59 protein-coding genes (1 of these 59 running past the window's edge) are annotated in these 57671 nt (G+C 39.1%); 36 read left to right on the plus strand and 23 right to left on the minus strand.

The genetic code is table 11. From position 1 onward, the window contains the following. Nucleotides 1-28: 28 nt before the first annotated feature. Genes CH361_RS17880 through CH361_RS17890 form a run of 3 tightly spaced genes read right to left on the minus strand, consistent with a single transcriptional unit; the run spans nucleotide 29 to nucleotide 1966 of the window. Nucleotides 29-565 carry a shikimate kinase gene (locus CH361_RS17880; protein ID WP_100792192.1) on the minus strand — a complete coding sequence of 179 codons (537 nt, stop codon included), beginning with the start codon at nucleotides 563-565 and terminating at the stop codon, nucleotides 29-31. A gap of 36 nt (nucleotides 566-601) precedes the next feature. Continuing rightward, nucleotides 602-1456 (minus strand): HDOD domain-containing protein, encoded by an 855-nt coding sequence (locus CH361_RS17885; protein ID WP_100792193.1) that lies wholly within the window; start codon nucleotides 1454-1456, stop codon nucleotides 602-604. Between the two features lie 6 nt (nucleotides 1457-1462). Next, nucleotides 1463-1966: a chemotaxis protein CheD gene (locus tag CH361_RS17890; protein WP_100792194.1), complete on the minus strand. Its 504-nt coding sequence runs from the start codon at nucleotides 1964-1966 to the stop codon at nucleotides 1463-1465. 60 nt (nucleotides 1967-2026) lie between these two features. On the opposite strand from CH361_RS17890, the gene CH361_RS17895 reads away from it, so the two are divergent. From CH361_RS17895 to CH361_RS17905, 3 genes are all read left to right on the plus strand, one after another. Beyond that, the gene (locus CH361_RS17895) at nucleotides 2027-3250 is read left to right on the plus strand and encodes a TraB/GumN family protein (protein WP_100792195.1); all 1224 of its coding nucleotides are present in this window, start codon (nucleotides 2027-2029) and stop codon (nucleotides 3248-3250) included. A 42-nt stretch (nucleotides 3251-3292) separates the two neighbouring features. Further along, on the plus strand, nucleotides 3293-3667 hold the full coding sequence (locus tag CH361_RS17900; protein WP_100792196.1) for a hypothetical protein: 375 nt from the start codon (nucleotides 3293-3295) through the stop codon (nucleotides 3665-3667). Between the two features lie 73 nt (nucleotides 3668-3740). Next, nucleotides 3741-4187 carry a four-helix bundle copper-binding protein gene (locus CH361_RS17905; protein ID WP_100792197.1) on the plus strand — a complete coding sequence of 149 codons (447 nt, stop codon included), beginning with the start codon at nucleotides 3741-3743 and terminating at the stop codon, nucleotides 4185-4187. 75 nt (nucleotides 4188-4262) lie between these two features. Here CH361_RS17905 and CH361_RS17910 read toward each other — a convergent pair whose 3' ends face one another. Beyond that, nucleotides 4263-5123, minus strand: a complete 861-nt coding sequence (locus CH361_RS17910) for an esterase/lipase family protein (protein WP_100792198.1) — start codon at nucleotides 5121-5123, stop codon at nucleotides 4263-4265. A 115-nt stretch (nucleotides 5124-5238) separates the two neighbouring features. Between CH361_RS17910 and CH361_RS17915 the strand changes: the two genes are divergently transcribed. The 3 genes from CH361_RS17915 to CH361_RS19910 are packed head-to-tail and all read left to right on the plus strand — an operon-like array spanning nucleotide 5239 to nucleotide 7272. Beyond that, entirely contained in the window at nucleotides 5239-5604 is a 366-nt protein-coding gene (locus CH361_RS17915) for a hypothetical protein (protein WP_100792199.1), read from the plus strand. Between the two features lies 1 nt (nucleotide 5605). Beyond that, nucleotides 5606-7018, plus strand: coding sequence for a UTP--glucose-1-phosphate uridylyltransferase (locus CH361_RS17920; protein WP_100792200.1), 1413 nt, complete (start codon nucleotides 5606-5608; stop codon nucleotides 7016-7018). Continuing rightward, nucleotides 7015-7272 (plus strand): LA_0364 family Cys-rich lipoprotein, encoded by a 258-nt coding sequence (locus CH361_RS19910; RefSeq protein WP_100792201.1) that lies wholly within the window; start codon nucleotides 7015-7017, stop codon nucleotides 7270-7272. Before CH361_RS17920 ends, CH361_RS19910 begins: the two co-directional genes overlap by 4 nt. On the opposite strand, the gene CH361_RS17930 is transcribed toward CH361_RS19910, so the two are convergent. Beyond that, the gene (locus tag CH361_RS17930; protein WP_100792202.1) at nucleotides 7262-7852 is read right to left on the minus strand and encodes a TetR/AcrR family transcriptional regulator; all 591 of its coding nucleotides are present in this window, start codon (nucleotides 7850-7852) and stop codon (nucleotides 7262-7264) included. The two genes, CH361_RS19910 and CH361_RS17930, sit on opposite strands and share 11 nt — an antisense overlap. Before the next feature lie 114 nt (nucleotides 7853-7966). On the opposite strand from CH361_RS17930, the gene CH361_RS17935 reads away from it, so the two are divergent. Then, nucleotides 7967-8383: an acyl-CoA thioesterase gene (locus tag CH361_RS17935; protein ID WP_100792203.1), complete on the plus strand. Its 417-nt coding sequence runs from the start codon at nucleotides 7967-7969 to the stop codon at nucleotides 8381-8383. A gap of 29 nt (nucleotides 8384-8412) precedes the next feature. Here CH361_RS17935 and CH361_RS17940 read toward each other — a convergent pair whose 3' ends face one another. From CH361_RS17940 to CH361_RS17950, 3 genes are read right to left on the minus strand one after another with little or no spacing between them, the layout of a single operon-like run. Beyond that, a complete protein-coding gene (locus CH361_RS17940; RefSeq protein ID WP_100792204.1) occupies nucleotides 8413-10824 on the minus strand; it encodes a fibronectin type III domain-containing protein in 2412 nt (803 codons plus the stop codon). Between the two features lies 1 nt (nucleotide 10825). Next, a complete protein-coding gene (locus CH361_RS17945) occupies nucleotides 10826-11467 on the minus strand; it encodes an energy transducer TonB (RefSeq protein ID WP_100792205.1) in 642 nt (213 codons plus the stop codon). A 16-nt stretch (nucleotides 11468-11483) separates the two neighbouring features. Continuing rightward, nucleotides 11484-12143 carry a MotA/TolQ/ExbB proton channel family protein gene (locus tag CH361_RS17950; RefSeq protein ID WP_100792206.1) on the minus strand — a complete coding sequence of 220 codons (660 nt, stop codon included), beginning with the start codon at nucleotides 12141-12143 and terminating at the stop codon, nucleotides 11484-11486. A 106-nt stretch (nucleotides 12144-12249) separates the two neighbouring features. On the opposite strand from CH361_RS17950, the gene CH361_RS17955 reads away from it, so the two are divergent. The 5 genes from CH361_RS17955 to CH361_RS17975 all read left to right on the plus strand — a co-directional run bounded on the left by CH361_RS17955 (nucleotide 12250) and on the right by CH361_RS17975 (nucleotide 19706). Next, a complete protein-coding gene (locus CH361_RS17955) occupies nucleotides 12250-14130 on the plus strand; it encodes a hypothetical protein (RefSeq protein ID WP_100792207.1) in 1881 nt (626 codons plus the stop codon). Between the two features lie 12 nt (nucleotides 14131-14142). Continuing rightward, entirely contained in the window at nucleotides 14143-17346 is a 3204-nt protein-coding gene (locus CH361_RS17960) for an efflux RND transporter permease subunit (protein ID WP_100792208.1), read from the plus strand. 74 nt (nucleotides 17347-17420) lie between these two features. After that, nucleotides 17421-17783 (plus strand): PilZ domain-containing protein, encoded by a 363-nt coding sequence (locus CH361_RS17965; protein WP_100792209.1) that lies wholly within the window; start codon nucleotides 17421-17423, stop codon nucleotides 17781-17783. Nucleotides 17784-17835: 52 nt separating this feature from the next. After that, a complete protein-coding gene (locus CH361_RS17970) occupies nucleotides 17836-19071 on the plus strand; it encodes a sensor histidine kinase (RefSeq protein WP_100792210.1) in 1236 nt (411 codons plus the stop codon). Then, nucleotides 19068-19706 carry a response regulator transcription factor gene (locus tag CH361_RS17975; RefSeq protein WP_100792211.1) on the plus strand — a complete coding sequence of 213 codons (639 nt, stop codon included), beginning with the start codon at nucleotides 19068-19070 and terminating at the stop codon, nucleotides 19704-19706. Before CH361_RS17970 ends, CH361_RS17975 begins: the two co-directional genes overlap by 4 nt. Nucleotides 19707-20177: 471 nt before the next feature. Here CH361_RS17975 and meaB read toward each other — a convergent pair whose 3' ends face one another. From meaB to CH361_RS17995, 4 genes are all read right to left on the minus strand, one after another. Beyond that, nucleotides 20178-21293: a methylmalonyl Co-A mutase-associated GTPase MeaB gene (gene meaB / locus CH361_RS17980; RefSeq protein ID WP_100792212.1), complete on the minus strand. Its 1116-nt coding sequence runs from the start codon at nucleotides 21291-21293 to the stop codon at nucleotides 20178-20180. Between the two features lie 80 nt (nucleotides 21294-21373). Beyond that, nucleotides 21374-23512, minus strand: coding sequence for a methylmalonyl-CoA mutase (gene scpA, locus CH361_RS17985; protein WP_100792213.1), 2139 nt, complete (start codon nucleotides 23510-23512; stop codon nucleotides 21374-21376). Between the two features lies 1 nt (nucleotide 23513). Continuing rightward, nucleotides 23514-25322, minus strand: a complete 1809-nt coding sequence (locus tag CH361_RS17990) for a methylmalonyl-CoA mutase family protein (protein ID WP_100792214.1) — start codon at nucleotides 25320-25322, stop codon at nucleotides 23514-23516. A 1-nt stretch (nucleotide 25323) separates the two neighbouring features. Then, entirely contained in the window at nucleotides 25324-25632 is a 309-nt protein-coding gene (locus CH361_RS17995; protein WP_244279952.1) for a hypothetical protein, read from the minus strand. 65 nt (nucleotides 25633-25697) lie between these two features. On the opposite strand from CH361_RS17995, the gene CH361_RS18000 reads away from it, so the two are divergent. Genes CH361_RS18000 through CH361_RS18015 form a run of 4 tightly spaced genes read left to right on the plus strand, consistent with a single transcriptional unit; the run spans nucleotide 25698 to nucleotide 28575 of the window. Further along, entirely contained in the window at nucleotides 25698-26366 is a 669-nt protein-coding gene (locus tag CH361_RS18000; protein WP_100792215.1) for a lysoplasmalogenase, read from the plus strand. 58 nt (nucleotides 26367-26424) lie between these two features. Continuing rightward, nucleotides 26425-27189, plus strand: coding sequence for a ferritin-like domain-containing protein (locus tag CH361_RS18005; RefSeq protein WP_100792216.1), 765 nt, complete (start codon nucleotides 26425-26427; stop codon nucleotides 27187-27189). Then, on the plus strand, nucleotides 27189-27671 hold the full coding sequence (locus CH361_RS18010) for a DUF2505 family protein (RefSeq protein WP_100792217.1): 483 nt from the start codon (nucleotides 27189-27191) through the stop codon (nucleotides 27669-27671). Before CH361_RS18005 ends, CH361_RS18010 begins: the two co-directional genes overlap by 1 nt. Before the next feature lie 55 nt (nucleotides 27672-27726). After that, complete coding sequence (locus CH361_RS18015) at nucleotides 27727-28575, plus strand: DMT family transporter (RefSeq protein ID WP_341864927.1); 849 nt, start codon at nucleotides 27727-27729, stop codon at nucleotides 28573-28575. Here CH361_RS18015 and CH361_RS18020 read toward each other — a convergent pair. From CH361_RS18020 to CH361_RS18035, 4 genes are all read right to left on the minus strand, one after another. After that, entirely contained in the window at nucleotides 28572-29363 is a 792-nt protein-coding gene (locus CH361_RS18020) for a class I SAM-dependent methyltransferase (RefSeq protein ID WP_100792218.1), read from the minus strand. The genes CH361_RS18015 and CH361_RS18020 overlap by 4 nt on opposite strands. 69 nt (nucleotides 29364-29432) lie before the next feature. Further along, nucleotides 29433-31529, minus strand: coding sequence for an ATP-binding protein (locus CH361_RS18025; protein ID WP_100792219.1), 2097 nt, complete (start codon nucleotides 31527-31529; stop codon nucleotides 29433-29435). A gap of 142 nt (nucleotides 31530-31671) precedes the next feature. Continuing rightward, nucleotides 31672-32199, minus strand: a complete 528-nt coding sequence (locus tag CH361_RS18030; protein ID WP_100792220.1) for a hypothetical protein — start codon at nucleotides 32197-32199, stop codon at nucleotides 31672-31674. A 4-nt stretch (nucleotides 32200-32203) separates the two neighbouring features. Further along, on the minus strand, nucleotides 32204-32482 hold the full coding sequence (locus CH361_RS18035) for a hypothetical protein (protein WP_100792221.1): 279 nt from the start codon (nucleotides 32480-32482) through the stop codon (nucleotides 32204-32206). A 318-nt stretch (nucleotides 32483-32800) separates the two neighbouring features. Between CH361_RS18035 and CH361_RS18040 the strand changes: the two genes are divergently transcribed. Further along, nucleotides 32801-33208: a hypothetical protein gene (locus tag CH361_RS18040; protein WP_100792222.1), complete on the plus strand. Its 408-nt coding sequence runs from the start codon at nucleotides 32801-32803 to the stop codon at nucleotides 33206-33208. Between the two features lie 43 nt (nucleotides 33209-33251). Next, the gene (locus CH361_RS19740) at nucleotides 33252-33392 is read left to right on the plus strand and encodes a hypothetical protein (protein WP_165782282.1); all 141 of its coding nucleotides are present in this window, start codon (nucleotides 33252-33254) and stop codon (nucleotides 33390-33392) included. A gap of 61 nt (nucleotides 33393-33453) precedes the next feature. On the opposite strand, the gene CH361_RS18045 is transcribed toward CH361_RS19740, so the two are convergent. Both CH361_RS18045 and CH361_RS18050 read right to left on the minus strand, forming a co-directional pair. After that, complete coding sequence (locus CH361_RS18045; RefSeq protein ID WP_100792223.1) at nucleotides 33454-33843, minus strand: DUF302 domain-containing protein; 390 nt, start codon at nucleotides 33841-33843, stop codon at nucleotides 33454-33456. A gap of 83 nt (nucleotides 33844-33926) precedes the next feature. Continuing rightward, complete coding sequence (locus CH361_RS18050) at nucleotides 33927-34367, minus strand: hypothetical protein (RefSeq protein ID WP_100792224.1); 441 nt, start codon at nucleotides 34365-34367, stop codon at nucleotides 33927-33929. Between the two features lie 141 nt (nucleotides 34368-34508). On the opposite strand from CH361_RS18050, the gene speE reads away from it, so the two are divergent. From speE to CH361_RS18105, 11 genes are all read left to right on the plus strand, one after another. Next, complete coding sequence (gene speE, locus CH361_RS18055) at nucleotides 34509-35354, plus strand: polyamine aminopropyltransferase (protein ID WP_002975754.1); 846 nt, start codon at nucleotides 34509-34511, stop codon at nucleotides 35352-35354. A 7-nt stretch (nucleotides 35355-35361) separates the two neighbouring features. Continuing rightward, nucleotides 35362-36615: a hypothetical protein gene (locus CH361_RS18060; protein ID WP_100792225.1), complete on the plus strand. Its 1254-nt coding sequence runs from the start codon at nucleotides 35362-35364 to the stop codon at nucleotides 36613-36615. Further along, nucleotides 36605-37336 carry a hypothetical protein gene (locus CH361_RS18065; protein ID WP_100792254.1) on the plus strand — a complete coding sequence of 244 codons (732 nt, stop codon included), beginning with the start codon at nucleotides 36605-36607 and terminating at the stop codon, nucleotides 37334-37336. The genes CH361_RS18060 and CH361_RS18065 overlap by 11 nt, the downstream gene beginning before the upstream one ends. After that, entirely contained in the window at nucleotides 37333-38202 is an 870-nt protein-coding gene (locus CH361_RS18070) for a hypothetical protein (protein WP_100792226.1), read from the plus strand. Before CH361_RS18065 ends, CH361_RS18070 begins: the two co-directional genes overlap by 4 nt. Further along, a complete protein-coding gene (gene pyrF / locus CH361_RS18075) occupies nucleotides 38203-39030 on the plus strand; it encodes an orotidine-5'-phosphate decarboxylase (RefSeq protein WP_100792227.1) in 828 nt (275 codons plus the stop codon). It begins immediately after the preceding gene. A gap of 30 nt (nucleotides 39031-39060) precedes the next feature. After that, nucleotides 39061-40332: an NAD(P)/FAD-dependent oxidoreductase gene (locus CH361_RS18080; RefSeq protein WP_100792228.1), complete on the plus strand. Its 1272-nt coding sequence runs from the start codon at nucleotides 39061-39063 to the stop codon at nucleotides 40330-40332. 8 nt (nucleotides 40333-40340) lie between these two features. Continuing rightward, entirely contained in the window at nucleotides 40341-41141 is an 801-nt protein-coding gene (locus CH361_RS18085) for a DUF1365 domain-containing protein (protein ID WP_100792255.1), read from the plus strand. Then, nucleotides 41098-42411, plus strand: a complete 1314-nt coding sequence (locus tag CH361_RS18090) for an SAM-dependent methyltransferase (protein WP_100792229.1) — start codon at nucleotides 41098-41100, stop codon at nucleotides 42409-42411. The genes CH361_RS18085 and CH361_RS18090 overlap by 44 nt, the downstream gene beginning before the upstream one ends. A gap of 99 nt (nucleotides 42412-42510) precedes the next feature. After that, nucleotides 42511-42966, plus strand: coding sequence for an SRPBCC family protein (locus tag CH361_RS18095; RefSeq protein WP_100792230.1), 456 nt, complete (start codon nucleotides 42511-42513; stop codon nucleotides 42964-42966). A gap of 58 nt (nucleotides 42967-43024) precedes the next feature. Continuing rightward, entirely contained in the window at nucleotides 43025-43387 is a 363-nt protein-coding gene (locus CH361_RS18100) for a PLU-1-like domain protein (protein WP_100792231.1), read from the plus strand. A gap of 83 nt (nucleotides 43388-43470) precedes the next feature. Next, nucleotides 43471-44532 (plus strand): DUF1574 domain-containing protein, encoded by a 1062-nt coding sequence (locus tag CH361_RS18105; RefSeq protein ID WP_100792232.1) that lies wholly within the window; start codon nucleotides 43471-43473, stop codon nucleotides 44530-44532. On the opposite strand, the gene CH361_RS18110 is transcribed toward CH361_RS18105, so the two are convergent. Next, nucleotides 44486-45862 carry a peptidase MA family protein gene (locus CH361_RS18110; protein ID WP_100792256.1) on the minus strand — a complete coding sequence of 459 codons (1377 nt, stop codon included), beginning with the start codon at nucleotides 45860-45862 and terminating at the stop codon, nucleotides 44486-44488. The two genes, CH361_RS18105 and CH361_RS18110, sit on opposite strands and share 47 nt — an antisense overlap. A gap of 138 nt (nucleotides 45863-46000) precedes the next feature. On the opposite strand from CH361_RS18110, the gene CH361_RS18115 reads away from it, so the two are divergent. Genes CH361_RS18115 through CH361_RS18140 form a run of 6 tightly spaced genes read left to right on the plus strand, consistent with a single transcriptional unit; the run spans nucleotide 46001 to nucleotide 52678 of the window. Beyond that, nucleotides 46001-46648 carry a hypothetical protein gene (locus tag CH361_RS18115; RefSeq protein ID WP_100792233.1) on the plus strand — a complete coding sequence of 216 codons (648 nt, stop codon included), beginning with the start codon at nucleotides 46001-46003 and terminating at the stop codon, nucleotides 46646-46648. Nucleotides 46649-46682: 34 nt separating this feature from the next. Further along, on the plus strand, nucleotides 46683-48158 hold the full coding sequence (locus tag CH361_RS18120; protein ID WP_100792234.1) for a nucleotidyltransferase family protein: 1476 nt from the start codon (nucleotides 46683-46685) through the stop codon (nucleotides 48156-48158). Next, nucleotides 48148-49188 (plus strand): NAD-dependent epimerase/dehydratase family protein, encoded by a 1041-nt coding sequence (locus CH361_RS18125; protein WP_100792235.1) that lies wholly within the window; start codon nucleotides 48148-48150, stop codon nucleotides 49186-49188. The genes CH361_RS18120 and CH361_RS18125 overlap by 11 nt, the downstream gene beginning before the upstream one ends. 1 nt (nucleotide 49189) lies before the next feature. Then, complete coding sequence (locus tag CH361_RS18130) at nucleotides 49190-49912, plus strand: glycosyltransferase (RefSeq protein ID WP_100792236.1); 723 nt, start codon at nucleotides 49190-49192, stop codon at nucleotides 49910-49912. After that, a complete protein-coding gene (locus CH361_RS18135; RefSeq protein WP_100792237.1) occupies nucleotides 49885-51447 on the plus strand; it encodes a hypothetical protein in 1563 nt (520 codons plus the stop codon). The genes CH361_RS18130 and CH361_RS18135 overlap by 28 nt, the downstream gene beginning before the upstream one ends. A gap of 16 nt (nucleotides 51448-51463) precedes the next feature. Next, nucleotides 51464-52678: an AZOBR_p60025 family cell surface glycopolymer formation protein gene (locus tag CH361_RS18140; protein ID WP_100792238.1), complete on the plus strand. Its 1215-nt coding sequence runs from the start codon at nucleotides 51464-51466 to the stop codon at nucleotides 52676-52678. 5 nt (nucleotides 52679-52683) lie between these two features. Here CH361_RS18140 and CH361_RS18145 read toward each other — a convergent pair whose 3' ends face one another. Together CH361_RS18145 and CH361_RS18150 are read right to left on the minus strand one after the other, a co-directional pair. After that, nucleotides 52684-54159 (minus strand): PDZ domain-containing protein, encoded by a 1476-nt coding sequence (locus CH361_RS18145; protein ID WP_100792239.1) that lies wholly within the window; start codon nucleotides 54157-54159, stop codon nucleotides 52684-52686. 4 nt (nucleotides 54160-54163) lie between these two features. Next, the gene (locus tag CH361_RS18150) at nucleotides 54164-55711 is read right to left on the minus strand and encodes a S1C family serine protease (RefSeq protein WP_100792240.1); all 1548 of its coding nucleotides are present in this window, start codon (nucleotides 55709-55711) and stop codon (nucleotides 54164-54166) included. 31 nt (nucleotides 55712-55742) lie between these two features. Here CH361_RS18150 and CH361_RS18155 point away from each other — a divergent pair, with 31 nt between their 5' ends. Continuing rightward, nucleotides 55743-56780, plus strand: a complete 1038-nt coding sequence (locus CH361_RS18155; protein WP_100792257.1) for an ATP-binding protein — start codon at nucleotides 55743-55745, stop codon at nucleotides 56778-56780. A 38-nt stretch (nucleotides 56781-56818) separates the two neighbouring features. On the opposite strand, the gene CH361_RS18160 is transcribed toward CH361_RS18155, so the two are convergent. Beyond that, nucleotides 56819-57352 (minus strand): adenine phosphoribosyltransferase, encoded by a 534-nt coding sequence (locus tag CH361_RS18160; protein ID WP_100792241.1) that lies wholly within the window; start codon nucleotides 57350-57352, stop codon nucleotides 56819-56821. Nucleotides 57353-57446: 94 nt separating this feature from the next. Then, nucleotides 57447-57671, minus strand: partial view of a protease HtpX gene (gene htpX / locus CH361_RS18165; RefSeq protein WP_100792242.1) — the 3' portion only. 666 nt of this gene lie beyond the right edge of the window; the window shows 225 of its 891 coding nt (coding positions 667-891); its start codon lies beyond the right edge, outside the window; it ends in the stop codon at nucleotides 57447-57449.

A 57671-nucleotide genomic window follows, 5' to 3' on the forward strand; every position in this document is an offset into this window, starting at 1 on the left:
GGTGGGGGATCAAGTGGGAGTTGGTGAATTATTTAGATTTAATCCCAAGCCAGTCTAAGACTCGTTCTGCGGCCTCTTCTTTCGAAAGTTTAGAAAGATTTAACTTAAAATGGGCTGCTTCTTGGTAAACGGGAAGTCTTTTTTCTAAAATGGAGCGGTAAGAAGTGACTTTGGAAAGATCGGGCCTTGTGGAATCTCCCTTTACTTTTTCAATCAGTTCTTCGATCCCACGTTCCAAATAAACGATCCTTCCGATACTACGGAGTAAATCTAATTTTCTACTACTGGGAATTTCGTTTCCGGATTCATCCAAATCAAAGAGGATTCCTCCTCCGCAATCGATGATGATACCATCCGCAGTTTGTAGTTTTTTCAAAATAGAATATTCTAACTCACGAAAGGCCTTCCAACCAGATTTTTCCACGAATTTAGGGATAGAGATTCCACCCGACTCGTACACTGCTATGGAATCTGTGGAAACAACAGGGAACTCGGTTTGTTTGGAAAGGGAACGCGAAACTTTGGATTTTCCAGCACCCCTTGCCCCAATAAAGATAATATTCATAAAAATCGGATCAATTTTGAAATTAACAATTAGAAACTATACATTCAATAAATCTGCAAGACCGGCTTGTAAATCGGGGATATGAACAAAATAAGTTTCAATATCGGCCTCTGTAACACCTGTTTGGCTGAGGGCAAATGGTGAAATCGGAACAGACTCACCACCAATATCGATTCCAATCCCAGAAACTACTATAAGGATGCTTGCAATATGCACAACAGAAGTGAGAAGAGGATTACTTTTTGAATTTTCTGGTGTTAGGTAATTTGCCACAACGTCAGTGAGTTCCAGTGGAAAGTTCCAGCGTTTTAAAAGATTTTCAGACACTTCCATGTGAGTGTATCCAAAATACTTTTTCTCTAACACGGGGAAGGGTTCTTGGTTGTCTTTTAGATCTGTTTTGATTTGCATCATCACGGGGCTAAAGAACTGAGCGAGAACAATTTTCCCAACACTACAAAGTAATCCAGAAGTGAAAGCTAGGTCTTTATCAATTTTGAGTTTTTTATGTTGTACGATTTTACTAGAAAGTTCAGCAACAAGTAAGGAAGAAGTCCAAAGTTGTGCTGCCTCCAATTGATAACTATTTAGGTCTTGTGAAAGGATTCCTTTGGCCGCTGTCAGAAGGACTATTTCCTTTACTGTTTTGATTCCAAGAGTCATCAGTGCTTCTTGGACAGTACGAATGGGTTTTGATGCCCTGTAATATGCAGAATTGGAAAGTTTAATCACGTTTGCAGTAATTGCCGGGTCTTTTGAAATTTCCTGCGCAAGGTCAGCGATATTTACGTCAGGTTTTTGGAGTTTTTCCAAAACCTTAGACACCACCGCCGAAATCGCTGGTAGTTTATTTACGTCTTGTAATACTTCATCTACTTTTGATTTTAGCATATTCGCCTAACGCACCTTATAAAGGTATTTTTCCATACCAGCTTTTTTTAACAACACGCGCCCGTCGTCGCAGTAAAGACTGATGGTTCGTCCTTCATTTCCCGCAACATCTTCTACTATGACGGGAATTTTTTTATCTTCCATGAATTTTTTAACAATAGCGATGTTCTGTTCCCCGATGTTTTGCAAAAATTGGGAGTTAATTCCCTTAAACATGGAGGCTCCACCAAACATTCTGCAGGAATACTGGCCAATATTGGATCCTTGTTGTTTCATCATTTCTATGAGGATGGGTAAGGCCGTTTCTCCATATTTGTGTGGAAACTTGGTTGCGTCCTTCCCTGTTGGATCTTTGGCAAGCATGATATGAGAAATTGCCCCCACTTTCTGATCTGGGTCATACAAAACAATTCCTATGCACGAACCTAGTGTAGTTCTAAGCACATCCGTATCTTTTCCGACCTTAATATCGGCAATTCCCACATTGATGATTTTGGATTTTATAGACATTCTACTTGTTTCTAGAGAGAGGAACCGTTACTTAGGTATTATAGATAGTAACCTTTCCTTATGCGTTCAATCAAAAAAACAACTCCTGCCAGAAAATCTGCCAAAAAAGGTTTCAAAACAACAGAACCTTATCTCTTCCAAACCATCGGAAAAACCGAAGTCCACATTCTGGGAACGGCACATGTTTCCAAACAAAGTGTAGATGAAGTCGAAAAAATGATACAATCATTAAAACCTGATGTCATTTGTGTTGAGTTATGTGAATCAAGGATGAAGTCGGTAGAAGATCCCGATTATTTAAAAAAATTAGATATATTCAAAGTATTTAAAGAAAGAAAGATGTGGTTACTTTTATCCAGTCTCATCCTCTCTTCCTTTCAGAAAAAAATCGGTAATAAAGATATCAAACCTGGTGATGAGATGCGTAAAGCCATCACTATGGGACGAACACTAAAAAAACCTGTATTAGCAGTGGATCGGGAAATCCAAACCACACTCAAACGCTCTTGGGGGAATGTCGGGTTTTTCTCAAAAATGTATCTTTTCAGTGCCTTACTTGCTTCCCTTCTGGTTCGGGAAGACGTGTCTGATGACAAAATTGAAGAGATGAAGTCTGAAGACATTCTAAAGGATTTATTCTCACAAATCCCAAAGAAATACGAGTCAGTGAAACATGTCATCATCGATGAAAGGGATGTATATTTAGCTGAAAAAATTCGAAGATCGACAGAAGGTAAGTCAGTAAAAAAAGTTTTGGCTGTTGTTGGAGCGGGTCATTTAGCAGGGATCGAAAGAAACTTACATATCCAAAACGACTTATCAGAGTTAGATGAAGTCCCCAAACGTAAATGGTGGGATAATATTAGTATCATTTTGTATCCGGCATTTTTTGCAGGTTTAATTGGTTATACCACTTGGAGTCAAGGTGGAGAGGCTGGTATGGATCTTTTTTCAAAACTGATTTATATCAAAGGTGGACTTGCGGCGCTTGGTGCACTCATTGCTTGGGCTCATCCTATTTCGATTTTACTTGCTTTCATCACTGCTCCTATCGGAACCTTTGTTCCCATTTTTAAAGCGGGTTGGGTGAGTGCTCTTTCCGAATCTTATTTACGAAAACCTTTAGTGGAAGATTTTGAACACATTGCCGAAGACTCAGAAACTTTTGCTGGTTTCTGGAAGAATCGAGTTCTCCACATTTTTCTCGTTTTTTTCCTTCCCCAATTTGGATCTACAATTGGAACCTTTATTGTTGCTGGAAAAGGCTTGAAGAATTTATTTTAGGAATGTATATTTAGGTTCGTCTAATCACTGCAGAAGAAGAATATGAAACGAAAGTTTACCGTTGGATTCATTCTAATTTTTCTTGCCTATTTGGGGTGCAAATCGTCCGTATTTGGATTTTGTACTTCTGCAGAAAAGTTTGTAGAACGGGCTTCTATTCCACCTTGCCATCAAACTGCTGAATCCGAAAAAAATTCTGCTGATTCTTGTGATTGTCCCATCACCCATGAAGAACTCCAATCTTCTAGTGGACCGGATTTTCCCATTTGGAAACAGATCAAATTCACTGTTTGGAACGAATTTACAGTTTTGAAACCTCAGGTTCTTCTGGGCGGCCCATCCAGAAAATGGTTAGTTTTAAGTTCTTTTCATTCTCCTCCTTATTTTCCTACGCAAACAGTTCGACTTCTGATTTGAGATGGTCACACCTTTCCTAAGGTGATAGAATTTCCATTTCAATAAAATTATTTTTTAACAGAGGTTATACGATATGAATCGCAAAGAATTATTACAAAAAGCAGGGATGGCAGTTGCTGTTTCCGGAATTTTATCTACACTTTCCGCAGAAGACCATGACCATTCCACAATGACGATGCCTACAACTGGCAAATCCAAATACTCCAAAGCGATGATGGCAGCGATGCATTGCCAACTTTCTGCTGAGGTTTGTCTCAGCCATTGTTTGACTGAGCTAGGAAAGGGGGATAAGTCCTTAGCGCTTTGCGCGGCAAGCACAAGAGAGGTCATCAGTCTTTGTGAATCTTTTGTGAAGTTGGCAAGTCAGTCGTCCACTTATACAAAAAAACTAGCAAATCTTTGTATTGAGGTTTGTGAAGCTTGTGCTAAGGAATGTGATAAACATGCAAACCATCATTCCGTTTGTAAAGAATGTCGAGATAGTTGTCTCGCTTGTGTGAAAGAGTTAAAAAAAGTTTAATCAATTTTTTCGTTGATTGATACAACTAAATTTGCAACTGTCCACCGTTTGGTGGGCAGTTTTTTTATTTTCAGACTAACGTTTTTTTGTCTTTTTCTTTGCTTTGGGTTTTGTTACCGGCTTTGCGACAGGTTTTGATTTTTTTGCCGGGATTGTTTTTTTAGCAGCGACCTTCTTTTTTACAGCCAATTGTTTTTGGTTTTTCTTATACACGGATGGTTCGTATTTTGAAAAATCCACTTCAATTTTTTTAGGTACTGCAAACTCAGGATTTGCTTTGGGAGAAGAGTTGATGGCAATATTGTCTTTTGGAGTACCTAAAAATTCTCGAAGGGTACGAATGTTCTCGTTTCGACGTACTAAGTTGTAATTCCCTGGAATGTCAAACCAGAGGTCACGGCCTTGTCCAAATTCAGTGCTCTCTTGTGGGGGAAAGGAAAAATCCTCAATGGCAGAGAGAGGTTGAAATAAAGGAAAAAATAATGCGTTTTTATAATTTGTTTTTACCCAGTCGGATTCATAACCCCAATAGGATTGTCTAGTGTTGATGAACCGGTCTGAACCATGAAAAGGTGTTCCGAGAGTGATGAGGCGTTTGACTTTTCGTCTGGCTTCGTCAGGTAAAATTAAAACAAGCAACCCACCAGTATTGTGTGCAATCAAAGTCACTTCATTAGGTGCTGTTAGAATTTGGTTGGCTAAATGTTGGACTGCTTCTTCCAAAGACAGGGGATTTCGTAATGTGGAAAGGATCCCCACCTTGAAACCTAAGTTATCCAAATTGGACTTGAGTCTCGAATAATAAGAACGTCCGGCCAGAAATCCAGGAACAATCAATATGTTTTTATCCTTATTATTCTCCACAAACAAATGGCTGGGAAGATAAAACGACAATAACGCCCAAAAACGTTCCAGGTATTCTATGAATCGAAACATGAATTAAATGATTCTGTCTGACTCGATTCTTGTCTATGAAAATCAATTCCAGCGCCAGAAGAATTCCTGAATTGACCGATTACCGTACTTACATAGGATTGCCTTTTAGAATCGTATGCGTCATAGTTTCTTAATTATTATACTTCTAGGATTGTTTCCGGCGGTTCTTTCCAGTGAACCGGGAAATTATGAAGCAGCAGCGAAGATTTTGCCCCAAATTTGGGAAACGAAGTACCCCCTTCCTTATGGAAAACTCACCAAAAAGGATCCTTTAAAACAAGGAATCCGGCAGGTGACTCGTAAAAAAGGGAAGTACTGGATGTACAATTTTGAAGTTTTTATGCCAAAATACGAAAGGAAAGAGACTGTAGCCGTTCCCAAAGAAGACGGCCGAAATATCCTCGTATTTTTTTTATGGAATCCTGCGGTATCGGAAGAACCACATCGGATCGAACTTGGGGAACCACACGAAGGGAAATGATATGGATAAACAGAAATCAGACCAAATGATCAGAGATACAATGAAAGCCGGCGGGCTCTCAGAAGCATTCATCGTCGATTTTATCTCGAAGGTAGATGCTGTGAGAAGCGGCGAAACCGGAATGGTCAATTGGGAAGAGGTGGGTGACTTAGATCCTAAGACCGATGAAATATCTTTAGAATCCATCCATTCTTCTTATCCCACAGACCTTAGTTTATTATCTAAACTTGTGGTGGTCAAATTGAATGGTGGCCTTGGGACTAGTATGGGTCTCGACAAGGCAAAGTCTCTCATCCCCATCAAAGGTTCGATGTCCTTTCTTGCTGTGATGGCAAAACAAATTGAATTCATTCGTTCCAAATATGGGGTGGATGTGCCTCTTTTGTTTATGGATTCTTACAATACACAGGAAGATTCACAAAAAGAATTAGAGAGAAGTGGGTTCCAACAAAAAATTCGAACTAGTTTTTTACAAAACAAAGTTCCGAGGTTAGATGCCAGCACCTTCGCTCCTATCCAAAACAAAAATGAAAAAGAAAACTGGTGTCCCCCTGGTCATGGTGATATTTATTTTACGATGGTCCAAGAAGGGATCTTAGATGAACTTCTTTCTTTAGGATTTGAAATCGCTTTTCTTTCCAATGGAGACAATTTAGGTGCCACAGTTGATCCTCATATCGTTAGTTATTTACTAAAGGAAAACATCCAGTTTGCGATGGAGATGACTCCGAAAACCCTTGCTGATAAGAAGGGGGGAGCGATCTACCGGAAAACCGTTGGTGGTAAATTTATCAAATACGAACTTTTAGAAACAGCACAAGTCCCCAAAGAACATGAAAATGAATTCAGTGGTCTTGGAAAGTTTAGAACTTTCTCCACCAATAATCTTTGGATCAATCTTCGTGCTTTAAAAGAAAGATTTAACCAAGGGAATTTTTCTCTTTCACTGATTGTAAATCCTAAACAAGTGGACGGCAAACCAGTCATCCAGTTGGAAACGGCTATGGGGAGTGCTGTGGGAAATTTTCCGAAGTTCAAAGGAATCATTATCCCTCGTGATCGTTTTGCTCCAGTTAAAAAAACAGAAGATTATTTAATACGCCGTTCGGATGCCTATGTTTTAAACGCTGATTTTTCACTGACGATGGCAAAAGAAAGAAAGGCGGCGGGTCTTGGTGAGATATTGGTGAGTCTCGACGAAGCACATTATAAAAAAATCCATCAGTTTGATCATCTTTTCCAAGAGTATCCGTCTCTTTTATTTTGTGAAGAATTGGTAGTGGCTGGTGAAGTTTTATTTGATGTTCCGATCACTATCAAAGGAAAAGTAAAAGTTCAAAATTTGTCGGGTGCATTAAAAACTATCTCTTCCCTTGGTAGAAAAGAATTAGAAAACGAAACTATCTCTTTATGAAATTAGTAATTATATTTAGTTCTCTACTTTTGTTTGTCCAATGCGGGTCGCCATTTTCTTTTCGTTCTGCCTGTTATGAACGCAATAAATGTTCTACGATCGAGGGGAGTTGTTTTTTGCGTAACGATGCCTTTTATAGGGTTTCTACAAATAGTTCTGAGTATAGTGCAATCGATTTCTCCGCCATTGTGGGGAGTTGTTTGGGATTAGAAAAAACCTGTCGTAAAAACTGTGAAAGTGGAACTATCTTTTAATACTAAGATCAAAAACTTGTTTCATTTGAACTAACATTCGTTTTATATATACTTCATTCAAAGATATCCTCCAATTGATGAGTGCTCCTTCGTAAAGATTAATCAGATCTCTTGCCATTTCCATAGGACTAACTTTCTCCTCCAACAAATCGTTTGATTGCCATCTCCCAATATACATTGCAAATAAGGATTCCCATCGGAATGCAATGGATTTAAATTCATCACTGAACGGTTGTTCGCCGACAGGGAATTGGCAAGAGAAGATTGCTATCGGACAACCTTGGTAATAGGAGCCGTCTTCATTCATTTGGATCAGAACGGCTTTGGAAAGCTCTGCAATAAAGTCATCCGGTGAATGAGATTCTCTTAGGATTTGACGAAACCAGACGAGGACGTCGGCTCCATAGGCTTGGATGACGCGAATTCCTAAATCTCGTTTGGAAGGGAAGTGGTCATAGAAAGAAGCTTTTGCGGTCCCTGATTCTCTGATGAGTTGGTTGATCCCGGTATGGTAGTATCCTTGTTGGTAGAATCGTTTTTTGGCGATTTCTAGGATGCGGTGCCGTGGGGAACCTTTCATGGGATTTGAGTATTGGGAGGGGAGGGGGTTTGTCAATCTTTACGAACCGTTCTGTCTGTTTTTTTATTTACAGACAGAACGGTCTGCTTAAACTATCCCCATCAGGACCACCCCATGCCCCACACCACCGTAATCCCCGTTCTTTGGAGCCATATGGACGCAAATGGCCATGTCAACAATGGCGTTTACCAGTCCTATTTTGACGAAGCTCGTATCCAGGCCCTAGAAAACGAAGGGTTCTCCATCCAAGAAATGCGTGAAATGAAAGTGGGGCCAGTCATGTTAAAAGCGGAACTGTCTTACCACAAACCCCTTCACCATCCAGACATTGTGCGCATCGAAACTGGATTTCGCGAAATGTCAAAAATCAAAGGTAAGGTTGTGCAAAATATGTTCCGTGTTTCCGATGGAGCACTCGTCTGCGAAGCGGTATTTTCTGCTTTGTTTTTTGATTTTGAAAAGAATAGGCCCTGGAAACTTCCCGACACCTTTCTTGAAAAGTTTAGAGCTGACGAAAAAGATAAATCGTAACCAGTAACTTTCTTCTTCTACTTTTCCTTTTATTCTCTGATAAAAGAAAGTTGGCTTTTTTCTGGTACTAAAACTTTGTCTTCGAACTCACCTGACAAGGACTCATAGTTAGGTGATAGTTTAATTTTCCATTTTCCTTTTTCTTCTAGTAGATCGGAATCGACGATGTTTTTCCCTCTGAAGATTTCATTTTCATTCCACTTCATGATGATATTTCCTTCCACATCTTCGGCTTCAATGGTCAATCGGACTGGCTTTACTTTATTTTTCCCATCCCAATACATGGCAGTCCATGGGCCGATAAACTTTTGTATGGCGGACTCACCAAATGTTTTTACTTTTTTTAGATCAACAACTGTATCTGAAATGACCGATGTCACAGGTTTTGAAAATAAACTTTCGCCGGTGCCTTTCGAAATGGATTGGATGGCAAAGAAATAAAATTGGTTTTTCGTTAAGTTCTGTAATTTGAAATTTGTATCCGAGGTTTCTTTGACAAGACTCCACTCAGGATCGTTTTTTTTACGCATATAGATTTTGTAAGAAGTAACCTTCGCAATCGGATTCCAACTAAATAAAAATTCACTAGTTTTTCTGTTCTCCGAAACAGTCAGTTCAGGAGATTTGATCACGAATGACCTACCTGCTACAAGAGATGGAAATCCAATGTCTGGTTCGGAAGGGAGACTAAATAATTCACCTTCAAATTCTGATGCCACAGCATAGAAAGATTCTTTTCCAGAAGAGTTATCATCTTTGAACTGTAGATCCGTTGTTTTTGCAATTTGTTTCCAATTGCCATTAGTTTTACGAAAGATATGATACGCGATCGCACTGGGGGAACCTTCCCACTGGAGAATGGTCGCACCTGCATACAATCCTTTTGAGGCTGTTAAATTTTTAGGTCTAGGTTTTAAAACTTCAGAAGGATCTAAATGCGCGGAAACATAATAACTAGATTCTCCTATGAGTTGGTTCCTTTCTGGGATGACTTGATAGATTTCGCTGTCGCCATTACGACTCGCTTTTAAATCGATATAAGAAGTTTTTTCAGTTTTGCCTAAAAAACGATAAATCCTAGCAGTTGGATTCCATTTATACACAGCATAAGTCGTGGATATTGGTTGTGGGTCCCATTCGAGTAGAATTCTGTCGTTCGTGGGAGCTACCGATGCATGAAGATTTGTTACCGGTAGGATTCCAGCAGGTTTTGTTGGGTCAACCGCATAACCATCGTTTGAGTCAAGAGAAGCTTTTGATAAAAAATTTTCATCGAGACTAGCCACACGGTAATTATAGGCAGTATTTTTTTGAATCCCGAAGTCTTCAAAAAATGCCTGTTTGGAAAGGCCTACCAATTGGTATTTGTTCTCTATTTTACGTTTTCTATATACTTCATAACCTATGGCTCGTTTTTCTCTAGACCAACTGATCCGAATGCGGTCAGAAAAATCACCTCTAGAAGCAAAAACTTCTTTTGGTGGGAAGAGGTTATGTTCCCCATACTCCAAAGATTCTAAAGCATCATTTAATTTATTCTGAGTTAGAAGTTCGTTTTCTATTTCCGAGTCGGCTACGTATACGGATTTTGTATACATAGGAAAGGTTTCATAGGAAATCCATAAATACCCTTGGTCTCCCCAAGAAGAGCCCCAGGAATTCCAAACCTTGAAGGCTTTCTTTTTGTCATTAAAACCTAAAATCACAAGAGACTGGGCACCTAAGATTTCACCAGATCCCGTTTCAAAAACAACATCCGGTTTAGGGTCTCTGAAATTTTCATAAACTAAATATCCGATGAGAACGGGCCTTTTTTCAGCTAATGCTAGTTTAATGGAAATGAGGTCGTGTGGTTCAATTCTATAAATCCTTCGAAGTCTCGCTTTTCTTCCCGCTTCAACAATATCCGCTTTGGGTCTAGTTCTGAAATTTGATGAAGATTCATTCATCTGTTGTAAAGGAACAGATCCTCTACTTTCTGCAAGCACCAGGGCATCTAAAAGTGAAACTGCCTGGTCTTTACCACTGTTTAATTGATTATAAATAAAATTTGGAGAATAAAAAAGTTTTTGTCCGTTAGCTGAGGAAGGTCCAACCAACGAGAGATTTCGAATCCCTTTTTTTTTCGCCTCTAAATAAGAAATCAGTCCATAACCTACAGTGTAACCAACGTTATCTTTATAGGTGCCTTGGTCAGCTGGTGTTGGAAATTCCCCCGTGAATTCGAAACTCCCTGGCAAATCCGAACCAACCATTTCTGATCGAAAAGGGGGAATGCTTTGGTAAAGTTCGAAAGGATCAGGTATGAGGCCAGGTTTCCGTAAGGAAGATTTGGATTCCGTTTTCCCGGTGATGGGTTTGGATTGGAATCCCGCGATCAACATAGCAACAAAGATAAAAACAGTTCCAAGTGCAATTCGATGTTTGGTTTTCCTTAACATTTTAATCCTCTTCTAAATCAAAACTGATCGGGAGCCTATGTGCCATTCTGGTAGGTTTTCCTTTATCATACCCAGGAGAAAACCGAGCTCTTTGGATGATGCGAATGGCTGCTTCATCAAATCCATAACCCGCTCTTCCAGAGACAATTTTTACACCTTGAAGGACACCATGTTCATCCACTTGCACCATTACAATGACTGTTTTCTGGCTGATATTGGCTGCTTTAGCAGCTTCTGGAAAGTATGCTTTCAAATCAAAATCGATGATGGGAGTGGGAGGTCTATCTCCATTAAAAGAAAACAAATATCCATCTTTGTCGGTTCCGTTTCCGGAAAGTTGGTTGGGATTCAAATCAGAATTGTCTGGTTTTTCTTCCGCATCTTTATTTGATCCTTCCACCCATTCTTGTTTTTCAACGGGAGCCGGACTCGAAGTCCCACCGATGAGTTCAGGTGGGATCTCTTCAAACGAAACATCCACATCTTCCATTGAAGTTTCTTGGAAGGCTGCGTTACTCGGAAGTGTGAGAATAAAATAAATCAGATAACAAAATACATGCAAACCTACTGAGGCAAATAGACTGGCTCGAAAGAGTCCAAATCGTCTCAGTTTGTATTGCAAGGATAAGGTAAATGACTTCATTCTATTTGCTTACTTTCTAGTGGTGGATATTCGGCGTAGAACTAGAAGACTGGTTGTGTTTTCCACTCGTCACAAAACTCGCATGGATTTCTTTTGATAGAATTTCTAGATGTCCAAGGATGAGTTTCATTTTACGAGTGAAGTAATTATTTGCCATCACCACAGGGATTGCCACGGCAAGTCCGGCAGCCGTTGCCAGTAGAGCCGTTGAGATACTACGCATGACCACTTCTGCCCCAGAGTTCCCCAGAGTTCCCAGTCCATAAAAGGCCTTGATGACACCAAGAACCGTACCTAAAAGTCCGATAAACGGTGTATTGTTTCCGAGAGTGTTTAAGATAGGGAGTCTTTCTTCTAAACTCAAACGTTCTTTGAGAATTTTCCCTTCCATCAGTTCCATTAAACCCTTGTGATTTTCCTTCTCCCTTTCTAAAACAAAATGAATGAAACGAGTATAGGAGTTTTCCATCGGGTGAGTCTCTAATAATTTCTCAGTCCCTTTGAGGTCTCTGTGCCGAATGAGAACCGTGAGTGAATCCAGTAGTGACTCTGATTCTTTGTTAAAATTACGTTTATAAACAATCAACCTTTCGATAAATACAGCAATTGCGAGAATACTCGCAAATAACATAACGAGGAAGATGATCTTTTCCCCAAGGTCTACGAAATCTTGCATTTTAGGAACCTTCTAACGGACAGAATTCTCTACCTTGGACAACAATCAAAGAGAAAAATTGCAGAAAAAGAACTTCGGTTGCTCTTAAGTCGACCCTAAAGAAAGAATGATTCCAAAGGTTGGTATGAAGGCAAAAAACATTCTTCCCAGTTTTTTGGGGTTCATTTTTATCGTTTTCGGTGTTTCTCTGGTAGTGTTCTATGCTACAAGGTCTTGGGAGACATTTCTCAGTATCTGTCCGAACAAAGATTTTTTATCATGGGATGAAAATATCCGACTGAATCAGGTCCTTGATCAATATGTTGATTTCCGTACGGGGAGTTGGTTTCGTGCCGTTATGCCGTTCGTGGAAAGTCCCACTTGGCCACCACTTCGCTCAATCCTAACATTTGTTACTCTTTATTTGCCATTGGATGCTTATGAAACTTATAGAGATTCTTTTTTAGGGCTTCTTTTTTTAATTTTAGTTTATCCTGCATTGGTTTATATTTCTTTTCGCATAACAAAATCACTATTGTGGTCAGGGATTCTTTCGGGACTGGTTTTTATTCTTACCATCCAAACAGGAGAAGTTCCTGCATATTCTCTTTCTTCCATGTTGGAAACACAGTCTATGTTTTTTCTTTTGTTTTCTATTTATGCCGTTTATCGGTTGTACGATGTGGATAACCGGGAAACTGAAATTGATTCTGGAACCAAATGGCTTGTTTTGTTTTCTTTGTTTGGATTTTATTTTACTAAATATCCATACGGGATTTTATTTTTTATGGCATGTTTTGCCTACGAGTTGGTAAGGTCGCCGGGCATTTACAAGGATGCTTTATTTTATTTATTAAAAAACTACGCGAGAGGATTGCGGTTAATTTATCTTGTTTTTGTTGTTTTAATGGTGTTTTCTTTACCGATTTTGCGAGTTGTCACAAAAATCAACTTAAACCAAAAGGGATTCAAACAGTTTATGTTTGGGATCACCTTCCTTTTGTTTGTGGATCTTTCTGTTTATTTTTTCCGTAAACGAGATGAGATTAAAAAAGTATTCCCTAAAACCGCAGTTGTGCTTTGGGTATATGCAATTTTCCCAGCATTTCTTTGGTTGTTTATGAATCCAGATCGGGTCAATGCCTTGATTGATGCCCAGATGATTGTCAATGCTTATACACGAAGTTTTTTCTTAACTCTTTGGACAGAGCCAGGACTTGATTCGTCTATCCCGGGAGTTTTTGATTTTATTTGGGGATTTCGTACGTTAATTATTTTTTCCACTCTCTCTCTTCTTTATTTTATTTTCCGTCCGGGAACAAAATTCCAAACAAAACTAAAAGACCCTCTCCTTGCAGGCTCTCTCATTTTATTTTTAGAACTTCTTATTTTGGAACTGACTACGGGAAACAAACAACCAAGACATGTATTACAATTTATCCCTGCGATTGGGCTTGTTGGGTATCTTTGGATTCTCCGTTTGTACCAGTTAGCTGAGACTAAAATAGAAAGGTTTGCTTCTGTTTCTGTTTTCCTTCTAACCTCTCTCTTTGTATTTTCGAATTCTGTATACTCTCAAGGGATTTTGACAGGTGAATTTTTTGAGAAAAAAATGTTTTGTTACCGCGGGATGAACGCTGGCGATTTCCAACCAGCAAGGGAGATCGCCGAACAGATATCACCTGAGAAGAAATACATTCTCATCAATGCCTTCCATTTTGAGGAGAAATACGGCTCCAAAGGACGTGTGCTTGCCTCTGATTTTGACCTTGCCATGAAACTGAAGACTTACAAACAGGGGATGGTACGGAATGATAATAAATATAGGTGGAAAGAATGGACGGATTTTGATTCCGTTCTTTTATTGAGTGATGTGTGCCCAGATAGTTTTGTAGAAGAAAAATTTGAAAATCGAACAAAAATCTTGAATAGTAAGTCAACACTGCTGTCTACTTACAGAGAGAGTTCTGGTACTGCGTGCCTCCAAGAATATAAATTGCTCAAATAGAGAAAGAGTTTTATGAGTATAGCTTCCTTTTCCATCAAACGTCCCATTTTTATATCTTCGTTAGTCATCATTATGGTGATTACGGGTTATATTTCTTTAAAACGTATCGGTGTTGACCTTTTCCCTGACATCAACATTCCATTTGTCGTGGTTTCGACAGTATATCCTGGGGCTGGTCCGGAAGAGATTGAAACTTCCATCTCCAAACCCTTAGAAGAGGAATTAAGTTCTATTTCAGGACTCAAACGAATCACCTCTCGGAACCAAGAAGGGATCTCGCTTGTATTTGCTGAGTTCAACCTCACGACAGATATCAAATACGCGGAACAACAAGTTCGGGATAAAACGGCCCGTGCAAGACCAAACTTCCCTGATTCCTCGAAAGAACCTTTGGTGCAGAGGTTTGATCCGGCCGACCAACCCATCATGAGAATCTCACTTTTTGCGGATCTACCGGAAGGGGAACTTTATGATCTAGCGAAAGAAAGAATCAAAACCAAACTCGAGCAGGTCAATAACGTCGGCGCTGTTAAAATCATCGGTGGGTCTCGTAGAGAAATTCATATCGAACTGGATCGCAATAAAATCAATGCCTTCCAGATTCCTGCCATTTCCATTGGAAACCAAATCAAAAACTCTGGGGTGAATATCCCTGCAGGAAAAGTAGAAGGGGGGGATAAAGAAACTTCCTTTCGTACGGTAGGAAAGTATGAATCCTTATCTCAAATCGAAAACACGGTTGTATCTTTTGGTGGAGAATTTGGAAGAGGGGTTCTAGTTAAGGATCTTGGACAAGTTAAAGACACTCTTGAAGACCGCCAAACACTCGGTATGCTCTATGCTGCCATTAGTGCCGAGGAACATGAAGAGCCTTCCATCATTGGAAAATTATTATTCAAATACGATCCTCCTAAAAAAGAGAGAGTTCAAAAAACCGCACTTTTCCTAGACGTATACAAACAGTCTGGTGCAAACACGGTTGAAGTTGCCGATGGGATTTTAGGAAAAATTGATAGTATCAACGATCAAATCAAAGACTTGAAAGGTGCTCCGAAGGTCATTCTGATTCGAGATGGATCTAAATGGATTCGTGCTAATATTGAGGATGTTACCATTGCGATCGTACTTGGTATTCTACTTGCGGTCATCGTAGTTTATCTTTTCCTTGGGAACGTTCGTTCTACCTTGATCACTGGTATGGCACTTCCCAACTCAATGCTTGGTGCCTTTATCATTATGTATGCCATGGGTTTTACCATGAACGTAATGACTCTGCTCGCATTATCCCTTGCTGTGGGACTTCTTGTAGATGATGCCATTGTCGTGCGGGAAAATATTTTCCGTAAACTCGAAGAAGGGGAATCCGTCATTGTTGCAGCAAGGAAAGGAACAGAAGAAGTAACACTTGCTGTGATTGGAACTTCCTTAACTGTAATTGCCGTATTTCTTCCGATTGGATTTCTTTCTGGGATTGTTGGTCAGTTCTTTAAACAGTTCGGTTTGACGGTTGTTTTTGCGATGATCATCTCCCTTTTTGATGGTTTGACCGTAGCACCGATGTTATCAGCTTATTTTGCTGGAAAAACAGACATTCATAAAAAGAAAAATTTTGTATTACGTAACTTTGACAAGTTCCAAGATTTCTTGGACAAAATGTACGGAATCATTATGAAGTTTGCCTTAAAGAAACCATGGGCAGTCATCCTTCTTACCTTCCTTACTTTGGTTACGAGTATTTTCTCTTTGGCTTTTGTAAAAAAGACCTTCTTACCTGCAAACGATCAAGGTGAGTTTATGGTGAACGTGGAGATGGCTCCCGGAACTTCTTTACAAGGCACAGCGGAAATGGTTAAACAAATCCAAACCGAAATCATCAAAACGGTTCCGGAACTTGATTTGATCGCAACAGTTGTGGGAAATAGCGATGGTGAATCCAATATTGCCACGATTGGTGTGGCATTATTGCCATCTGAATATCGAAAAAGAACCACTGGCGATGTAAAAGACCAAATCCGTGAATTTTTAAAACAATACCCTCAAGCAAGACCGAAAGTGAACGATTATTCTGCGATTGGTGGTGGAGTTCAGTATCCGTTTAACTTAAACTTAAAGGGAGAGAATCTACACGATTTAGAAGCTTATTCCTTTAAAGTGATGGAAGAACTAAAAAATGTTTCTGACTTAACGGATATCGATACCACATATAGAACTGGTAAACCAGAATTCCAAGTAGTTCCCAACCGTGCTAAAATGCAAACAGTCGGTGTTGTGGCTGGGGTGATGGGGGCCGAACTTCGTTACCACATTGAAGGTGGGGAAGTCGCAAAGTATTTGGAAAACGGGATTGAGTATGATGTAAGACTTAGGTTAAAAGAGGACCAAAGAAATTTACGTAGATCCTTCTATGAGACAAGAGTTCCCAACATCCAAAACAGACTCATCCCACTCAGTGCCATTGCAGATGGAAAGGAAAGTAGTTCCCCTGCTAGGATCATTCGTGAAGACAGATCTCGTGTGGTTCCTATCAATGCGAACTTAGCTCCTGGTGGAGCCATTGCCTCCGCTTCCGAAGCCGCCACAAAAATATTAAAAGAAAAACTCCCACCACCTCCGGGAATCACTTATGCTTTTGTGGGCCAATCGGAAGATTTCAAAGAACTATTACAAAACATAGTTCTTGCTTTTGGAATGGCTCTTATCTTCATCTATCTCGTGTTATCTTCTTTGTATGAGTCTTTTATCACACCAATTACAATTCTTTTTGCCATTCCCCCTGCGATTTCTGGAGCTTTTTTCGCTCTTGCCCTCACAGGTGAAATGTTAAATTTATTTAGTATGATTGGACTCATTCTTCTCATGGGACTTGTGGCCAAGAACTCCATCCTACTTGTGGATCACGCAATGCTTGCGATGAAAGAACATGGTATGACAAGAGATGAAGCGATCTTTGACGCTGGATCGAAACGACTTCGCCCCATCCTTATGACTTCCCTTGCAATGATTGCAGGAACATTGCCGATTGCACTTGGAATTGGAGAAGCATCTAAATCGAGAACAGCTATGGGTATTGCGATCATTGGGGGTCTTGTCCTTTCCACCCTCATCACCCTCATTGTGGTGCCTGCGGTGTTTGGATACGTTGATCGCCTTCGTGAAAAAATCGAAGGAGCTTTCCGTCCGGATTACGATATCCGACCAGAGGATTTAGAAGATTAATTAGAAAACTTTTGAAACCATCGGGCAAAAATTTAAACTTGCCCAAACTTTGAATTCGGCGTTCTCTTGCTAACATGTCTAGCGAACGCCGAATCTACAAAAGAATCTCTGAAAAAGTCCATCTCACTTACCGAGTGATCCAGTCGGGTGCCGGCTCGGCTCAATTTTTACCCAATGACAAAGGGGAAGGGGAATCCCAGGATATTTCTGAAGGTGGTTTACTTTTCCGAACCAAAGAACCTATGCCTCTTGGGACAAGGTTAGAGTTAGAGTTACGATTCCCTGATGTTAAGTACGTTTTGTACCCCAAAGCCAAGGTTGTTCGTTTGGAAGAATTTGGAGAAGGGGCCTTTTATGAAATCGGTCTTGAATTCAATCAGATGTTTATCGATGATGAGAAACTTTTGTTGGAACACATTGGTCGACTAGAAGTTTAAACTTAAAAAAAGTTTGTATTTCCTAAAAGTTTGATACCCAGGTAAAACTCGTATGTTACAAAGAATATCTGTTCTTTTCCGGGGGATCCCTCTTGATCCAATTTCACTTCTTGCTGTATATTCGGAAATTCTCAGTAAACTCTATTTTCTTGGTTTCGCTTTTTGCCTGGCATATATCCAAAGTGTGTATTTGGAATGGAATGCCATAGACCAAACCAATTGTATTTTATCGGCGATCCAACTTGGTTTAAGTATCATCCTTGTGTTTACTTCCTTTTTTTATAGAAGGTTTTTTGGTTTTGCTCCTATCATTGTTCGTTTGACATTATTTCTTTTGGTTCTTGTGGAAATCGAAACTGGATTTCATGATCCTACCATTCCCTATTTTGATCCTAGAAATTGGTTAACAATTACAGCCATCCTTGCCACATCTTCGTTCTTTTACCCCGGACTTGTTTGGCAGTACATTTTAGAGTGGTCCATTGTTTTGATGATTTATATCATCCGTGTGTATTTTGCCAACCAAACAGTGATCCCACTGGAAACTTGGAGAGAGATGTCGACCATTTTCCCTCTCTTTCTTGTGGCCTTCTTTTTAAACCATTGGTGGTTTCGAACTCGGTACATCGCTGCTTATCGCGGTATGTTACTCGAAGAGAAACGTAGGACTTTTTTTCAGGACATTCATGATAGTTTGGGTTCTCAGCTCACAGATTTAGTTTTGCTTTCGCAAAAGATGGAAAAATCTCCAAAAGAGATTACAGACCTTCAATTACAAAAACTAAAACGACTTTCCACTTCGGCACTCCAATCCTTACGCACACAGGTCCAAGAAGAAGATGAGAGGGAATTATTCCAAGAATCTCTCTTAGATGGATTGAAGTTATCCATTAAAAAAAGATACAAACTCGCTGGTCGTAATATTAAGTTAGAATGGGAAACTTTGGGAGAAGATCCGATCATCAAAATCAAAGAACCAGAAATGGCTCACCACATCCTTCAAATTTTTAAAGAGATCACTACCAATGATTTACGTCATGGAGATGGAACATCCTCCTGGCAAGTAGACCGAACTCCAGAACATTTAAAATTTCGTTTTCTCTCAGAATCAAAAAGTTTAGAAGATAAGGAGAACAATCTAAGTTTAAAGGGGACAGAGGAATCCGAATCGGGAATCGGCGAACGAGGGTTATACCAAAGAATCAAATTCCTAAATGGAGAAATGAATATTACTAATCCTCCATACCAAATCAATATGAAACTTCCGATCAGTGTGTTTGAATTATGAAATCCATTTCTATCGGTATCATTGAAGACAATTTGGATTTTTTACATTCGCTTTGCGGAGTATTAGAGGAGAATCCTTCTCTTCACTTAAAAACTTGGAATTCGGCAGAAGAGTTTTGGGCGGAGGAAGAGATAAAGGAATGGGATCTTCTCATTTTAGATATTGGACTTCCTGGAATGAGTGGGATCGATGTACTCAAAACTTATCATACCATCGAATCCAGAAAGAGCCTCGTGATTTCTTCCTTACAAACCGACGATGCGATATTTTCTGCCCTTCGGAATGGGGCCTCTGGTTATATTTGGAAATCGGAACTAGATTCCCTTCACGATACCATCCAAACCTTACTTGATGGGGGAAGTGTGATCTCTCCTTCCATTGCCGCAAAAGTTTTGTTATCCTTTCGTAAACCCCAAACTGTCACCGGTCTCGGAGTGGGGGTAGAGGTTCTCACTCCGAGAGAGAGACAAATTTTAGAACTCATAGTCGAAGGGGATAGCCCTCACCAAATTGCATCTCTCTTTGGGACAACGGTGGGAACGGTTCGCCAACAAATCAAAACCATCTATAAAAAACTTCAGGTAAATACAAGGGTACAAATGTTAAAAAAAGCGCGCCAATTCGGAATCTTTTGAAAGAACTGAGAATTCTAATTTATACCATCTGGTAAATGGACAAACTCTGAAAATTCCGTTACCATTTAGCGATCGACTCACAAGAATACATACAACCGCGCCATCATTACACCCGATGGATTTCCACTCTTTGGATCAAACTTCGGCTTGTTCTCTGGTTTGGTGTGTACTTCGTTCTGGTATTTCTGATCAATTCGGTGGTATAAGAGAGGGACCAAAATTCATTTGGAAACTCTGGTAATCTACCTTTTCCTTGGTTTTTCTTTTTCCATCTAAGTTAGATATTTCTTGGGGATTCCCTTTGTTTTTATACCATTTGGTACATAGACAGAGCATTCACTATGCGGTAGTATAAGGGCAGATTGCCAATCAACCCCCCTTTCTCAGATTGGCGAAATAGCGTTCGATTTCCATTAGACAATCTAATTTGCTTTTGCAAACGCCATCGTGGAACCACCGCGGTGGTTTTTTTTAATTCTCCATCAAATGTTTGATTTCTTTTAAGAGAGTGGATTTCCCTGCCATCAGTTTCTTCTCTGATTCTAGGATTGATTCTTTTTTCCCTGGTTTCGCAAAAAACTGTTCGAGAACTACCTCTCTCAAAGTTTCTTCAAACCACATACGAGTTTGGTTTTCTCTATTTTTCGCATAATATCCGTTTGTTTTTGTGGTGGAGATATAATCTAAAACCAATTTCCAGATTTCATCGATTCCTTTCCCACCAATCCCACTACAAGTAGTGGCTCTGGGTGTCCATTTGGATTCAGGGGCAGGGAAAAGATGGAGGGCCGATTCGTATTCGACTCTGGCTCGCATGGCAAAAGGTTCATTGGCACCATCCGCTTTGTTGATAGCGATGAGGTCGGCCATCTCCATAATGCCTCGTTTGATCCCCTGGAGTTCGTCCCCGGCACCCGCAAGCATGAGGAGTAAAAAGAAATCCACCATAGAATGCACTTGGGTTTCCGATTGGCCCACACCTACAGTCTCAATGATGATGGTATCAAACCCCGCTGCCTCACAAAGATACATAGACTCACGTGTTTTTCTGGCAACACCTCCCAGAGAACCACTACTGGGTGAGGGACGGATGAAAGCATTTTCTGATTTGGAAAGAATTTCCATTCTGGTTTTATCACCAAGAATTGATCCTTTGGTTCGCTGACTACTGGGGTCAATCGCAAGGACTGCTAGTTTGTGATTTTGTTCGAGAAGGTAACTTCCAAAACTTTCGATAAATGTGGATTTCCCTACACCAGGAACTCCTGTGATTCCAATCCGGATGGAGTTTCCTACTTTTGGCATCACGAGTTCCAAAATGGCTTGGGCTTTGTCATTATGTGCTTCTAAATTGCTTTCGACAAGAGTGATGGCCTTGGATAGGTGAGTGCGGTTTCCCGATAGAATTCCTGCGGCTAGTTCCTCTATCGAAATTTCTTTGCGACTTAAGGTTTTTCTTTGGTCACGAATGTAGGGTGAAATGGCAGGGGCATCGGCGACACCGGGGTTTACAGAAAGTGCTGATTTTTGGTTTGCACCTTCCTGGTCCGTAGTTTCTTTCCCATTGTCCTTGTTCGGTGTTCCCATAAATATTGTTTCGTAAAAAATTAAAAACACCGATTCCCATTATAGGCAAACCGGTGTTTTGCGAATGTCCTATCTAGAACTTAAGCGGCTCTTCTTTCGCCAAGAAGGATATTCAGAATTTGTTTGGCAGCTTCTGAGATCACGGTTCCTGGTCCAAAGATAGCAGTGGCACCTGATTTATAGAGAAAGTCATAGTCCTGTGCAGGAATCACTCCCCCCACAACAACTAACACATCTTCTGCGCCTAGTTTTTTTAGTTCCTCAATCACTTGGGGAACCAAAGTTTTGTGGCCAGCAGCAAGAGAAGACACCCCTAAAATATGACAGTCATTTTCTACCACTTGTTTGGCAACTTCTGCTGGAGTTTGGAAGAGTGGCCCGATATCAACGTCAAAGCCCATATCAGCAAAACTAGTGGAGATCACCTTGGCACCACGGTCATGTCCATCTTGACCCATTTTGGCCACCATGATCCGTGGACGGCGTCCTTCTAATTTTGCAAACTCATCCGCAAGTGACCTTGCTTCCAGATACCCTTTGTCTTCGGAAATTTCAGAAGAATACACTCCAGAGATGGAACGAATCACAGCTTTGTACCTCCCAAATACTTTTTCCATGGCATAAGAAATTTCACCGAGAGAGGCTCTCTTTCTTGCTGCATCAACGGCAAGTTCGAGAAGATTTCCTTCACCGGTTTCCGCACATTTGGTAATGGCATTTAACGCAGCTTCTACGGCCGTGTTATCGCGGTCTTTTTTCATTTGTTCCAAACGTTTGATTTGGGCAATTCGAACCGCAGTGTTATCGATATCTAAAATATCAAGAGGGGCTTCCTTATCCAATCGGAACCGGTTCACACCCACAATCACATCCTTTCCAGAATCGATACGGGCTTGTTTTCTCGCAGATGCTTCTTCAATTCGCATCTTAGGAATTCCCGTTTCGATGGCTTCTGCCATACCACCTAACTTCTGTACTTCGGTGATGAGAGCCCAGGCTTTGTGAACTAAATCATTTGTGAGTTTTTCTACATAGAAGGAACCACCCCAAGGGTCGATGACTCTGTGGATATTGGTTTCTTCTTGGAGATAAATTTGTGTGTTACGGGCAATCCTTGCAGAAAAATCTGTGGGGAGAGCAATGGCTTCGTCGAGGGCGTTTGTATGTAAAGACTGAGTGTGGCCAAGAGCTGCAGCCATCGCTTCGATACAGGTCCTTCCTACGTTATTGAAAGGGTCTTGTTCGGTGAGGGACCAACCACTAGTTTGGCAGTGGGTTCGAAGGGCTAAAGACTTCGTTGATTTCGGTTGGAACTGTTGGACAATTTTTGCCCAGAGGAGACGGCCCGCACGCATCTTGGCAATCTCCATAAAATGGTTCATTCCAATCGCCCAAAAGAAAGAAAGTCTGGGCGCAAATTCATCTACGGAAAGTCCAGAAGCAATTCCTGTTTTGATGTATTCCCAACCATCCGCAAGTGTATAAGCAAGCTCCAAATCCGCAGTGGCCCCAGCTTCTTGCATATGGTATCCGGAAATGGAAATGGAATTAAACTTAGGCATGTACTTGGAAGTATAACCAAAGATATCGGCAATGATTTTCATGGAATGTTTCGGTGGGTAAATATAAGTATTACGCACCATAAACTCTTTCAAAATATCATTTTGGATGGTACCTGAAAGTTTGTCTTTGGAGACTCCTTGTTCTTCTGCAGCAACAATGTAGAAGGCAAGGACTGGGATCACGGCCCCATTCATGGTCATGGAAACCGACATTTGGTCGAGAGGGATCTGATCGAAGAGGATCTTCATGTCCAACACGGAATCGATCGCTACACCCGCTTTTCCCACATCTCCTACCACACGGTCATGATCCGAGTCGTATCCACGGTGAGTGGCAAGGTCAAAGGCCACAGAAAGTCCTTTTTGACCGGCAGCTAAGTTTCTACGATAAAAGGCATTGGACTCTTCGGCAGTGGAGAACCCGGCATATTGGCGAATGGTCCAGGGTTTATTCACATACATTGTGGAATAAGGGCCACGTAGGTAAGGAGGGATTCCCGCGGCATAGTTTAAGTGTTCCATTCCTTCTAAATCATCTTTCGCATAACGAGATTGAATGGAGATTCCTTCTGCCGTTTGCCAAAGGGAAATGGACTTGGCATCTGGTTTGTTAGAACCGAAAGAAAGTGGAGTACTTGCAAAATTAGGTTTGTTCATTTTATTTCCCGATCCATTTGGTTTGGGCTTTTTCCATAAATTCCACGATGTTTCGTTTCATATGGATGAAGTCGTCGATTCCGAGTGACTCGGCCTCTGCAATTAAATCCTTTGGGTATCCCGCAAGGAGTTTCCAGGAATTTGGTAATTGGGATTTCATCTCGGAGGCAAACTCAGGTAGGTAGGTCGCATATTCTTCGTCAGACGAACATAAAACTACGATTTCACTTGCCTGTTCTTTTGCTTTGGTTACCCCTTCCTTTACAGAAGAAAATCCTAAGTTATCGATGATTTCATAACCAAGGCAACCGAGGAAATTGGAACTAAACCCAGCACGAGCTTTTCGCATGGTTAAGTCACCAATGGTGAGTAAAAATATCTTTGGAAGTTTTTTACCCGCAGCAATATGAAGATCCGTCAGGTTTCTCCATTTGTCAAATTCATAGGAGAGGCGAACAGGAAGGAGAGGAGAATAGGTTGTGTTTTTCTTTGTACTGATTTCGTTTGAAGTTTCTTCCAAAGAAGTTTTTAATTCAGGATGCCTTTCGGAGGGAAGAGGGTATTGGTTGGTTCCCAAAAGAATTTCTTTTTTAGTAGCGAGAGCATTCCTTTTTTTGTCCGCCCTAACACTGATTTCTTTTTGAAGGTTTCCCTTTTGTAAAGCCTGGAGAAACCCACCTTCTTTCTCAATCGTTTGGAATTTGGTCCAAGCGGTTTCTGCTAATTTTTTTGTGAGAACTTCTAGGTAATAAGATCCAGCGGCTGGGTCTTCCACTTTGTCTAGGAAAGATTCATAACGAAGGAGGAGTTGGGAGTTTCTAGCAATTCGTTTGCCTAACTCTTGTTGTGCGGAGTATTCAGAATCAAATGGTAATACTGCCACAAAATCAGCACCACCCATAACTGCAGACATGGCGGCAGTGGTTCCGCGTAACATATTGACATAAGGGTCATAAGCTGTGAATTGGAAGTTGGAAGTCTGTGCTACAATGAGGGCAGGTAAAGATTCTCCAAGACCTGGTTTGTAAGCATTTAAGATTTCTGTCCAAAGGATTCGTAAAGCTCGTAGTTTTGCAATTTCAGTGAAATAATCAGAACCAATCCCCGTCCAAAACCAGAGATTGGAGGCTGCGTCTTCGATTGCCACACCCGCATCAATATGACGGTTCAAATAATCCACTCCCCAAGATAGGGAATAGGCGAGTTCTTGGCCAATGGAGGCACCCGCATCTCGCAAGTAATAACTGTGAATTCCCACACCCGCAAATCCTTTGGTCCCGGAAAGGGAAGTTAAGGTTTTGCCGATTGTAGAATCTTCTGATCCTAACTCTCCATCTTTTAACGCTGATCCATAAGGATCAAAGTCACCGAGTACGATGTTATGCGAAGAAACGAGCTTTTTTAGTGCCTCAGAAAAGTCAGGGGTTTTTTCTCTTAAAGAAACAATTAAGGGTAAGTTTCCCGTAAGGCCAGCCAACTTTTCTAGGTCTGCCGATGAATTGATTTTAAATCCGTTTCCAGCAGTTTCTTTTCCAGAAATCAGAATGGCAGCATCGGCCCCTTTTTGGGAGAGGTTGGTAAGTTCAGATTCTGCAGTGACTGTTTCTGTGACGCTCCAACCATTGGTTCGTTTGTAAACTCTGGGGAGGTCTGAGATATCTTCTTTGCGGTAGAAGGGTTCGATTTTGAAACCCTCTTCGGTTTCCCAAGTGACCTTGTCCCAAGGGTTACCTTTTAAATCTTTGAGGATTTGGTTTTTCCAATCCTCTGACGAAACTTCAGGGAAGTCTGAAAATAAAAATTCGTTCAATTTATTCCTCTACGATTTGGTATTCTTCCATATATCCTGGGAAGTCGCCTAACCCTCGTGTGAAGGTAAACTTGGCCGGGTAAACAACAAGACGTTTGCCTGATTGAATGAAGGTTCCCGACAACAAGGTGAAAGGGGCAGCTACAATAAAAGCAGCAGTTCCAAGTACGGTTCCGGCAAGGCCCATGGGACGTGCCACAATCAAATCAATTAACATTTCGCCACCAGAGGGCACTTCTCTTGCGGACAAACTTTGGCTCCATAAGAGACAGATTAAGAAAAGGATGGACAAGGGTCGTGTTTGTTTCATAGGCTGATCACTCGGGCTGTCTTCTGATGAAATCTCGAGAATGATATCCCTGTAAAGTAAGAAATATGGCTAAAGAAATTGTTTTGTTTGTTCTCTATTCTATTGTGCATCTTTTTGCGATCGCTACGATCACAAAACAGGATGTTTTTTATCTCCCTTCCAAAATCATCCCGATCCTAATCCTGATAGTAGCACTCTTTCGTTACTTTCCCAGTTTGGAGAAACGTGGAAAATTAGTGGCTGTGGGTCTTGTGTTTTCTCTTTTTGGAGATAGTTTTCTTGCTCTCCCCAAAGAAGGATTTTTTGTTTTTGGGTTGGGATCCTTTCTTGTTGCCCAATTGATTTATTCCTACGCTTTCACATTGGATTCTAAAATTAAACCCATCTTAGCGATTCCTTTTTTGCTTTTTGGTAGTTCTTTCTTCTTAGTGTTAGTTCCAAAACTTGGAAGTCTTCTCATCCCTGTGGGAGTTTATATCTCTGCTATTTGTCTCATGGGTTGGCGGGCCGCTGCTAGAAATTCGGTGTCCAAACCATTTTATCTTGGTTTATTCGGAGCACTGGTATTTATCGTTTCTGATTCGATCATAGCATATTCGATGTTTCTAAAACCAGAAATGGACCGATTCACAGCTTCTATGGGAATTATGACAACCTATTATATTGCACAAGTGCTCATTTACTCTGCCACAAAGTTGGAAGAGTTGGATGTTCGTTCTGTGAAAAATACTTGATTCACTTAAAAGTCGCGAGTATCGTATTTATGGTTTTGAATAACCAGGGAATGGGATTATGAAATCACTAAAAAAAACATCCTTTATCGAAGCAGTTGCGGCTGCCATTGAACATGAGGTTCAATGTTTTAACTTTTATCTTAAACTCTCAGAAAGTCTACCTGAAGGCCAAATCAGAGAATTGTTCAGCCAACTTGCGTTAGATGGTGATGAGCATATTAAATTCATCAAAGAAATATACAAAGGTGCGGAAGGAAAAGAACTCCCCAACCTAAAACAACTTTCCGAAATTGAAAAGTTTCATTCCTCAACCATCCAAAAGGTTATGGATAGGCTCGATCGAAACAAAAACGAAGAAGTGAAAGCAGACGAAAGGAAAGCCTTGGAACTTGCGATCAGAGAAGGGGAAGATGCTCGTAATTTTTATGCGACCATCCGTAACAAGTTCCAAGATCCAAAAATCAATTTATTATTCCAAAAGTTAGCCAACTTCAACGAATCTAATAATTCCCTTTTAGAAGCACAAGCCTTAGCAATGGAACAGTCTACTCCTGCGGACCAAGTTTTTTATTGGGAAGATGAAGAGCTCATGGAACAAGTGAACTCTTCTCCAAGGTCTTCTGGAAAGGCAAAAGTTTCCAAACCGGCTCCAAAACCAAAAGCATCCTCGGCGAAACCTTCTGCTAAAAAAACAGCCAAACCAGCAAACAAAAGTTTAGCGAAGAAAACAGTTAAGAAGGCGATCAAAAAACCCGTAAAAAAAGCGGCACCAAAACCAAAGGCTAAAACAAAACCTGCTAAGAAAAAAGGTAAGAAAAAATAGTGAAATACCAAGTAACCCATACATTTCCCGTTCCTCTCGATAAACTCCTCCATGCAAGGGAAGAAAGATACAAACATTTGGATCAGTTCCCTGATTTAAAAAATGTAACTCTTTTGGAAGAAACGAAGGAAGGGAATACCATTCGTCAAAAAAGAAAGGTAAGTTTGGAAGGTTCTATGCCTGCCGTTTTGTCGGCAGCGCTCACTGATCTTTCTCTTTTGGAAGAATCTACTTTTGACATCACCACCAACACTCACGAATTCAAAATTTCTCCTCCAGGAAAAGACAATGTATTTGTGATCAAGGGCAAAAGTAAATACGAAGCGAATGGTTCTGAATCCAAACGTTCTTACGACGTGGATGTGGTTTCGAGCCTTCTTTTTGTTTCTCCCATCGTGGAAAAAGCAATCGAAGAAATTCACAAACATAGTTTGGAAAAAGACAGAAAATCCATCGCCAAATTTTTGGGGGTTGAATCCTAAGTAAGAAGTGAAGTCTTCTTCTCCTTCTTTTTTACGATCTGTATTGGAACTTAATTTGACGATCCTCATTATGGGGAACGTCACTTTGTTTGCCAAACTCCTTCCTTTCCCTGCGGTTACGATCATCTCTGGTCGGGCGCTATTCTCCGTTATTTTGCTTGGGGTTTTCTTCCTACTTCGTGGAAAGTCTGTTTCTTACCGGAGTTTTAAGGACTTCCTCTCTGTTTTTGGAATTGGAATCATATTTGCCCTGCATTGGGTGACTTATTTCCACTCCATCCAAGTTTCGACTGTGGCTGTGGGGATGTTGTCCCTTTTCACTTATCCAGTGTTTTCTGCTATCCTTGAACCTTTGTTTGGTGGGAAAAGACCTGATCCTTTTGCTTTCTTTTTGGCCTGTTTTTCCTTTTTTGGTCTCTTTCTCATTGTACCTGATTTTTCCTTTGACAACCAAATGTTCCAAGGAGTGGTTTGGGGAGTTGTCTCTGCGGTTCTTTATGCCATTCGCAATTTACTGACCAAAGAAATGCATGTCCATTATCCGAGTGCCCAAATTTTGTTTACCCAACTGATTGCCACTAGCATTGTTCTCCTGCCTTTTGCGAGTGGACTTTTTGAGATGATTTCTGAACCCAAATACCTTCTCTTTCAGGTGGTGCTTGCCGGGATCTTTACCTCACTTGCCCATACCATTTGGATTCGTAGTCTTTCCAATTTATCTGTGACCACAGCAGGGACTTTATCTACCTTAAGCCCCATTTACGGAAGTTTGGCGGCTTGGTACTTCCTCGGTGAGGTGCCTCCCGATAGGATTTGGCTCGGTGGTGGGGTGATTTTGTTTTGTGCGATATTAGAGGTGTTTCGAAAAAAAGCGGAAGGGGAAAAAAGGGAAGAGGTGGGTTAGTTTTTTTGCCAAACTAAAAATCGATATCCCCCATCGAAGAAATCTTCTTCTAGAATATTCCCATATTTTTTTAACCAAATCCCATTCTTTAAATCGTTTTCCAGCCGTTCTAAAATTTGATTGAGTGTACTCGTTTCTAAGCTTGCTAAAGGAGAAATTCCGGCCCTGAAAGTTTCGTTTAGATAAAGGGTAGGGTTTTTCCAAGCGGAAGCAAAAAAGTAATCGGTAAGATGATCGGGCAATAGGTAATCAATTATTTTTACATTCGCTTTGGTTACACGTTCGATCATCGATTTAAAATCATGAATCGGTAGATAAGTGGAAACGGATTTCTCAAAAACAATTTGAAAGTAATCAAATAACCAAGATTGTTTACTGACGATCGAAGGATCCCCCGCAAAAATAACCGCAAAGTGTTTGGGTTTCAGAATGCGGTTCATCTCAAGAATTGCTTTTTCCAGATCATTGAAATGGTGTGATGCTAGTATAGAAATGATTCCATCGAAACTACTGGTAGGAAGGGGAATTTCTTCGGCTGAACCTTTGATCCATTTGATATTTGTATTTTCTGCGGCCTGAGCCATCATGATTCCTGACGGCTCGACTGCCGTTACATGATGACCTTTAGAAGAAAAAAAATGGGAATAGTTTCCTGTCCCTGCTCCCACATCCAGTAGAGAAGCTCTCTCTAGTTTTAAGCAAAGGTTTTCTTCGCTAAGGGAAGCAATGTGTAAGTCAGCCTTTCTTGTTTTGTTGTAGCTCGTTCCGATTCTATCGTAAATTTCCATATATTCTAATAAACTTATGTGCTGGTTTGTGGGTTAGGCTTCTGGGGAGACGGGTTGTTAGGCGCCATGTCAGATATTTAGTAACTGTATGTGATTGTCACATTCATTTATTATATACTGAGGAACAAGTTGATATTTTCTTGGGTTTAGTTGATAGATGTAATCAATTTCTATATGAAAGGCTTCGTTGATGAATTTCTTCATTACTTCGGAAGCCTTGGGTAATATTTCTTCTCCAAATAGAATTCTATAAATATGAAGCTTTTCATAGTTATTATCAGATGAAAAATAATGATCTATCAATTTTTTTCTATCATTAATTGTAATGAGAGTTTTTGTATACGAAAAATTCGGGATTTCTTTTCTAAGTATTTTCGTTGCTTTTCGTTTTTCTGATTTTGTCATATCTCTACAGATTCCATTTTCAGATAAATTTGGAGTTTTCCTTTTATGCAGGAGATTTGAAATTAATTGAAATTCGATACCTTTGTTATTTTGTAGTTCATATAACCTTCTTAAGTAAACTAATTTGTTTAATGAAGGAATATTTGAACGAATGTTTTCTGTATTTATTTCTATAAATGTTTTGATGTCAGCTTTTTTGATCTCCTTTTCTTTTAAAATGCCGTTATTGTTTTCTAGAAATGACGCAAAAGGTGGGGCGAATTTGTCGGTATGATGGTAGATCATATCAACTATTGGTTCAAAATCATGAGTAAGAAATAATACAGTTTTGTTTTTGAAAAATTTTTCTCTTCTGAATAGCATATTTATGATAGCATATTTCTTGTTTTTATCAAATGAAGAAATTGGATCGTCTAGAATGATAACATCAGGCTTTGCTTTTAATGTATCATACATAAATAATACCAAAGCAAATGCATTCCGTTCGCCATAGCTCAAGTGGCTTTTTGCTTCCTGGATCAACTTGTCTGAATCGGTATGAAATAATTTAAGTTTGTATTCGGATCCGTCTTCGATTATGTTTACTTTATACTTATATCCGGCATTTTTTAAAAATTCGTTTATTTCTAAGTTATTTTCTTTTATTAATAATTCAATTAATCGGTTTTGCTTATTAATGACACCCTGCAATTTACCTGCTTTCTCTAGTAGCATTTTTATAGAATTGTTAATTAAATCTGTTTTTGATTTTGTTCGCTCTGAATTTAGGTGAGAATATAGATCTAATTTAATTTCCAGATTTGATAAAAGTTCGATGATTTTCTCAACATCTTTGAGTGTATTGAAATGGATATTCTGAGCTTCTTTTATTTTTGATGTTATTCTTTCGATTTGGTTTTTTATTTCGATTAGATATTGTTCTTGATCTTTTGTAAATCCTGTAGCATTAAAAATGAATTTATCGATAGCCTGATTGGTAGAATCCGAAAAATACATTTTTAATTTTTGAAAGGTTGATACTATTTTGTTTATATTCTCAACGACTTTAGGATCGTAGGAACTGGCTATTTTTTGTATTTTATTTTTTTTATCTTGAATGTCAGATATGCAATATGGGCAATTTTTTGATAAATCTAGAAATGGCTTTCCGTCAATTTGCCATTTTGCCCATTTATAATTACTTTCATGTTGTATGAATTCTGAATATTCCCTGAACTCCTCTGGAACATTAGTCACTAAATTCCCGTCTTTGAAACCCTTTACTAAAGGGCTTGACCCGTGTATGCCCTTTTTCACTTGTCTCCCAAAACTGTTTGTGATTTCTTGAAAGTCACTTAATAATTGCTCTATTTCTGCATCTTTTGAGATTTCGTTTCGAATTACTTTTGTTAATTCAGAAATCTCAGCCATTCCATTTTCAAAATTAGCATCTCGTATTAATATATCGAAACTTCCTTTTATAAGTTCATCCTGTCTAAATACAAATTCGTTGATATATTGTTCATCAAAGACTTTCACAGAATTTAGATCTGTAATGCCGTTGATCTCAGGGTTATTTTCGGCCGTACCGTCTGCTTGAAAAGGTTTCAATTTTGAGAGAGTTTGCGTGCTGTTGTGTTTATCATGAATATAGCTATAGATAGCTTTAGACAATGTGCTTTTACCGGTACCGTTTATGGCATATTTTATATTAAGGCTATTTTTACTTAAGCTAATTTCACCTTCTTTTATATTGTTACAGTGTTTTAATTTTATTATCATTTTTGAACATTGCGCATAACGAACCTGCCTTCCCGAACTTCCTTGCAACTAAGCCTAAGAAGTAGATGTTAATGTCGGCGTGCCTTCTTGCGGATGCTTAGCGAGAAGCGTGACGATAGGTATTTTCTGCTATGCGGCGTGTCTATTCAATAGCAACTGTTAGGCCTGAGTTGGGTCCTGGCGGAAGTCCTAATGCTGTATCAACTCCAATATTTTCTCTTAAATCGTTTAATAATAAACTTGGCTCACATTTTGAACCTAGCTTTTGATTAGATTCCTCTCTTGGCACACTAACCTGTTTACCTCGAACTACTTTTATGATTTTCTTTTCTTCTATTGCTATTTTACATAAGGCTCTGATATAGAATCTATTAAATTCTCCCTCGGCAAGCATTTCATGAGCATTAGATGGGATCTTAGCCATCGTGGTTCCGGTTTTTGTTTTTCTTTCTTCATGAGTCTTTAGGAGATTTAGGCGAATTATTTCGGAAGCTAGCCATTCTGGTGTTTTGTTATCAATAGCTTCTTTTAGTAATTCTGAATACATTTTTCGTCCTAAATCATTTAGTCTCTTACTATTATAAAGCTTGGAAATTGAAACATCTAAGTCGAATTCATTCTTCATATATTCTCTTGTCTTAGAATCTAAGTTTGGAAATTGAAAAGTCATTTTTTTACCCCTTAATTTTAATTGACCAATCTTGCAAAACGCCACCCATCAAACGACTTGGAGTTAAACCGTTTTCCTTAAATAAATGCCATACAAAATCTTTAATCTCTGATGCTTCAATTTCGTAATTTAGACGTCCCATTAGCACTGTATTTGGTAAGGGTAGATCTTTGGAAATCGAAGTGTCATGAAGACCATATCCTTCAAGTAACTTCTTTGCCTTGGTATAAGCTTCAGAGCTTGCATCTTTCAAGTCGAAAGTTAAAATTACATCGTATTTCATTCCATCCCCCTCTAATTTTATTCATTCCACATAACCACTACTATCTGCCACCTTACAACCTTCCATCTCCATCCTTCAATAAAAAATAGAGACACACTCAAAATATTCCTACATTTTTCATTCCCGTTAGGTGCCAAATGATCCCTGTTTTGTGCTGTTATAGAAATGGATTTTCGTGAGTTCAAAATGCCTTCCAAGTTTTACTTAAAATTTTTTAAAATAAATCTAAATCAGTGCAATAAAGTTTGACAGACTTATCAAATTCTGGTCTCTAATCTCTCCTTGTGGAAATAAGATATTTCTGCAAAGGAGTTCGCTTTGAAGAAAATTACATTAGTATTTGCTTTCGCTGTATCTGCTCTTGTCTTCCATTGCCAGTCAGGAGCAAAAGCGGGGGCTGAAGAAGGTAAGACCATCTTGGAAGGGAATTGGGTTTTGACATCCAATTGCGTCACTAATCCTTCTCCAAATCCAACGGCTTGGCTGATCATCAGCAACAATCGGGATATCAAATCTTGTTATAAAAAAACAAGCAGTGTGGTCAAAGGACAGATCACTGGCAAGGACGGGAACTATCATATTAATTGGGAAGTTGGTCCTGCATCAACTGCTCAGTATCCAGTAGGTGGGCCTCTGAATCTTTTTGGAATGACTACGATTGAGAACGGTCAGAGCTACACGGTTTGTTACACTCGAACAAAAACCGTGCCGGCTTTTTGTAAGTGATATTGGTTTAGAATAGGTTAAAGGTGTGGGGGAGGAAAGAGGATTGAATGAGAACTTCCCCCGCGCCACTTGTGCTGAGCTTGCCGAAGAACCGATTGCAGCGGAAATCCTTTCTGGTTGGAGAACCAATTTTAATATAAAAAATCCTTCCAGAAAGATTGGAGCGAAAAGCGGGATCGCCTAATGGATGGGATGTGGAAAATTCAATCCATCGGCGAGGCGCCCCCAATGATATAAAATCTATTTCAGTCGTGTAAGTGGTGAATGACTTGAATTAATTTTTCTTGTACTTCCTTGGCAATTTTTTCTAGTTCTGGGTTTTGGACCAGTTTGGTCATAGTCATGGGGTCAAAGATAGAGACTTTGGTTTCTCCATTCTTTTCTTCTGTGACGACTACGTTGCAAGGGAGTAATAATCCGATTTCGTCTGCTGTTTGGAGGGCTTTGTGCGCAAAACCGGGATTACATGCTCCAAGGATGGTGTATCGTTTGAAATCAACGCCGATTTTTTCTTTGAGAGTGTTTTTGACGTCGATGGTGGTTAAGACCCCAAACCCTTCTTTTTTTAGGGCTTCGGTAGTGTCGGTGATGGTGTCTTCAAAACTTTTTTTTCTGTGAACGGTGAGTCCTAACATAAATCCTCCGCATGTCTATACCCCATAGGGTATGTCAGCAAATCTGAACTTGCAAGAGAATTTTTGTTAGATTTTGAAAAAGATCATTCTTTTTTAGGGAGTTTTTGCATCTCTTCCACACTTGGAAGCTGCGTGGACATATGACGGATTTCCCCAGAGGAATTAAGTAAGAAGTATTGGGGGATGGGGTCTGTTTTTAAGGAACTAAAACGATCATCCAAAATCAGAGTTTGGAATTCTTGGTCTCTTGGTGTGTAGTTGAGTAAAACATAAGTACCAAGGTCTGGTTTTCCTTCCCCACATTCTAATCCCTGGAGCATTTCACAACGAGATTTAGTGACGGAGAGTAGGATGAGTTTTCCTTCACGAGAAGCTTGTCCAAAGGCGAAGGATTTGTTATGACCCCAATGGATTTCTTCACTTGCCATTTCGTTGATTTTTACATAACCAAAAACGAGTAGTAAAATGAAAAGTGGCATGGCTAAAAAACCAAGCAGGTAAAAAACACGGGAATATTTCTGCATACAAGGCAATAGAACTTAAGTCCCCAGTTCCCGCCAAGTTGAATTTTTAATCACTTGTAAACCAAGAAACATCAAAAAAAACTACACCTTCTTCTTCCTAAATCAAATCTGGTTCAAAGAGAACAACCTTAGGAGAAATTAATGGAGATTTGGTATACCGAAAAATTGGAATTAGAAAAAGGCCGCGCTGTGAGTTACCGGGTAACAAAAACAATCGAAAGCCTACAATCTCCGTTCCAAAAAATCGATATTTTTGAAACACAATCCTTTGGCCGAATGTTTACACTTGATGGTGTAACGATGGTTACTAATAAAGACGAACATTCTTATCATGAAATGATTGCCCATATCCCTATGATGAGTCATCCAAACCCTGAATCTGTTCTTGTGATTGGTGGGGGAGATGGGGGAACCGTTCGCGAAGTTTTGAAACACCCCTCTGTCAAAGAAGTTGTATTATGTGAAATTGACAAAGCTGTGGTGGATATTAGTTATAAATACTTTCCAGAATGTGCTGATGCCATGAAAGATCCCAAAGTCATTCATTATTATGATGATGGTGCTAAATTTGCCCGTGACAACAAAGGTCGTTTTGATGTGATCCTTGTGGATTCTAGTGATCCAGTAGGCCCTGCAGAAGTTTTATTTAAGGAACCATTTTTTCGAGATATGGCAAGTGCCTTAAAACCTACGGGAATCATTGCCACCCAAGCGGAATCTTTTTGGTATCATGGAGATGTGATTTCCTCTCTTTTTGATTTTATTCCCAAAATTTTCCCTGAGTATGGTTACTATTATACAACCATTCCGACATACCCGTCCGGAATCATTGGGTTTACTTTTTTATCCAATGCCATTGATCCTTATTCGGTAACTCCAGATCCAAAACGAGTTCCGAAAGGTCTCAAATACTACAGCCCAGAAATTCACAAAGCTGCTTTTGTTCTTCCTGAATTCGCAAAAGCGTATATCAAAAGAAAAGGATAAACTCTTTGTGAAACGGATTTCTGTTCTCTACTTCCTAGTTTTAGTTTCTTTTGCCCTAAGGCCTGAACTTCTTTTCGCAGGAGAAACCGAAGCCACAAAATTAGAATTAGAGGCGGAATCCTATGAGGAACGTGGGTATCCAGAAAAGGCCGCAGAACTTCGGGCAAAGGTAAAACGAATTCGCGAAGATCAGTTCCGCGAACGAAATCCCGAACCCAATTATCCCATCAATTCCAATCTCCCTGCTACGAATAAAGGTTCTTTGGAATTCAATCAAGGAACTTGGGAGATTGGATTTAGGCTGATGGGTCAGGGTGGTTTTTTTGCATCTGGCAATGACTGGGCAGACGATAATGGACGAGTTGCGTTTCAGGCCGGCACACCGTATTATCCTCGTTCGGCGATTGGTTATCAAAATATCCGATCCCTACCTTTTACCTATGATATTGAAAAACAAAAAGGGTCGGGTTCTTTCTCCCCGAAAATAGCGTACAAACATAAATCTGCAAAATGGGGAATAGAATATACCTACTTCCAATTCCAGACTTCAACCGATTATCTTGCTTATGGATTTATCGGTGGTGCTCAGTTTGCTTACCATTCTGATCGGCTTTATAGCGCTGAACATAAATTAGTTGTTAAAATCTACGAAGAGTATTCAAAAGAGTTTGGTTATAGTTGGGATTTTGGAATTCGAACGGGATCTTTCCATACCAATTCTGTATTTTCTTCCCAGTCTTTGGGGCAAACAGGTCTTATGCGAGACTCTATGTTGTATTTAGCACCAAGTGCTGGGTTTCGGTTTTACCATAGGGTGCAAGATGAGTTTTCTTATGATATAGGAGGGGATATGTTTGTGACCCCTCTTGGTAGGCTCAATTACAGAAGGGATATGATGACTGGGAATGGAGGACTTTCTCGATTCGCAGAATCTCATGTGTCCAGCGGAGATGCGTATTCTTTATTTTCGGAAAAACCGTTAGAGACATCAGTTGTTGGACTAGATATTTTGACCCAAGCCAATTGGACTCCTATCGAACATCATAAATTTCACTTAGGATTTCAAGTCATCCAATACATTTGGAGGGCGAATGAATCTTCTGCACCTGGAATTCGAGCTGTGAATGAGGAGTCTTTTGTATCTGGTGTTCGAGATTATTATTTAAGTTCGGCATTTTATGAAGCAGATGGAACAGACAAACGATCTCCTCGGGTTTATGCCATTTCGAATTTTTTCCTTGGGTACACTTATGTTTTTTAAGTTAAAACTTCATTCTATAGTTTTCGTTTTGATTTCAAGTTTTGGATGGAATTGTGGGGTTTCTTTGCGAGTGTATAGACCCTTTCCAAAAGAAGCACCTTTTGAATTTGTCAAAAAAATGGATCATATTGAAATCAAAGTCAAAGAAGAAGACCGAATGAAAATGGGAGTTTATGATGGGTATTTTGCCGATCCAGAAGGACTTCCGAATGAATATGGTCCTTTGTCTTATTTGATTCGAAAGGAACTTTCCATTCGAGGGAATCGTTTCCCTTTGTTACTGGACCGAGGTGGGAAAATTTTTGTCGAGGAATTCCAACTACAATCTTTAGATAGATGTTCCAAGAATTTAACGTTTGTTCGTCTAAAAGCAAGAGTTCAAATTACGGGCAATTCGGAAGAAGAGTTTATTTATTATGATGAAATTGATTCCCGTGTAACTAATTGTTATTTGACGGGGAGTATTCTCACGCTGGTTCCTCTCCTTTGGTATGTTCCTTATAATGGATTTCGTGGGAATCGAGAAGACCAGTTGAACCAGTTGGGTAGAAATTCTCTTTCTGAATTTTTTACTCGTTTAGAAGTCCTATCTGGATATAATGGGAGTTCGGCGGTAGAAAAAGCTACCGAATCTGAACCCCCAGCGGTCCAACCAAAACAAAGTCCACGGAAACAAGAGCCAGTAGATCCTAAACTCAAGGAAATCATGGAAAGTTTATGAAATTCCAAACCATAATTTTATTTCTCTGGGTTTGTTTTAGTTTCGCCAACTGCTATTCTTTAGAAAAACAATATAACTATGGGAATCCTTACCTTCCAAGCCCTGAATTTACCGAAGACGATCCACAATTCGAAGAAGGGGAACCCGTATGGATTTTAGACCAAACAGGGAATTGGATCTTTTCGCTTCCTTCTAAAATTGTACTTTTTAATCTAAAAGCAGACAACCATCATATTTCTAAAGAAACCAAAGAGTATTTGATTCGATACATCAAAGAAAACAATTTAAGGGATGTTAAGGTTCGTTTTAACCAATATGCTCCTCTTTCTGAGTGGAAACGACTTTCCAAAAATCAAAATATCAATCCATACGTTCGATACTTCTTTGGATCCATTTCTTTAATTGCTTATACATTTCTCCCTGGACGTTTGTTTGCGGGAACGATTGGCGGAGACCATTATAATTCTTTTACGAATACAATTAATGTGTACTCTGACTTACCTCCTGTTGTCATTCATGAAGGTGGTCATGCAAAAGACTTTGCGCAAAGAGAAAAAAGAACTCTTTATGCGGCAGTGTATGCCATCCCTGTGATTGGAGCTTTGTATCATGAAGCTAGAGCTTCTGATGATGCTCTCAATTACTTTGCGGAAAAAAATGATCGTGAACAAGTAGAATCTTCTTATGAATTACTCACACCAGCTTATTCCACTTATGTGGGTGGGGCTCTCGGAGATGTGGTGGCCAATCCCATCACCGCGGTGACATTCATCCCAGGGCATTTTTACGGACGATATAAAAAAAGAGACATTGATGCGGAGATGGAAAAAAGAAAACAAAAGATTCAAATTAAGGAACCTAAATAAGTGAATTCAAAATCCAATTTCGTTCAAAAATTCAATTCGCGTAGAGATGCCTTAAAGTCTTTTCTTTGTATTGGTCTGGATCCTGAACTCGAAAAATTACCTAAGGTAAGTTTGGATTCGAAAGCACCACTCGTTCATTTTACAGAAACGATCATTCGTTACACTCATTCCCTTGCCACAGCTTGGAAACCCAATGTTGCTTTTTTCGAAAGGTTGGGGGCAGAAGGATATTTTGCCTTAGAACATATGGTTCGTGTCATGAAGGAAGTGTCACCAGAAGTACCCATTGTGATGGATGCCAAACGTGGTGACCTTGCCAATACTTCCAAAGAGTATGCTAAGTATTTTTTTGAAAAGTTGGGAGTGGATGCCCTGACGGTAAACCCATACATGGGTCGTGATAGTTTGGTTCCTTATTTGGATCTAGGTGGTTATATCTTTGTACTCGGACTTACTTCCAATCCTAGCTCGGCTGACTTTCAAAAACAAAAACTTGTGGGAAAGGACCTTTACTTATATGAAGAGGTCAGTGACCAAATGGCAAAACTTGGTGAAGAGTATCCAAACCAAGTAGGGCTTGTGGTCGGGGGAACCCATCCCTCAGAGATCCAGTCTTTACGTGCCCGCCATCCTGAACTGTATTTTCTCATTCCTGGGTTTGGTGCCCAAGGGGGAGACTTAGAGTCCATCATCCAAGCTTCGGGCAAACGTTCGCTCATCAATTCTTCTCGGGGGATCACACTTAGTTCTTTGGAAGAAAATTTCGGACAAATTGCACAAAAGAAAGCGGAGGAAGTGCATCTACAAATGAACCAACTCTTTCTCTAAGGGTCTAATGACTAAAAAAAAGGGAAACAAGTGAAAGAAAGTTTGGCTATCGTCGGAACTGGGATTGCGGGTCTCGGTTCTGCATACTTTTTAAAAGATGATTTTGATTTAACCATTTTTGACAGTGCCGATTACATCGGAGGTCATACCAACACAGTGTTAGTTGAAGAGGATGGAGTGTCCATTCCGATTGATACTGGTTTTATTGTATTCAACCATGTAACTTATCCTAATCTCCTAAGACTATTTCAAACATTAAATGTTCCCACAAAAAAATCGGATATGTCTTTTAGTGTCCAACATGATCCCACCAAATTAGAGTTTTGTGGTTCTGGCCTTTCTGGATTATTTGCACAGAAAAAAAATCTTTTTCGTCCTCGTTATTTAAAGATGTTACTGGAAATTGACCGGTTTAACAAATCGGCTCCAAAGATTTTGGACGATCCAAAATACGACAGTTGGGATTTAGGTAAGTATATGGAAGTTTTTCGGTATGGAAAAGACATCCTCAACTTCTATTTAATCCCTATGAGTTCGGCAGTTTGGTCAACTCCGCCGGACATGATGTTAGAATTTCCTGCTAAGTCACTCATTCGATTTTTTGATAACCATGGTTTTTTGGGACTGAACACCCAACACCAATGGTATACGGTGGATGGTGGCTCGAGAGAGTACATCAATCGAATCATTCCTCCCATAAAAGACCGGGTTCGGTTGCAAACTCCTGTCAAACAGGTGAATCGAACGAATGAGGGGAAAGTGGAACTTTTGTTTGGTGAAGGGGAAAGGCAAATTTTTGATAAAGTGTTACTTGCCACTCATGGTCATATCTCTGCAAAATTATTAGGAAATCCAACAAAATTAGAAAGTGAGTTACTACCACTCTACCGGTACCAACACAACACTGCCACTTTGCATACGGATGATAGCGATATGCCAAAACTTCCTTCCTGTTGGTCGAGTTGGAATTATAAAATTGTAGAAGGGGAAACGGGCAAACAAGACCCATATACGATTTATTGGATGAATCGTTTGCAAAATGTTTCTAAAAAACAAAACTACTTTGTGACCATCAATGATCCTGGGCGTGTGGCAAAAGATAAAATTTTAAAAAAAATAGATTATGAACATCCACTCTTTTCTGTTGAGGCTTCTCTTGGGCAAAGTCGTCTGCCGGAGTTAAACGAATCAGGCCCGATCTACTATGCAGGTGCTTATTTCCGGTATGGATTTCATGAAGATGGATTTTTGTCAGCAGTGAATGTCTCTCGTAACATTCTAAAAAGGGATCCATGGACTTAAATTCTTGTATGTATGCGGCTGAGGTGTATCATGCTCGCACTGCACCAAGGCCCAATAAATTCCAATACCGAATTTTTAATTTTTACTTGGATCTTTCCGAAATCGATCAATTGTCCCAAAAAAGTTTTTGGTTTTCCAGGAATCGTTTCAACTTGTTTTCCTTTTATGACAAAGACCATATTCAATTTGGAAAACGAACAATTTATGATAATGTTAAATCGTTTCTGGAAGCGTCAGGAGTCAGGGACATTGGGAAGATATTTCTTCTGACCAACCTTCGGGTAATGGGCTATGTCTTCAATCCTGTTAGTTTTTACTTTTGTTATGATACAAAAGATAAACCCCTTGTCTCTATCGCAGAAGTGGGGAATACCTTTGGCGAAATCAAACCCTATCTTGGGTATTTTAAACCTGCGAAAGGAACCATCGCAGACCCACAAGTGTACATCCGCGAACGAAAAGATTTTTATGTCTCACCTTTTATCAGTTTGGATTCTGAATTTGAGTTTCGACTGAATGCACCGAGTGATCAATTGCAGATCGGTGTCGACTCTTTTGAAAATGGGAAACGAATTCTTACCACTTCCTTTCTGGGAAAAAAAATTCCATTCCAATCAAAATACCTATTAAAACTTTTTACCCAATTTCCATTCATCACCGTCAAAATAATAACATTGATTCATTGGCAAGCGTTCAAACTATGGGTCAAAAAAATTCCGTACATTTCGAAACACCAAAACTTAGAGAAACAAACAGGAGTTCCCCTTGGAGAAATCACAGAACCAGTCCCTCTCACAAGACACGATTGATTCAAAACTTTTTACCGAATTAAAGAACAAATCTACCATAGAACAATTTCCTATTTATAGGAAGATATTTTTGAAAGCCATGAGTTCCATGAAAAGGGGATCACTTAGAATGATTTTGCCTAATGGAGAACAAACTGTATTAGGGGACCCAAACTCAATCTATGATTCTAAATTTCATTCAGCTCTCATTCATGTGAAAGATCCTGTTTTCTTCAAAAAATCAGTGTTATATGGTGATATTGGATTCTCAGAGTCCTATCTAACAGGAGATTGGGACACTGATTCTATAGAAAATGTAATTTCTTGGTTTATTTTGAATGTTGATGAGAGTCCGAATCTATCTGGTGCCAAAAAAAGGTTATTTCATTTGGATTTATTTAGTTTGGGAAATAAATTTCTACATTTTTTAAGAAAAAATACTCTAACAGGTAGCAAAAAAAATATCGTAGAACATTATGATTTAGGAAACAAATTTTATAAATTGTTTTTAGATCCGACAATGACCTATAGTTCTGCCTATTTTGAAACTTTGGAAGAAACTCTAGAAGAGGCTCAAACGAAGAAAGTAGACAAACTCTGTCAGAAATTAAAATTAAATCCCGCAGATCATTTGTTAGAGATTGGAAGCGGTTGGGGATTTTTATCCATCCATGCAGCAAAAAATTATGGATGTCGTGTCACAACGGTCACTCTTTCGGAAGAACAATATGTTTATGCGAAGGAAAGGATCGAAAAAGAAGGCCTTTCCGATAAAATCGAAATTCGTATTCAAGACTATCGTAATATTGAAGGGGAGTTTACTAAAATTGTTTCTGTTGAGATGTTAGAAGCAGTAGGGGATGCCTTTTATGAAACCTTCTTTCAGAAGTGTCAAGACCTGTTGACAAAAGATGGGATTTTGGCTTTGCAGGTTATCACTTGTCCTGATTCCAGATTTACAGCTTTTAAAAATGGAATCGATTTCATTCAAAAACATATTTTCCCTGGTTCTCTTTTGCCTTCGATTGGTCGTATGAACCAAGCCATTAATCGCACTGGAGATATGTATCTATTTCATTTGGAAGATATGGGGCTTAGTTATGCGAAGACATTAAGAATTTGGTTAAAGGCCTTTGAAGAAAATTTGACAGAGGTAAGGACCCAAGGATATAGCGAAACCTTTATCAGAAAGTGGAGATATTATTTAGCGTATTGTGCTGCCGCCTTCCAGATGAGAAATATCAGTGTCATTCAATCTGTGTATGTGAGACCAAACAACCTCAGTTTCTAAATTCGTACTAAACCTCACTACCGGTAGTAACACTCTCGGTAGTTTTTCCTCCCAAAAAACATCTTGCCAAAGGACACCCAAGTTTTTACTACTTCGTCTATGAGAGAAACAAAGTCTGTATTTACCTTTGAGGAACCAATCGAACGATTGTGGTCGGGTGTTACCGTCTATGAAGTGTTAGTGCATTGGTTGGCGGATGAGGTAAGAGGAAGGCCCAAAGTAGGTGGTGACTTTTCTTGGACATGGAAACTAGGTTTAGAGGGTGATTTTACCACTCATGGAATTTATAAAAAAATCGAACCTCTCAAAGAATTGGTTATGGAATGGAAGGATCATCCAGCTGATCCCGTTGGTGGGGTTTATTTACAATTGTTATTTGAATCCAAAGGTCCAAATTCATCTCAACTAACAGTAATTAACGGTGGGTTCCCGGATGGAGAAGGTTCCGATGTTTGGATCGAAGGGGCAAAAGAGGCCTGGGATGGGCAAGCCCTGCAATTAAAAGACTTTCTAAAACAAAATCCAGACATCACAAAATTTTTTAAAAAATCTTGATCTCTAAGGCCTTTCTAAAATCCTGGTAAAAGTAAGGGTTGTTAAGGAGGGCTGGAAGATGGAATATCCCGAATTGGAAACGTATTTCCAGAAATTAACTGATATAACAGACCGTATCGCTATGATGAATAATCATTTTGATGCGACACCTGAGATCGACATACCACAGTTATCTGAGTTTTATGCAGACATTCAGTCAAAGGACTGGGAAAATACTGATAGAGAGTATTACGAGCTTTTTACTAGTTATTTTACCTTCCATGTGAAAACAGTGGAAGAAATCATCCAAGAAGCACGTGAGATTTTAAACCCAGAAAATAGAGAATACGTAAAGAAATTAGTAAGCCATGTCAGAAATGCTGACGACTGGTTTGTAAATCTAAAAAAGAAACGTAAACTCGCTCGCATCCAAGTCGCTTAATGTTTTTTTCCCTCGACTAAAACCTCGGGGGAACCTCTTCAATTCGCTTTACTTTTAAATCCACATCCTTTCTCCTTTCAGATATGCTCAAGGCGCGGTTCCTTTTTTATCCGGTTATCCTGTTACTTTTTTTATTTGTCGTTGATTCTCTCTTTCGAATCCCTTATATTCAGACAATTACCAAGATTGATTTAACGGCAGTTAACTATAAGGCCAAATCGGACTTTTTAGGAAAATTAATTTCTGAAAAACCAGGAGTTCATTCATCCAAAACTAAAAAAATCATGTTGATTTTGGGTTCTTCTCGCCTTCTTTATTTTGATCACGATGAATTAGTATCTTTTTACCCTGACTGGGATATTTATAATCTTTCTTCTGCTGTTACCACTCCTGCTTATTACGACTTCCAACTTACGAAAGTGTTGGATGCAGGGATCAAACCAGATTTGGTTGTGATGGAAACAGATCCAAACCAGTTCAATCAAAACTCAGTATTCAAAAGTTCAAACCTAACTTATAGTTTTGATCTTTCTTACGTACTTTCCAATTTGAGTTTGTTTGGGAAAGATCACGTTTCTTTTTATTTAGGTCGCAAACTTTTTGCTGTAGGTACTTACAAACCCTATATCGATCAAATGTGGAGAAATTATAAAAACCCATATTTAGAAAATGCATTTGAAATGCACCAAGCAACTTACGATTATATCCTCACTCATAATGGAAACGGTCTTTCTCCAATAGATAATTATATGGAGAAGGATTCTAATTCTTTACAAATGACTAGCCATAGAACTTTGGATTGGTTGTTTGCTTCTTATGTGCGTAGTCCGATGCAGTTTGGGTTTTATGAAAAAATTTTAAACCGATTGCAGACAGAAAAAATAAAAACCATCATCATTTGGCCACTTTCCTCTCCTGATTTTGAAACTTTGATGGAAAAAGAGTCTCTTGTGAAAACTTGGGAAAAAGAAATTGATTCCATCACAGCGAGTAAAAACTTTTCGATTTTAAAATTAAAAAATGATCCATCATACACATGTAATGCGTTTGCGGACGGTGGTCACGTAGCGAAAGATTGTTATCGTAGTTTGATGCGTTCTATTCTATTGGAATACTTTCGGAAGTACGAACCAAATCATCTGTAAATTCTATCCCACAAATGGGGATGGGTCCAGAAGAAGATTCAATTACCGATTTGAGAGACCGAGGTTTTTTGGGAATGGTCAGAGAGGTTCCTTCTTCATTCGTTTGCACATACTTTGCACTTGCATTGATCCCTGCGGGAGAATCTGCCCAAAAGAAAATACCTTTGGTTGTGGCAGTAGTCACTCTTCCATAATTCTTTCTGGAAGAACCTGCAGAAATTGAAGGTGTTCCCATCGCCGCTGTATAGAAGTTTGTAGCTCCCTGTTTGATACTACCACGGTTGGTTGTGGGAACGACGGGATTTGTTACGATCCTTGCCAAAGTAGTGGATAAGGGATATCTAGTGAGGGCTGTTGCTAAATTAATTGTGGTGGGGGAAGCTCCATCGCTTGTCACTTGTTCGACGGAAGTTAGATTGGCGATTCCAAAACTTTGGGCACCGAGTAGAGCAAAAACTCGAAAGAAAACATCTGCATTATTATTCCCAAGTAAAGATGCGTCAAAGTTTGGAGCGTAGGCGGTATTTCTAAATACATTAATTAAATTCCCTGTGGAATTTGCTCGAGTACCAGAAGCTCCAACCACTGTCTCTCGAAAGAAGTTTTGTCTTTGGGAATCGTTAGTTCCTGAAATATCATAAAGATAACGCATAAATACATAAGCATAAGAATATTGTTTTAGAATGTCGGAACCGCTACTATCCCAGTCGAGTAATGACACACCATTGATTCCATCAGAGCAACGTGAATCATTCACTCCTGAGTAACAATCCATTCTACCATTTTGTGGTCCATAGCCTGCGATATCACTTGCCACTTCACTTGTCCCTTCATTGATCCAAGTTTCATCGGTTTGGTTTGCTGATCGCATTCTCGGATATCTTAGTAAATGTTGGAATTCATGGGCTGCTGTGGAAGCAAAAGCATTGGGATCATTTTTAAGAGCAGCGATTAGTTCTTTCCCATCCATATATAAAACTTCTGCATAATTGGAACGAATCCGAGAAAAGAAGTTGTCTGGGAAATAATTAACAGGATCAAAATACCCTGCCACATAAGCACTGTTTGCTGTGGCACCATCGCGAATGTCCATTACCAAAATTTTTACTTTCCCGTCTCCATCCACATCGCTAGGTTCTCCAAAAGTTGCAACTAATGTAGGGTAGGTGAGAGTGTCGAAATCACGAGCAAACTTAACTAAATCAAAATTAAGAGATAGGGATCTTTCTTTATAGACTTCCACATAGGTTCCAGAACTCACTAAATCTACAGCCACACAAACACTGGATTGTGTCGTTAAATCTCTTGCCCAAAGATCAGGTCCGTTCACACAATTAGCATTAATCAGTGAATAAACTCCAAGTAACATGACTAGGTCGTCATTTTTTTCTTTTTTCGGATTTAGGAGATTGCAATCGAATGTGAATGATGTTATGAAAAGAAGAGGAAAAAGGATAAATCGTTTGATATGCATAAATTCCTAATAACGGGCCTAATTCCCCTGACATTCTTTTGGACGAATCCAAATTTTGCAAAGTCACTGGATGGTCTTTATTTTTCCGAGAAACTCGCTACGGAGAATGGTTTTCTTATATTAGGAATAGAGATCTTCACGGAAAAGGGAAAGTCTTTTTATAATGCTCAAGAATTAAGATACCAGAAATCAAGAGGTTGGGAAGAGGTATTATTCCTGGGGAAGGTCACAACAGAAGGCCAAGATCTCATCCTTGTCCCTGAGGCCTGCCAAATCCGAGCAACAGATACTTGGGGGAAAAAAATGGCCCTCCTTCGTCGTTTTGATTGTGATCACTTAGAATTTCGATTGGGGCAGCCGTCTCCAGGTCAGTTTTCGATTTCTGAATCGTTACTGGGAACGATGAAACAAGTCTCCTTACCTTTTGTTCTCGAACACAGTGCTGGAAGTCCCGTAGCCCTTCATTTTGATGGACTGAAGACAGCTGAGGAAGGCATTTGGGGCTTCCATTTGAATGGGCTTGGGGGGAAACTTCCTGAAAAGTCATGGAGTCTTTCTAAACGCAGTTGGGAGCCATTCCAGGGTTATAAAACTAGTCCCGGTTTCCAATTCTACCGATGGAAACGATCCTTTTCTAATTGACCCAGGGGTTCGTTCCAGGGACTTTCCTTTTACATTGAAAAAGATCAGAATTGGGGTCATTGCAGCTGCCGGAAAAGGAACCCGAGCATATCCCCGAACCAGCTTCATTCCAAAACCACTCTTCGTCATTGAAGGGAAGTCCATCCTCCACCGGAATGTGGAGCTGATGGTCAAAACCTTTGGAATCGAAAAGGTTTACGTTCTGGTAGGTCACCTAAAAGAGAGGATAATCGCAGAGATTGATCACATTCGTTTGGCTCTTCCCAAAGTAGTGATCGAACCTGTAGACTGGACAAAACAGGGGTTGGCATCTGACGTAGCAAGCCTCGAAAAAACCATTCATGAACCATTCCTTACGATCCTTGGGGATGAGTTTTATTACCGCACAGACCACGATCAGTTTTTAAAAGTTTTAAAAAAACATCCGAATATGGCTGCCTCCATCGGGATTGTAAAAACATCCTTACTTTCCAGGATTCGTAAAAACTATTCCGTTGTATTAGAAGATGATAAAATAGTAAATTTGGTTGAAAAACCAGAAAATCCTCCCAATGAACTTTTAGGTTTGGGAAGTTATTTTTTTACACCTGAATATTTTGAGTTTTTTAAAAAAACTCCCGCATCACCAAAATCAGGTGTCATTGAAATCACAGATGTGATTGATAAGATGGCAAAAGACTCCAAAGGCGGAGTGTTTGCTACTACCTTAAGTTGTGAATACTTCAATATCAATTCCATGCAGGATTACTATCATGCAGTGTATGAAGTAAGAAATGATCTTTTCCATAAATTCAAAACTAGTCTCGTAATTCCAACTAACAATAATGAAAGGTCCATCACTGATGTGATTGTTGATTTCAAAGATAAATTTAACGAAATCATTGTGATCGATAACGAATCAACCGATGCCACTTTGTCTTTAAGTAAAAAAGAAAAAGTAAAAACCTACACCTTCCCCGGTGATGGTGATCCTACTAGACTTGGTGAACAAGTCAGACGGGGGATTGAATACGCAACGGGGGATATCATTGTGGTCGTTTCTCCCGATGGTTCTTTTCGCTCCAAAGACTTTCCTAAATTACTCGAATATATGAAAGACTCCGATATGGTGATCGGAACCCGTACGACAAGACAGATGATCGAACAAGGATCCAATCTCAAACCTCTATACCGTTTGGTGAATTTGCTGATGGGAAAACTGGTTGAGGTATTTTGGTGGGGACAAGAACCAAGATTCACAGATGTGGATTGCCAGTTTTTTTCTGTTTGGCGAGAGTCTTATGAACGGGTGAAACCACAGCTCGTGGCTCAAGATCGTAAGTTCATTGTGGAACTTATGATTGATATTGTTAGATCTCATATGCGTTGTATCGAAATCCCTGTATCTTATTTTAAACCAGTAGGGCAGGTGGAATACCGATTACGCGATATGATTTCAGATTCCATTCATATCATAAAATTAATTTTATCTAAAAAGTTTTACCTAGGAGAAGATCGCGATGGCGAATAAAGTATTGGTAACAGGCGGATGCGGATTTTTAGGCTCCCATGTTTGTGAATTATTCCGTAAAGAAGGTTGGGATGTTGTTAGTTTTGACAACATGACAAAATATGAATTGAAACGAACTGGTTACGGATCAGATGCCACTCGCGATTATAACTGGAATTATTTAAAATCAATCGGTGTCACTATGGTGAAAGGTGACATTCGTAATTTAGAACATTTGATGGATCGTTCTGCTGATTGTGATTATATCATCCACACGGCAGCTCAGCCTGCAATGACCATTTCTTGGGAAGATCCAGAGTTAGATTTTTCTACCAATGTGATCGGAACTTTTAATGTAATGGAAGCAGCCAGAAAACATAAAATTCCTGTTGTGAATACTTCTTCCATCCATGTTTATGGGAACTCGATTAATGATAGTTTAACGGAAGGAAAAACTTCTTATGAAAGAAATCCAGTAGAGATTTCTGTGGAACAACCTACGATGGTAGGTCAAATTTCGCCTCTCCACGCATCCAAAATGAGTGCTGAACACTATGTGCGGTCTTATACTGATATGTATGGTGTAAAAGCAGCAAGTTTCCGTTTTACAGGAATTTACGGCGAACGTCAATTCGGTGGCGAAGATCATGGTTGGGTGGCTAACTTTGCAATTCGTTCTGTATTTGGTCTTCCTCTTCGTATTTTTGGAACTGGAAAACAAACAAGAGATATCTTACATGCTGAAGACGGTGCAAAGTCTTATTTAGAGTTTTTTAAGAATCCAATTCCTGGTGTGTACAATATTGGTGGAGCCAGTCCACATAAAATCTCTCTTTTGGAATGTATCCACCTCATTGGTGAGATACTAGGCAAAAAACAAGAAATTCTTTTTGAAGTGGAAAGACCAGGTGACATGCGTTATTTCATTTGCGATATCAAAGAAGCAAAAAAATTCGGATTTAATCCTAAGATTTTGCCAAAAGAAGGTGTGACAAGACTTCTTAAATGGATTGAAGCAAACAAAGACGTATTCAATATCTCTGGAAAGTAAAATGGCAAACAAAACTCTCGTCATCATCCCGGCATACAATGAAGCAGAAACCATTGAGGAAGTGGTTCGGGGTGCCATTGTATATGCAGATGTTTCTGTAACAGATGATGCGAGTAAAGATGCTACACCAACCATCTTAGCCAAATTACAAAAAGAGTTTGGGAAAAGACTCAATGTCATCCGCCACGAAAAAAATACTCACATTCCAGGAGGAATCCAGGATGGAATGAAGTATGCAGTGTCAAAAGGTTATGATTGGGTGATTACAATGGATGCTGGATTGTCGCATGACGCGGGTTATTTGAAAGAGTTTCAGTCCTTCCCTGATTGTGATTTAGTGATTGGATCTCGAACCTCTACTGTCAACGTTCCAGTTTACAGAAAACTCATTTCCTGGCTTGCTGCTAAGGTTATGAATTATTGTTTATCCAAAGGAGTATTCAACCTCTTTGGTGCAAATTTACGCGACTGTACCAGTGGATACAGACGGTATTCTAAACCAATGTTTCAGAAAATCGCGACTTATCCTTTGGAATCAGTTGCCTTTGATTTTCATATGGAAGCCTTGTCGATTGTCGCCAATAACAATGGTACCATTAAAGAATTACCAATTCGTTATATCTTTTCAAATAGTAGTTTTAACAAAAAAGTACTAAAGCTCGCAATTAGTTTTGCAAAAAAACTTTTGTTACGAAAATGGAAACTGATCCCACAATACCCGTAAATCAATCCCGTTTCGGGCAGAAATGGAAAGTTTTTCTCGTCACCATTCTTCTGTTTGGTGGTATCATTCTCCTAGATAGAATTGTGTTTTCTAAGTTATATTTTCTGTTTCCAAATGAAACAGAATGGGACTCTTCTCCTTGGTATAACTTTCTTTATAGAACAAAAGAGTTACAATCGACCCAAGACAAACACCGAACCATCATTGCCGGGAGTTCTGTTGCTTTGTATTCGGTATTACCTGATGAACTAAACAGGGAAAATAATCCACAAACGAAATACTCTTTTTTTTCCCATGTAGCAATGGCTCCCACGGACCTCGATTATTACAAAGAAGATCTTTTGGATTCACATCCTGATCTAGTGGTCTACATACATAATTTTGCAGATTTACAATGGGAATACCAAGAACTTATCAATGGTAAATTAATCTTTAATGAAAAAATCTGGGTCACTCAATTTGGAGATCGTTATCCAGCAAAAACCATTTATCCTGGTGATTATTTAATGGATCACTGGAAAGAGTTACCAAGAAAAACACTTTCGAAACTCATCACCAAAACATTGTTTTACGTGAGTCGTTTCCGAGTTTTCTTTTGGGATCCGATAGAAGTATACATCGATAATCATTTTAGGAGTGGTCGGAAGTATCACCTTTACCAAGGAGAAAAACCAAAGGAAGGGATCTGGTCCAAGGGATGGACCAAAGAATCCGCAACATTGGAATGTTCCGATAAAAAAGAGAATGAATCTATTTTCCTGCAGAAATCAAAAACAAAACTAAGATTCCGTTTTTTTACTCATATAAATTCTTTAGAAAAACCAATCCATGAAATGGAAAAGACATTTGATCGTTCTGGTTGGAACGATTTAGAATGGAATTCTCTTATTCCGGCATCGCTCGATTGGAGAGCGGTTCAAATTCAAATTATCTCAGAATTATCTTCTGCAAAAGAGGTTAATCTTATTCGATATGGTAGAGATGAGTTTGTGGGAATTCGTTTGTCTCATTTTTTCTGTAAAAAATCAACATTAGAAAACAGATCTTACTCTCGCGGTACTTACTGGGATGACACTCGTTTGGTGACAAAAACGATTCCTGATTTTCAAGCAGATTATTTTGAGCGTATGATTCGTGATGCAGAATCTAGACCTGAACTTATGAGATTACATTTGGTTCGGGAAGCAAAAAAAAATGTAAACAAAGTTCCTTTTGAACCTTGGTGGGAGTTCAATCGAATTCTTAATATTTCTGATTATTTCTATCAACATAAAATTCCTTTTGTTCTTGTTTTAAGCCCTGAAAATCCGATTGAATTTGATTTTTATAAAAGTTCGCAGTGGAGAAAAGATTGGATTTCCAGTTTAAAATCTCATCTAAATGCGAGAGGCCAAACTTTAATTGATCACACCGAAGCTGTTAGTGATGTCCGGTATTTTTTTGATCCACACCATTTAACTTACGAAGGTGCAAGTTATTATAATCATATTTTTTCTAAATCATTAGAATCTCAAATTTCAAAATCAAATCCTTAGTCTGGAGCCAAAAACAATGGTATTAAAAAGATTATTCCCTGTATTTTTATTTTTCCATTCGAAACAATGGCTTACCATTTTATCGTTTTTTCTTGTTTGGGGAATTTCTACTTTAAGTTATTGGAAAAAATACGAATGGAACCCTAGCTCCATGGTGAATTTTGGGTATGAATTTGCTCTGCAAAATCAGAAAGAAACTCCAGAGAAAGCAATTTTATTCAAAGGGGAGAAGGGTGACTTGGGAGCCGGATACGATGGTCAAATTTTCTATTATTTTTCAAGACCACTATCTGAGTTTCATCTGAATTGGCCAAAGGGGTTTGATGAATCCTATAGAGCACCGCGAATCGGTTATCCACTGTTAATTGCTCTTTTTGGTTTTTTTGGTAAAACAACGGCTATTTTTGGAATGTACTTCTGGAATATAGGGCTTACTCTTCTTTCTTATTTTTACTTACGTAAATTACTAAGTGAAGAGATAAAACCGTATGCGATATTATACCTTCTTAGTCCTTTTGCTTTGGGAAGTTATTATGTACTTGTGAGTGATTCTGTAATGGTTTCCATTCTAATCATCGCATATTACTTTTATGTAAAAGAAAACTATATCCCTTTTGTTTTACTTTCTAGTCTCGCTATTTTAACCAAAGAACCTGCTTTATTTTTATTATTTCCTTTAGGCCTTGCGGCTCTTTTTAGAAAAGATTGGAAACGAATTTTGCTTGTTGGATCAGTTCTAATCATTCCTCTTTGTTGGCATTTGTATTTGGCATATCGTTTCCCCAATTGGAGGCCAGGCCGACTTACAGATTTTATTTTACCATTTGAAGGACTCATCTCTTATATGGAATCCATTTGGCGACAACTTGCAAACGGATCCAACTGGAAAGAATTGGCCAGATTATTTTCACGGTTTCCACTTGTTGTTTTATTCTTTTTAGGTTTGTTTTTGCCATTCACTGGCCAAGTTCGCAAAGGTTGGGAATTTCGAATTTCCTTTTTACTGATTATGTTCATGGTAGGGACCGCCGGTTATTATCATTTTTGGTCTGTTTACGAAAACGTGTCTCGTATGTTTACCCTTTCTATTCCAGTTTTGTTATTAATTGCAAACGAAGATCAGACCATTAGAAAACAAGAATATGTTATATTCACTCTGCTCATTCTTGTTTTATTTTTAGTTAAGGTTTTACTGATTTCAAAACAATTAGGTTATCAACAAGGGTTTTAAGGGCTCTAAAAATTAGAATCCTTAGGGATTTGAAAACTTTGTTTTGCTTCTGCATTGAGGGTTTGGATTTCTTCTTTTTTAAAGATTAGTTCGAATCCATCAGACATCACAAACCGTATATAGTTTGAATTTGTCTCTTTGACTAAATTCTGAAGTTGGCTTAAGGATTGGATTGGAACTCCATTGACTGTCTTTAAAATTAATTGGTGAGCAGTATGATAGGCTTTGTTCCCAGAAAGTGGCAACACTTGTGATAAAAATATTACCTTCCCTTCGTTCCCATTTCGTTTGATCCGGTAAAAATCGTTTAGATACAGTAGTTCTTTGTTAACACGGTTACGCCATTGAGTGCCATGTTCTGTTAAATACTGTTCAGACAGTTCTTGAAAGATAATACCAGCTAACATCAAATATTTGGGAGTTTGGAATCTTGAATTTCCATAGGGAATTCGAATGGTCGATTCCTCTAAAGGTTTTAAATCCAATTCAAGAGAAACTGGTTTTTTATTTCGAAAAACCTTTAGTTTGATTTTTTTCCCGAAATTAGAATCCATATCATTGGTATTATGGAATAAATATGACAAATTGAGTTTTCCAAATTTAGGATGATCAAAATAACCTTTTGGATCAACCTTCACGTTGGAAACTTCTAGAAGGACATCTTCCAATTGTAAAATTCCATCTGCCGAAGAGCCTGGATAAATTTCTGCAATTACCACTCCTAAATCATCTTTTTTAAGTCCATAATGGTTTCTTGTGGCTGAGTCAGTGAGTGGTTTGAATCGAAAACCTTTAAACGGAAAACTTTTGCCTTCAATAAAATGTTTAATGGAAAAAGAAGGAATGACTCTACCCGTACCAGTTTCTTTGAATTGGTAGAGAATACCTTGTGGGATTCTTGCTGTGGCATCAACGATGAGTTCGCCTACACCGTCTAACTTTTCTTCCGATTGAACCTCGATAAAAGGTAGCTCCACATAACCGCTAGAATACGCTTCCATATCCAAACGAATCATTCTGATTTTTTTCTCTTCTAGGGTTCTTTGGTCCTTACTTTCCATCACAAGACCAGTCCCTGGTAAAAACAATTCGTTAGGAAAGATAACGGCTTTTAAATCTTTAGAAGCAGTTGGGTCATTTAATTTTAAAATCGCGAGACCTAAATCAGGATCTAAACGTTCTAATTCAGCAGTATATAGTTTTAAAGCATCTGGTTTTTTGATTTCAATGTTTGTATAAAAATAAACTGCTTGAGCAGGAACCAGAATTCGATTTTCTCCAATATAAATGCCCGTGGAATAACGGACTTCTGGATTTTTGAACCGCCAGGGTTGTAAAAAATTAGGATATTGGACCGTTGCTTTGACTTGAAGGATGGATGCATCTGTCATTCCCACAGGAATGGATTTTCCAAAAGCAGGGCTTACAAAAATAAATAAAAGGATCCAAATGAATCTACTGTTTTGATTCCAAAATAACATGTGTTTAGTTTCCTATTAACTGGTAGGTCTTTTTGATTTCAAGGTCGGCACGTTCTGATTCTTCTCTATCCAAAACCATAGGCAATTGGATTCCGTGGAATTGAATGCGTATGGTTTTTTCTGTAGAGGATCGGAGGAGTTCTTTTAAGTGGGCTAAGTTTTTTACCTTTACCCCATTCAAAGATTCAACCACCATATTTAAATAAAAATCGGAATGAGAATTATTCGGATGTGGTAATTTGCGATATAAAACTACATCCTCGGACTCCCCATCGGATAATGTAGTAGCATCATAAAACCGGTAAACGAGTAAACTCCCACCTTGAGTTTGTCCATTTTTACTCCAAGCTTCTAATAGATCCCGGTTGACTGTTTGGAACACAAGACCACCAAACACTAGATAATCGTAATTAATGCCATATCTTGATCTTTGTTTTTCCATTTGTGGCATTTTTTTTGCTGGAAATTTTACATTTATCTTCTTTTTATCTCGAATGAGATCAAAACTGATTTCTTCACCAGCAAACTTATTATCTACAAGCTCTAAAAAATCAACGGAATTTGATTCTAGTAGATTTCCGTTCCTTCCTATCTTACGTCCGTCGATGGCAGTTAAGTAGTCACCTGGTTTTAAATATCCATCAGCAGAACCTGCTTTTAAAACTTTCGTAACAAAAACTCCTTCTATGGAGTTCGGGATTTCATAAAATTTCCTATGTGATTCTGAATAGGAGGGTTGGGTTTGAATCCCCAACTCAACATAACCGTGATAAGTTCCATCCTCTATATCTTTTAAAAAATGTTGGATCACTCCCGTGGGAATGATGTAACCGATATTTTCTCCTTTAGTAGAAGCTTGGAAGGCAACACCAACGACCTTCCCATTTTGGAGCGCGGGTCCCCCTGAGTTTCCTGGATTGATGGCAGCATCTACTTGGACCACCAAATGGCTATCGATTTGTGAATGTGCATAAGTAGATTGTTCAATTCTTGAAACGATACCTCGGCTAACAGATATTTTACTTCCGCCAATCGGATATCCGATAATATCCACTGGGCTTGCCAGCTCTGGTAAATTTCCTAGCTCTAAATAACTACTATCTTCGTAAAATTCAGGATTCGAAACTTCGAGAAGAGCTAAATCACAATCATGGGCTATGAACAAAACTTTTAGTTCATACCATTCGGTTTGGTTGTTTCTCTGAGCTTCCATAAATTTTGCATTCGATACTACATGGGCATTTGTGAGGATTCGGTTTTTGGAAATTAAAAATCCAGATCCCGTCGAAGCAGAAATCCCGGAAGAGATCCAGGGGGAGAAGGGGTCTTTGGCTTGGGAGAAAACTCGGATTTGGACTACAGATTTCTTGATTTCGTCGATGGAGAGTCTGTTTTCCTCAGGATAAACCGGGCTAAGGAATAAACTCGTAAAAAATAAAATAGTACTCGCAAAGAGAGACAGGGAGGGGAATATTTTTTTTTGTTTTTGCATGAGTTTGTTTGAATCCATTATATTCGGAGTTACCGCCTGTTTTTCATTGATTGCCGGTATTGTTTCATTTAGAAAGAATCCTCGGACAAGAATGAAAACAAGTTTTTCTATCTTCGCAGCTTTTTTCTGTATCGGAGATTTGACAATACTCAGTGATAGTTTGTTCTTAGAAAATCAAATCTTAAACCAAACACAATCCATCTCCACCTATTTAATTTTTTTATCGTTTGCTCTTTTATACTTTGGATTACAGTTCCCAACTTTCTTTCGTAATTTTCCGCGCCTGGTTGTTATTTGTTCCTTTGTTTTGGGAATGGGGATCATGTTACTTTTTGTAGACATAGGTTTACCTAGTGAAGTTTATCCACAGGCTAATCTTATTTTATTAAAGTATTACTATAACATCTACTTTCTGTTAACTGCAATTGCATTTTCTTATTTGGTGATTGCTAAACTTCGTTACAATTTCCCCGCTATCCAAAAATTTATGGAATATATTTATTTGGCGACATTTCTCACTTGTATCTTTTTTATTTTTCTTTGTTTTTCCCCAAATTTCATACCTTTGACAACAAAGTATTTTTTGCATTTTTTTCTATTTATCAATTTGCTTTTTCTTTCCTGTTTTGTTGTTTTTTTGTTCCATTATTCTTTTACGGAAGATTATTTAACACATCCATTTTCTTTTATCTTTGAAAGATCAAATAAGATTTTTGAAGACCAAATCCTGGCCACAAGATCTCACTCAAGACTGATTAAAGAAAAACTTTGGGGGTTGTATGAAAAAAGAAACTGGAAAAACATTATGGATAGTTTCTGGTTTCAAATTCTTGTGGATGAAACTTTGGATAATGCACTAGAACATGGAGGGAAAAGAGAAGATGACATCATCACAGTTCATGTATTTGAGTCAAGGAAATACATTGATGTTTATGTAATTGATAGTGGAAAAGGTTTTAATCCGAGACTTATCCCAAGTCCTATTGAGTCGGACCGGAAGTTAGTCACAAGCGGGCGAGGAATTCATATTCTGAAAAAGTTGTTTGTAGTTCGATGGAATTTTCTTGGAAACGAAGTGAGTATTCGTGTGGATAAAACAAAGAGTTCTGATTGGAAATCTATAACCTAACCAAAACTCCTTATTTCTAATAGAATTTAGATTTAAATTTAATGTCCTTCGAATTCACAAATGGAAAATACATCAACTCCATAAGTATCTTTAATTCGTTTTGCTCCACCTAAATCTGGTAAGTTGATGATGGTTGCACATTCATGAACTACACCTTTTAAATTTTGAACTAGTTTGATCGAAGCTTCTAGAGTTCCCCCAGTGGCAATCAAATCGTCCATAATCAGGACTCGTTCTCCAGGGTTAATGGCATCCGTATGGATTTCTACATGATCCACACCATATTCCAAAGCATAGGATTCAGAGATAGTGGTTCCAGGAAGTTTGCCTTTTTTACGGATCGGAACAAATCCCACTCCAAGTTGGAAAGCAAGAGCGGCTCCAGGAATAAAACCTCTGGCATCAATAGCGGCAATTTTATTTAATTTAGCATTTTGGTATCGTTCTACAAACATTCCAATCGTGAGTTGGAATCCTTCTGGGTCGATGAGAAGGGAAGTAATATCGCGAAAGAGAATCCCTGGTTTCGGGTAATCGGGAATGGTTCGAATCTTAGATTTCACAATGGACATAATAGGATGAAACCAAGGAAGACTAAGGCTTTGCAATAAAAAAAGGCCGGCTATTTTGCCGACCTTTCCACTTTGTTTGTCTTTTGTGAAGATTTTATCTCATTTGTTTGAGAGCTAAAATTCTTTCTTCTAAGGCAGGGTGGGTTGCAAATAGAGAAAGAAAACCACCTTTGTTAGAAGAGATCTTAAAGGAAGCAAGAGCTTCTCCTCTCGGATCTTCTGGCATCTCTACCATTTGTCTGAGTGATTCCAAAGCAGAAATCATAGATTCTCTTCCCGCAAGTTTAGCCCCACCGGCATCCGCACGGAACTCTCTTTG

Origin of the sequence: Leptospira brenneri, from assembly GCF_002812125.1 — a bacterium.
GTDB classification, from domain to species: domain Bacteria; phylum Spirochaetota; class Leptospiria; order Leptospirales; family Leptospiraceae; genus Leptospira_A; species Leptospira_A brenneri.

Excerpts from the sequence above, each read along its gene's own strand:
- CH361_RS18035 (WP_100792221.1), bottom strand. The coding sequence starts at position 32,482 with ATGAAATACGATGTAATTTTAACTTTCGACTTGAAAGATGCAAGCTCT.
- CH361_RS18030 (WP_100792220.1), bottom strand. The coding sequence starts at position 32,199 with ATGACTTTTCAATTTCCAAACTTAGATTCTAAGACAAGAGAATATATG.
- CH361_RS18160 (WP_100792241.1), bottom strand. The coding sequence starts at position 57,352 with ATGTCCATTGTGAAATCTAAGATTCGAACCATTCCCGATTACCCGAAA.
- CH361_RS17950 (WP_100792206.1), bottom strand. The coding sequence starts at position 12,143 with ATGCAAGATTTCGTAGACCTTGGGGAAAAGATCATCTTCCTCGTTATG.
- CH361_RS17905 (WP_100792197.1), top strand. The coding sequence starts at position 3,741 with ATGAATCGCAAAGAATTATTACAAAAAGCAGGGATGGCAGTTGCTGTT.
- CH361_RS17890 (WP_100792194.1), bottom strand. The coding sequence starts at position 1,966 with ATGTCTATAAAATCCAAAATCATCAATGTGGGAATTGCCGATATTAAG.
- CH361_RS18000 (WP_100792215.1), top strand. The coding sequence starts at position 25,698 with ATGGCTAAAGAAATTGTTTTGTTTGTTCTCTATTCTATTGTGCATCTT.
- CH361_RS18155 (WP_100792257.1), top strand. The coding sequence starts at position 55,743 with ATGAAAACAAGTTTTTCTATCTTCGCAGCTTTTTTCTGTATCGGAGAT.
- CH361_RS17880 (WP_100792192.1), bottom strand. The coding sequence starts at position 565 with ATGAATATTATCTTTATTGGGGCAAGGGGTGCTGGAAAATCCAAAGTT.
- CH361_RS17895 (WP_100792195.1), top strand. The coding sequence starts at position 2,027 with ATGCGTTCAATCAAAAAAACAACTCCTGCCAGAAAATCTGCCAAAAAA.
- CH361_RS18115 (WP_100792233.1), top strand. The coding sequence starts at position 46,001 with ATGCATAAATTCCTAATAACGGGCCTAATTCCCCTGACATTCTTTTGG.
- CH361_RS18070 (WP_100792226.1), top strand. The coding sequence starts at position 37,333 with ATGAAATTCCAAACCATAATTTTATTTCTCTGGGTTTGTTTTAGTTTC.
- CH361_RS18140 (WP_100792238.1), top strand. The coding sequence starts at position 51,464 with ATGGTATTAAAAAGATTATTCCCTGTATTTTTATTTTTCCATTCGAAA.
- CH361_RS17920 (WP_100792200.1), top strand. The coding sequence starts at position 5,606 with ATGGATAAACAGAAATCAGACCAAATGATCAGAGATACAATGAAAGCC.
- CH361_RS17965 (WP_100792209.1), top strand. The coding sequence starts at position 17,421 with ATGTCTAGCGAACGCCGAATCTACAAAAGAATCTCTGAAAAAGTCCAT.
- CH361_RS17995 (WP_244279952.1), bottom strand. The coding sequence starts at position 25,632 with ATGAAACAAACACGACCCTTGTCCATCCTTTTCTTAATCTGTCTCTTA.
- speE (WP_002975754.1), top strand. The coding sequence starts at position 34,509 with ATGGAGATTTGGTATACCGAAAAATTGGAATTAGAAAAAGGCCGCGCT.
- CH361_RS18145 (WP_100792239.1), bottom strand. The coding sequence starts at position 54,159 with ATGTTATTTTGGAATCAAAACAGTAGATTCATTTGGATCCTTTTATTT.
- CH361_RS18105 (WP_100792232.1), top strand. The coding sequence starts at position 43,471 with ATGCTCAAGGCGCGGTTCCTTTTTTATCCGGTTATCCTGTTACTTTTT.
- CH361_RS17915 (WP_100792199.1), top strand. The coding sequence starts at position 5,239 with ATGCGTCATAGTTTCTTAATTATTATACTTCTAGGATTGTTTCCGGCG.
- CH361_RS17975 (WP_100792211.1), top strand. The coding sequence starts at position 19,068 with ATGAAATCCATTTCTATCGGTATCATTGAAGACAATTTGGATTTTTTA.
- CH361_RS17910 (WP_100792198.1), bottom strand. The coding sequence starts at position 5,123 with ATGTTTCGATTCATAGAATACCTGGAACGTTTTTGGGCGTTATTGTCG.
- CH361_RS17945 (WP_100792205.1), bottom strand. The coding sequence starts at position 11,467 with ATGAAGTCATTTACCTTATCCTTGCAATACAAACTGAGACGATTTGGA.
- CH361_RS17970 (WP_100792210.1), top strand. The coding sequence starts at position 17,836 with ATGTTACAAAGAATATCTGTTCTTTTCCGGGGGATCCCTCTTGATCCA.
- meaB (WP_100792212.1), bottom strand. The coding sequence starts at position 21,293 with ATGGGAACACCGAACAAGGACAATGGGAAAGAAACTACGGACCAGGAA.
- CH361_RS18065 (WP_100792254.1), top strand. The coding sequence starts at position 36,605 with ATGTTTTTTAAGTTAAAACTTCATTCTATAGTTTTCGTTTTGATTTCA.
- scpA (WP_100792213.1), bottom strand. The coding sequence starts at position 23,512 with ATGAACAAACCTAATTTTGCAAGTACTCCACTTTCTTTCGGTTCTAAC.
- CH361_RS17885 (WP_100792193.1), bottom strand. The coding sequence starts at position 1,456 with ATGCTAAAATCAAAAGTAGATGAAGTATTACAAGACGTAAATAAACTA.
- CH361_RS18135 (WP_100792237.1), top strand. The coding sequence starts at position 49,885 with ATGGAAACTGATCCCACAATACCCGTAAATCAATCCCGTTTCGGGCAG.
- CH361_RS17960 (WP_100792208.1), top strand. The coding sequence starts at position 14,143 with ATGAGTATAGCTTCCTTTTCCATCAAACGTCCCATTTTTATATCTTCG.
- CH361_RS17930 (WP_100792202.1), bottom strand. The coding sequence starts at position 7,852 with ATGAAAGGTTCCCCACGGCACCGCATCCTAGAAATCGCCAAAAAACGA.
- CH361_RS17955 (WP_100792207.1), top strand. The coding sequence starts at position 12,250 with ATGATTCCAAAGGTTGGTATGAAGGCAAAAAACATTCTTCCCAGTTTT.
- CH361_RS19910 (WP_100792201.1), top strand. The coding sequence starts at position 7,015 with ATGAAATTAGTAATTATATTTAGTTCTCTACTTTTGTTTGTCCAATGC.
- CH361_RS18020 (WP_100792218.1), bottom strand. The coding sequence starts at position 29,363 with ATGGAAATTTACGATAGAATCGGAACGAGCTACAACAAAACAAGAAAG.
- CH361_RS18095 (WP_100792230.1), top strand. The coding sequence starts at position 42,511 with ATGAGAGAAACAAAGTCTGTATTTACCTTTGAGGAACCAATCGAACGA.
- CH361_RS17940 (WP_100792204.1), bottom strand. The coding sequence starts at position 10,824 with ATGTTAAGGAAAACCAAACATCGAATTGCACTTGGAACTGTTTTTATC.
- CH361_RS17900 (WP_100792196.1), top strand. The coding sequence starts at position 3,293 with ATGAAACGAAAGTTTACCGTTGGATTCATTCTAATTTTTCTTGCCTAT.
- CH361_RS18005 (WP_100792216.1), top strand. The coding sequence starts at position 26,425 with ATGAAATCACTAAAAAAAACATCCTTTATCGAAGCAGTTGCGGCTGCC.
- CH361_RS18130 (WP_100792236.1), top strand. The coding sequence starts at position 49,190 with ATGGCAAACAAAACTCTCGTCATCATCCCGGCATACAATGAAGCAGAA.
- CH361_RS18025 (WP_100792219.1), bottom strand. The coding sequence starts at position 31,529 with ATGATAATAAAATTAAAACACTGTAACAATATAAAAGAAGGTGAAATT.
- CH361_RS18100 (WP_100792231.1), top strand. The coding sequence starts at position 43,025 with ATGGAATATCCCGAATTGGAAACGTATTTCCAGAAATTAACTGATATA.
- CH361_RS18125 (WP_100792235.1), top strand. The coding sequence starts at position 48,148 with ATGGCGAATAAAGTATTGGTAACAGGCGGATGCGGATTTTTAGGCTCC.
- CH361_RS18045 (WP_100792223.1), bottom strand. The coding sequence starts at position 33,843 with ATGTTAGGACTCACCGTTCACAGAAAAAAAAGTTTTGAAGACACCATC.
- CH361_RS18050 (WP_100792224.1), bottom strand. The coding sequence starts at position 34,367 with ATGCAGAAATATTCCCGTGTTTTTTACCTGCTTGGTTTTTTAGCCATG.
- CH361_RS18085 (WP_100792255.1), top strand. The coding sequence starts at position 40,341 with ATGTATGCGGCTGAGGTGTATCATGCTCGCACTGCACCAAGGCCCAAT.
- CH361_RS17935 (WP_100792203.1), top strand. The coding sequence starts at position 7,967 with ATGCCCCACACCACCGTAATCCCCGTTCTTTGGAGCCATATGGACGCA.